The following is a 56394-nucleotide window of genomic DNA, read 5'->3' on the forward strand; positions in this document are numbered from 1 at the left end:
GCGCCGTGACGGCAGGGCCGCGATGCGCGTCTCGACGAACTCCTCGCAGTCGGGCCGCTCGCGCGAAAAACCGCTCGCCTCCACGCCTTCCGAACACGCGAACACCTTCACGCAAAACAGCCGGTTCAGCGACTCGATGACTTCGACACGGTAGCGCGCGATCAAGGGCTGCACGTAGAACACCACGGGCCGCTCGCGCACCGCGCTGTGCGCGTCGTGTGCCTCGTGGTCCTCGGCATAAAGACGCGTCCCGGTAGACATGATCTTGTTTTCCACAGCCTGGCTCCAGCATGCAGACGCGGTCGATTGGGGACGGTGTCTCGTGTATCCGGCTTGTTATCCGGTCAGTTTTTTGATTTCCTCTGAATGTTGTAGGCGAGCCGTAGCAAAAGGGGAACCCGAAATTCGCTATGGAAAATTGGGCGCTCGCAGGGCCGTGCTATGGGCGATGCAGCATTCATAAACGCACGGGAACGGTGCGAAAAATGGCGTAAAAAGACCGGCAGAATGGCGGATGCCGGCGATCCGGTTGTCGGCGAAAATTTGTGCCGACCTCTTGCGGCAATGTCTTGTGGCGCCTTTTTTGTTGCGATGCATCGCCCGTTGAATTCAGCCGATGAATAGAGTGATTCGGACAACTTGATTTGTGCGTCTCGGACCCGGCGTCGACCTGGGGTAATCTCGGAGCGAATGGATGTCTGCGGTCGTGCATCCAGGCGAATGCGGAGAACTCGATGACGATGCTCACAGGCGGTGCAGCCCCAGCTTCATCCGTGGACGGCGCAAGCATGCGCGCCACCGCCAGGAACACCGCGCACGACACCGCGCACGACACCGCGCACGACACCGCGCACGACACCGCGCGCGTGGCCGCCGTGATCGCCACCAAGGGCCGCCCCGCGGCGACCGCGTGGGCTGTGCGTCTGCTCGCGCGGCAAACGGTGCGTCCCGTGCAGGTGATTCTGTCCGCGAGCTGCGCAGCCGATCTCGGTCCCTACGACGCCGAAGGTCTGCGCCTCGACGTGCTGATCGGCAGCGCGGGATCGAGCGTGCAGCGCAATCGCGCGCTCGACGCGCTCGCGCCCGGCATCGACATCGTGATCTTTCTCGACGACGACTTCGCGCCCGAGCGTCACTGGATCGCGCAATGCATCGAGGCGTTCGAGGCGGACAGCGGGCTCGTCGGTTTGTCGGGACGCACGCTGCGCGACGGCGCGCAAGGTCAGCCGGTTGCCTGGGAAGAAGCGCTCGCGCTCGTCGACGGCGCGCAGGAAGAGGCGCGCCAGCGTCCGCCGCTGCGTGACTGCGACGAGCTTTATGGCTGCAACATGGCGTGTCGCGCGCAGGCGATCGCCGGGCTGCGTTTCGACGAACGGCTCGTGCTCTACGGCTGGCTCGAAGACAAGGATTTTTCGCGGCGGCTCGCGCGCGGCGGGCGGCTCGCGTACTGCGATTATCTGATCGGCGTGCACCTGGGCCTGCGCGGCGGCCGCGTGTCGGGCCGCCGTTACGGCTATTCGCAGGTGGTCAACGCGATGTATCTGTGCCGCAAGGGCGTGATGTCGAGGAAGGAGGCGGCGAGCAACATCGTGCGCGCACTCGGCATGAACTGCCTGAAGTCGATGCGCCCCGAGGCGCATCTCGACCGGCGCGGTCGCCTGATCGGCAACGTGATCGGCATCGCCGACCTGTGCATCGGCGCCGTGCGGCCCGAGCGCGCGGCGCGGCTGTGAAGCCCGCGCCGCGCGCTGTTTCGCGATGACGTAGACGCGCGTCGTTGCGCGTCGTCGTGCCTAGTTGCCGCTGCCGCGCGCGATGCGGCGCTGCTTGACGCTTTCCGCGAGACCTTCGAGCACGTTCACGCTGTCTTCCCAGCCGATGCACGCGTCGGTGATGCTCTGGCCATAGGTGAGCTCGCAACCTTCCTTGAGGTCCTGACGGCCCGCCACGAGGTGCGACTCCACCATCACGCCGACGATGCGCTCGTCGCCCGCCGCGATCTGGCGGCCGATATCGGCGCACACGGGAATCTGGTTCTCGTGCTTCTTCGAGCTGTTGGCGTGGCTCGCGTCGATCATCAGACGCGCGGCCAGACCGGCCTTGCCGATGTCGGCGCAGGCGGCGTTCACGCTTTCCGCGTCGTAGTTCGGCGTCTTGCCGCCGCGCAGGATCACGTGGCAGTCCTCATTGCCCGCCGTCGAGACGATGGCCGAGTGGCCGCCCTTCGTCACCGAGAGGAAATGGTGCGGCTGCGACGCGGCCTTGATGGCGTCGACGGCGATCTTCACGTTGCCGTCCGTGCCGTTCTTGAAGCCGACCGGGCAGGAGAGGCCCGAGGCCAGTTCGCGGTGCACCTGCGACTCGGTCGTGCGCGCGCCGATCGCGCCCCACGAGATCAGGTCGGCGATGTACTGCGGACTGATCATGTCGAGGTATTCGGTGCCCGCGGGCAGGCCCAGTTCGTTGATCGAGACGAGCAGTTCGCGCGCGGTGCGCAGGCCGTCGTTGATCTTGAAACTGTTGTCCATGAACGGGTCGTTGATGAGACCCTTCCAGCCCACCGTCGTGCGCGGCTTTTCGAAGTACACGCGCATGACGATTTCGAGTTCGTTCTTGAAGCGCTTGCGCTCCTCGACGAGGCGCTTCGCGTAGTCGATCGCGGCCTTCGTGTCGTGAATCGAGCACGGCCCGACGATCACGATCAGGCGGTCATCCATGCCGTGCAGGATGCGGTGCATCGCGCGGCGCGATTCGTAGATCAGCGTCGACGCGTCTTCCGAGCACGGGAATTCGCGGATCAGGTGCGCGGGCGGCGTCAGTTCCTTCAGTTCGCGGATACGGACATCGTCGGTGTTGTGCGGGGGCATGTTGTTTTCTCCTGATCCTGGGTGCGTAGCGTGCGTCGGTCGGACGGTGCTGCAAAAATCGGTTAGATGAAAATGCGGCTCTGAGGCAATGCACGAAAAGTGCGGGACGAAAAAAAACCGCCAGACTTGGCTGGCGGTTTCTCGTTTGTTCGGGGTCCTGCGCGTACTATCAACCCTCTCGATCCGCCAGCGGTCTGAGATACCAAAAGAAGTAAAAATAAAACTTCGTGGCGAACATGGCGGATTGGGCTTGGCTAAATTGCGTTTCGCAAAAAAAGCGTTCGTTACGTCGAAAAGGGTGATTGCCTTTATACCCCGGCCGTCTCGCGGCTGGCAAGCGGGTTTGCGCGAAAAAGCGGATTATCCGCGCGATTGTGCGGTGCGATGCAGAAAATCCGCGTGGCGATGCGGAATTTCCGCATCGCCGTGCATCGCGCGCCGATGCGAACCCGCGCGCGCTGCTGCCTGGTTGCTGCTTTAAACCGTGCCGCCGACCGTCATGCGGTCGATGCGCAGCGTCGGCTGGCCCACGCCCACCGGCACGCTCTGGCCCTCCTTGCCGCACACGCCCACGCCCGAGTCGAGGCGCATGTCGTTGCCGATCATGCTCACGTACTTGAGCGATTCCGGGCCGCTGCCGATCAGCGTCGCGCCCTTCACGGGGTAGGTGATCTTGCCGTTCTCGATCATGTACGCCTCGGACGCCGAGAACACGAACTTGCCGTTCGTGATGTCCACCTGGCCGCCGCCGAAGTTCACGGCGTAGAGGCCGTTCTTCACCGAGGCGAGGATTTCCTGCGGGTCCTTGTCGCCGTTCAGCATGTAGGTGTTCGTCATGCGCGGCATGGGCAGCGCGGCGTACGACTCGCGGCGCGCGTTGCCGGTCACCGGCATCTTCATCAGGCGCGCGTTCAGCGAATCCTGGATGTAGCCCTTGAGAATGCCGTCCTCGATCAGCGTCGTGCACTGCGTCGGGTTGCCTTCGTCGTCGATATTGAGCGAGCCGCGGCGATTCGGCAGCGTGCCGTCGTCGACCACGGTGACGCCCTTGGCCGCCACGCGCTGGCCGATCTGGCCCGCGAACGCCGACGAACCCTTGCGGTTGAAGTCGCCTTCCAGACCGTGGCCGATGGCTTCGTGCAGCAGCACGCCGGGCCAGCCCGGTCCGAGCACGACGGTCATCGCGCCTGCGGGCGCCGGACGCGCTTCGAGGTTCACGAGCGCCGCGTGCACGGCGTCGTCGACGTACTTGCTGAGGATGTCGTCGGTGAAATAGCCGTAGTCGTAGCGGCCGCCGCCGCCGCCGCTGCCGACTTCGCGGCGGCCGTTCTGTTCGGCGATCACCGTGACCGAGACGCGCACGAGCGGGCGGATGTCGGCGGCGAGCGCGCCGTCGCTGCGTGCGACCAGCACCACGTCGTATTCGCCCGCGAGACCGGCCATGACCTGGGTGATGCGCGGATCGCGTCCGCGCGCCATCTGCTCGATGCGTTCGAGCAGCTTCACTTTCTCGGTCGCTTCGAGCGAGCTCAGCGGGTCGGAGGGCAGGTACAGGTCGCGGCCCGCGATGCCCTTGAGCGACGACGCCACCTTGATCTTCTGCTTGCCGCCGCCCGCCTGCGCGATCGAGCGCGTGGCGATGGCGGCCTGGCGGATCGCCTCGGGCGAGAGGTCGTCGGAATAGGCGAACGCGGTGCGCTCGCCGGACACCGCGCGCACGCCGACGCCCTGGTCGATGCTGAAGCTGCCCGACTTCACGATGCCTTCTTCCAGGCTCCACGCTTCGCTGCGGGTGGTCTGGAAGTAGAGGTCGGCGTAGTCGACGCGGTGCGTGAAGATCTCGCCGAGCGTGCGCGTGAGCACTGCCTCGTCGAGGCCGTAGGGCGTGAGGAGCAAGTCCTTCGCGGTCGCCAGATTGCGGATGCCGGGTTCGATGATGTTCATGCGCTCAGTGGGATCAATCGTTGAGTCTGTGAAGGAAGATTCGGGCGCGGTGCGCTCAATTCAAGTGGCGCGCCCGGGTTCGTCAGGAACAGTCGAGCACGCGATGCCGCCACGCGGGCAGACTCGCGCGCACGGCGGCGATACGGTCGAGGTCGAGGTCGCCGATCACCACGCCGGGGTGTTCATCGAGCACGTCGACGATCTCGCCCCACGGGTCGATCAGCATGCTGTGGCCCCAGGTGCGGCGGCCGTTTTCGTGCGTGCCGCCCTGCGCCGCGGCGAGCACGTAGCACTGGTTCTCGATCGCGCGGGCGCGCAGCAGGATTTCCCAGTGCGCGCGGCCCGTGGTGTACGTGAACGCCGACGGCACGACCATCAGCGCGCAGCCGTCCTGGCCGCCGGGGCCGCCCATGCGGCGGTACAGCTCGGGAAAGCGCAGATCGTAGCAGACCGACAGGCCCACGCGGCCGAACGGCGCCTCGAAGGTTTGCACCTCGGCGCCGGGGCGGATCGTGCGCGCCTCGTCGAACGATTCGGCGCCTTTCTCGAAGTTGAACAGGTGAATCTTGTCGTAACGCGCGCGCTCCGCGCCGCTCGGATCGAACACGAGCGTGGTGTTGAGCACGCGGGTTTCCTCGGGCGCCTTCAGCGGCAGCGTGCCGCCGATGATCCACACGCCGTGGCGCTTCGCGGCATCGGCGAGAAAACGCTGGATTGGGCCGTCGCCGTAAGCTTCGCGGATCGCGAGCTTGTCGGTGTCCTTGTGGCCCATGAAGCAGAAGTACTCCGGCAGCAGCACGAGCTGCGCGCCTTGCGCGGCGGCGTCGGCGATCAGGCGTTCGGCTTCGGCGAGATTGCGCGCGGGGTCGGGCGTGCTGACCATCTGCAGCGCGGCGACGCGAAAAAGCGTCGCGGGCGGCGCGGTTGGGGTGGACGTGGCGGCTTGCGTGGGAGATTCGCTCATCGGCGGCTCGTGAGTGGACGATGTTCGTTGCCGGCCCGTTCGGGCAGCCGCGCCAGGGAGGAGGGGTTCCGTGATCCGAACCTCAATGCGCCGCCGCCGGGACCTGCGCGTCCATCTTACCCTGATCGCCGTGCAGGCGCTCGACGTGGGGTTTGGCCCAGGAGCCCGTGATGGCGTAGTCGCGCGCGAACGCCGACTCGACCGTGTGCGAGAGCGCGATGTCGCCCACCAGCGCGGCGAGACCGAGGAACGGATTGATGATCGCGGCGACCACCACGCCCGCGCCCGCGCTGACCGTCGGCACCACGTGCACGCGCAGGTCCTGGGTCTCGTGCGCGAGATCGACGGTGCCCTGCATCTGCGCGCGGCCCGGCGCGGTGACGAGCTTGAAGTCGCCGGTACGGCCGATGCCGTTCTGGATCTGGCCCGTGCCCGTGACGCTCGTGAAGGGCAGGCCTTCGCCGATCACGTCGCGGAAGTCCATGCTCGCGAAGCGCGCGAGGCTTTGCAGGCTCAGCACGCCGAGCAGCTTCGCCACGCCCGGATCGACCTTGAGGATCTGGCCGTGGCGCAGGTCGACTGCGAGATTGCCGTTGAGCGTCGGGAAGTCGATCTTCGTGGGGCCGCCGCGCCAGACCAGGTTGCCGCTGAGCGTGCCTTCGCCGCTCTTGATCGCGTGCGCGACGCCCGCGCGTTCGAGCAGCTTGCCCGCGTCCTTGATGTCGACGTGGAAATCGAGCGCGGTGCGGCGCGGCGTCTGCGTGACGCCGCCCACGGTGTCGGCGGGCGCGGCTTCGTCGCCGATCGCGCGCCAGTTTTCGGTGGCCGTGAAGTGCGCGTCCGGGTTCAGGATGTCGAGCGTGTCGAGCTGCCAGACCGGCACGCCGTTTTCTTCGGAGTTGTGCGCGTTGATCTGCAGGCGGCCGAGGTCGCGGCCGCGCACGATCAGCTGGTTCACCACGAGGTCGATCGACGGCATGTTCTGCGCGGGCTGCGAGACGGCCTGGCCGAGCAGGTCGTTCTCGGTCGCGGCGGGCACGACGAGGCGCGCGAGGCGTGCTTCGAGCGTGCCGGGCGAACCGGGCACCGCGCCCGGCTTCCACGAGACGTGGCCCGAGACCTGGTTCGAGGCGAGGTTGGCCTGCCATTCGTTGCCGCGCTCGCCGCTGCGCGAGGCGCCGACGATCACGTTTTCCCAGTGGCGCTTGAGCAGCGTGAGCGTGCCGACGTGGACCGCGAAGCGCGACGGCAGGTACTGCGCGAACGCGCCGCCGGGCGCGGGCGGCGCGGCGGCAACGTTTGCCGCGCTGGCCGGAATGGCGGCCGATGCGCTGGTTGCAGCGTTGATTGCCGCGGTGCTTGCGCTATTGGCGGGAGCCGCAGCCGAAACCGCCGCGCCGCTCGCCGGATTCGCCACGGCATTGGCCGCGCTGGTCGCGGCGGGGCTGGAGGCGCCGTTCGCCATCGCCGTCGCGGCCGCGTTGGCCGGGGCGCTGTCGCGCGCCGATTCTGCGCGATCGGCACGTTGCGCCGCCACCGCTGCCGCATTGCTTGCCGCCGCCTTGCCGCGCAACTGCTGGACGACCATGCGCCAGGCGTCGGCGTCGAACTCGGGCACATCGACGGCCGCCGTCACGCCTTCGGCGGGCAGGTCGGCGGGCTTGTTCATGCCGATCGCGCCGCGCACCACGTCCGGCACCGCGTGGCCCGGATTGCGGCGCAGCACGTAGCGCGCCGCGAGCGGGCCGAGCGTGAGTTCCGCGTGCTGATAGACCGAAGCGTCGGTGGCGCTGGCGACCGTGCCGGCGTCGTTGGCGTCGCCGGTGCCCGGCTGCAGCGAGAAGCGCAGCGGCATCTGCGTGCCGGCGCGCTTGCCGAACGGCGCGGGCAGGTCGATGGCGAGATCGGTGAGATCGGAACTCGCCTTCACGTCGGGCAGATGGCCGCGCGTGCCGTCCACCGAGAGCGAGTAGGGCGCCGCGCCCGAGAAGCGTTCGAGCACCGCCGCCGCCGTGCCGCGCAGATTGAGGCCGCGCGCCGCATCGACGGCCACGTTGCCCGCCACGTTCAGCTTGTAGCGGCCGTCCTCGCGCATCCCGCCGTTCGCGCGCAGGTCGCCGCCGAGGAAGCGGCCCGTGAGGCGCTCGACTTCGGCGCTGCGGTTCGTGAAGTGCACCTTGCCGTTGAGCGCCGAGAGCGGCGGCACGTTGTCGGCGGCCAGCGTGTTGTTCTCGAAGCCGATCGCGCCGGCCACCAGCACCTTCGGCATCGGCTTGCGCGGGATCGTGAGCTTGAGCGCGAGCGTGGCCGGCCCTTGCGCGTGCACCTTCGCGGGCGCGTGCTTCGACATCGCGCCGATCGAGCTGTTGTCGGCGTACGCGAGCAGGTCGGCGAGCGGGCCGCGCCCCGCGCCTTCGATCACGAGATCGGAGCCCTTGATGCCGAGTTCGTCGATGCGGCCGTTGACGTCGCGCAGCACGAAGTTGCGGTAATGGCCGCGCGCCACGTCGAAGCGCAGCTGCTTTTCCTTGAGCGTGAACACGCCGTCGATGCCGTCGAACGCGGGCCACACGTTGGGCACGCCGTTGCGCATGGTCTTGGGCGGATACGGCGACGGGTCGAAGCGGCCGTCCTTGAACGGCGCGACGATGCGGAACTGGCCCGCGTCCGGGTCGCGCGAATAGGGGAATTTGGTGAGATCGCCGTGAATCTCGATGGTCGCGCCCTTCGAGATGCCCGCCTGGAGCCCGTGGCCCAGATAGATGCGCGTTTTCTCGCTGATGCTGGTGGGCAGATAGCGCGCGATGGCGTTGACCTTGGCCTCGTCGAAATGCGCGACGAGATCGAGCGCGCCGCGTCCGTGGCCCGGATTCGTGTAGTGCGCGGTCATCTTCGCGCGCGCGTCGGCGTTCTGCACGCCCAGCTCGCTCACGTCGACGACGAAGGCCTTGAGCTTGTCGCCCGGATTGCGTCTGGCGGCCACCGTCCACTTCGCGGTGCCGTACAGGCTGTCGAAGATCAGGCGCGGATCGTCGAACACGCCCGGCAGCGTGACCGCCGACTTCGAGGCGTCGAGGCGGATGAAGCCGTGCGATTCGTCGGCGTCGATATGCCCCCAGAGATTCTCGAAACCCGGCAGGCCCGCGCGCGGGTGATTGCGCGGCGTGAGGCCCGGTCCCGGCTCCTGCGCCGCCACGCTGATGCCTTGCAGATCGCCCTTGAAGCGGTAGTGGAGGATCGGCTCCACCGGCGCCGAGCGCTGCTCGGTGGCCGCTTCGCCCGAGTCGGGCGCGCCGCGTTCGAGCGCGAGTTCGTAGTTGGCGACGAGCCCTTGCGGATTGAAGCGCACCAGCGCGTTCTGCACGCGGCCCGGCAGCGGCAGCGCGCGCATGAACTCGGCGAGGATGCCCAGATCGATGCGGTCGCCGCGCACGCTCACGAGCTGGCCCACTTGCCGCGACTGCTGGCGAAAGCGCGCGTCGAGCGTGGTGAGCGCGAGCGTGCGCACGAGCGGCGTGCCGTCGTCGAGCGGCGGCTGGCCGAGTTCGGCGTGGAAGTCGTGCAGTTGCAGCGTGAAGTCGCCGGGCGCGAGGCCCATGCGCCAGTTGAAGCGCGCGACCGGCAGATCGAGACGCGGCTGCGTGGGCTTCACGCGCAGCGCGACATTGCTGCCGCTGAGCACGCCGTCGGCGGACTGGATGCGGCCGTCTTCGAAGTGCGCCCAGATCGCGTTGTCGATGCGTCCTGCATAGGTCGTGATGGGCAGCGGAATGTAGCGCGCCAGTGTGGGCAGATCGACGGGACCGGTCGAGATATAGGCGTTGCCGCTCCACGTGTTCGGCTTGCCGGCGGGCGCGAGGCTCGAATGCCTGAATTGCGCGCGGAAGTCGAGCGGGCCGTGCAGCACCGTGCCCTCGGCGGGCGCCTGCAACGCGACGTGGTGCACGTAACCCTCGTTGAGAATCGCGAGGCGGATGTTCGAGAGCTTCAGTTCGGGCGCGTCGCGCGTGGCGTCGGTCCAGCGCAGCGTGCCGCCGCGCAGCACGATGGCCTGCTGGCGCATCAGCCAGGTCGTGAAGGTGGCGTTGCCGGTATGCGCGGTGGGTACGGGCACGCCCGCGACCGTCAGCGTGCCGTCGTCTTCGCGCGTGATCAGCACGTCGGGGCGCTCGACGATCATGCTGGAAAGCAGCGGCTCGAACAGCACGAGCGAGCGCCACGACACCGAGGCGGTCGCGTGCGGCACGTTCAGCGCGAGCTGGCCCTGGCGGTTGCGGATGGTGAGGTCGGCGACGTCGATGCCGGGCTGGAAGCCCGACCAGTGCGGCGAGAGCTTGCCGATGCGGAAATCGGCGTGAATCTTGTCGGAGACGAGCTTTTCAATGCGCGGACGGAAGTCGTCCACATGCGGCAGCACGATGTAGCGCAAGCCCAGCAGCAGCACCGACACGATGAAATACAGGACGAGCGCGATGCACGCCAGCACGCGCAGCGTGTGACGGAGGACCGGGTGGTGATGCTGGGAGCCCGCGTCTGCACTTTCCCGGCTGGCGTGTCCGGTGGGGTGCGGGCCGGCGGGGTCGTTACGCTCGGGCATGCTGCGGCGGGTGGGGTATGGTAGCGTTGCGTTCTGACGACGAAATGTATCACACAGGGCCGTATACAAGGCCATCCGGGGAAGCCGGGATGGCCCGTGGCGCGCGGGTTTCTACATGGCGGGCAGGGCGGTTGACAGGCGCTTCGGTGTCCGGCGCGACGCGGCGGGCGAAGCGTGCGAGCCCAGGCGCGGCGTCTGGTATCTGCAAGCCTTGCAACGGAACGTCACCGCCGGTCCACGCGCGTGTCATCTTCGGCGCTGTGCGGTCCGCGCGTGTTGCGCGTGGGTTCCGCGAGCGTCCCGCGTATTGTCCGGTTCCCGTGCCGCTTTCATCGCGCGATCATCCACGTTTCTCTCCGCTTATTCCGCCGGGCCAGGCCTTCATGACTGACATTCCCCTTCTGAGTTCCAGTTATTCGCGCTATGCGGCGCGCGCTTATGCGGCCCGTCCCGGCCTCGAAGCCGAGGTCGAGGCGCTCGCCGCCGCGCCGATCACGCGCGAGCGTATCGTCGCGCGGCTCGACGCGCTGTGCGCGCAGGCTGGCGGCCGAGCGGTCGATCCAGCAAGCGCCGCACCTGCTTCGGCTCATGCTTCGCTTTCCGGTTCGCTGCGTCTCGCGCTGACCGACGAGCAGTTGAAGACCGCGCTGCGCCAGGTGCGCGTGGAAGTGATCTGCGCGGTGATGGAGCGCGATCTGGGCCAGGTCGCCGACGTCGCCGAAGTGACCGGCACCATGACCGATCTCGCCGAAGTCGCGATCCAGCGCGCGCTCGCGGTCGTGAGCGCCGATCTCGAAACCGTGTTCGGCGAGCCGCGCGGCCCGAACGGCGAAAAGCTCACGCTCGGCGTGGTCGGCATGGGCAAGCTCGGCGGGCGCGAGCTCAACGTGTCGTCGGATATCGACCTGATCTTCGTCTACGAGGACGACGGCGAAACCACCGGCGGTCAGCGCTCGCCGATCGCCACCCAGGACTACTTCACGCGCGTGGGCAAGCGGCTGATCGGCGCGCTGTCCGACGTGACCGCGGACGGCTTCGTGTTCCGCGTCGACATGCGGCTGCGGCCGAACGGCGACTCGGGACCGCTCGTGTGCAGCCTCGGCATGCTGGAGGAATATTTCTACGTGCAGGGCCGCGAGTGGGAGCGCTACGCGTGGATCAAGGGGCGGCTCGTCTCGGAACGTGAGTCCGACAGCGCGCAGCGCCTCGCCACGCAGCTCGACTCCCTCGTGAAGCCCTTCGTCTATCGCCGCTACCTGGATTTCGGCGTGATCAGCGCGATCCGCTCGCTGCATCTGCAGATCCGCCAGGAAGCGCAGCGCCGCGCCATGATGCGCCCCGACAAGGCCGACGACATCAAGCTCGGGCGCGGCGGCATCCGCGAAATCGAATTCAGCGCCCAGGTGTTCCAGCTGATTCGCGGTGGCCAGGACGCCGGCTTTCGCGTGCGCCCGACGCTCGCCGTGCTGGGCTACGCGGCGGCGCGCGGCCTGATCGCGTCCGAGGTCTGCCACGACCTGACGCTCGCCTACAACTTCCTGCGCGAACTCGAACACCGCCTGCAATATCGCGACGACGCGCAGACGCACGCCATGCCCGTCGACGACGCCGAACGCGCGGCGCTCGCGAAATCGATGGGTTTCAGCGACTACGCCGCGCTGATGAGCGTGCTCGATGCGCACCGCGAAAAGGTCGAGCATCAGTTCGACCAGATCTTCTCGGACAAGGTCGGCGGCGAGAGCGGCTGCGGCGCGCCAGAAGACGGCGCGGCCGCGTGGGTCTGGAGCGGCGCGCTGGCCGAGGAAAGCGCGGACGGCGCCTTGCTCGAACGCCTCGCCGACCTCGGCATCGACGATCCGGCGCCGCTGCTTGCGCGCCTGCGTGGCCTGTGGACCTCGTCGCGCTACACGGGCCTGCCCGAAAAGAGCCGCGAGCGTTTCGACATCGTCGCGCAGCGCGCGCTCGACGCGGCGCGCACGCTGGAGCCGCGCGCGCGGCGTGGCGTCACGCTCGCGCGCATGTTCGACCTGCTCGAAGCCGTGATCCGGCGCGGCGCCTATCTCGCGCTGCTGACCGAATATCCCGATGCGCTCGACCGCGTGCTCAAGGTGCTCGGCGCGTCGCGCTGGGCGTCGGGCTATCTGATCCGCCATCCGCAACTGCTCGACGAACTGCTCGACGACGAAGCGATTTCGTCGCCGTTCGACTGGCCGGAATTCTCGCGCCTGCTGCGCGCGCGCCTCGCCGCCGCCACCGATGTCGAGCAGCAGATGGACCTGCTGCGCCACGCGCACCAGGCCGAGGTGTTCCGCATCCTGCTCAACGACCTGGCCGGGCGGCTCTCGGTCGAGCACGTGAGCGACCGCCTCTCGGAACTCGCCGACGCGGTGCTCGACGCGACCATCGACACCGTCTGGAAGCAGTTCGCGAAACGCCATCGCGAGGTGCCGCGCTTCGCGGCCATCGCGTACGGCAAGCTGGGCGGCAAGGAACTGGGCTACGCCTCGGACCTCGACATCATCTTTCTCTACGACGACGAGGACGAGCGCGCCGCCGAAATCTACGCGACCTTTGCGCGCCGCCTGATCACCTGGCTGACGACCGCGACGGGCGCGGGCACGCTGTTCGATATCGATCTGCGGCTGCGGCCGAACGGCGAATCGGGGCTGCTCGTCACCGATCTCGACGCGTTCCGCCGCTATCAGCTACGCGAAGGCGACGCCGCGAACACGGCGTGGGTGTGGGAGCATCAGGCGCTGACGCGCGCGCGCTTTTCGGCCGGCGACGCGGGGATCGGCAACGCCTTCGAGGCGATTCGCGTGCAGGTGCTCACCACGCCGCGCGACGACGCGCCGCTCGCGCAGGAGATCGTCGAGATGCGCCAGCGCGTCGAGGACGGGCATCCGAACCGCACCGAGCTGTTCGATCTGAAGCACGATCGCGGCGGCATGGTCGATATCGAGTTTCTCGTGCAGTACTGGGTGCTGCTGCACGCGGCGCAGGACCCGGAACTGATCCGCAATACCGGCAATATCGCGCTGCTGCGCGAGGTGTCGCGCTTCGGGCTGATGAGCGAGGAGGAGGCCGATACGATCGGCTCGGCGTACCGGCTGTATCGCAAGCTCCAGCATCAGATGCGGCTCGACGGCATGGAGACGGCGCGCGTGGACCCGGCGCGCGTCGAGCGCGAGCGCGAGACGGTGCTCGCGTTGTGGAAGCGGGTGTTTGGGGAGGGGTGAGGGATTGGCGCGGTTCAGGCTTTCAGTAGACGCCGCGCCAGCACGTCTTTCAAATCCCGCCGCGTGTCGACGATCAGGTCATACCCGCGACGACTTGACGGAAACCGGGCAGGCCGAGTTCTGTCAGCTCGGGCGGGGTCGATCCAGATTGCGGAAACTTCGCGAGCAGGGTGACGGCGTCTTCGATGCTCGCAAAGGTCGCGAGCCAGGTTTCATTGCCGAATTTCGTGCGCAAATAACGCCGCAAGTCCTGCAAGTCGTCCCGCGCGGAGCGCAGAAAGACGACGTTCATACGAGGCCGTCGTCCTTGTCCATTTGCTTCAGTTCGGCGAATACGTCGTCTGCCGCGATGACCTGGCCTGCTTCGATTTCCTTGCGACCCAAGGCTAGTAGCTTGAGCAGCGCGAGCGTCTGCTGCATGTCGTCGTACGACTGCGCATCTTGCACGATGACCTTGGGTTCGCCGCCCTCGGTGATGAGCAGCGGCTCGCGGCTTTGCGCAACCTCACGAACGATCTCGGCCGCATGATTTTCCAGGTAGCTGACGGGTTTGATCTGAGCAGGCTTCATGTCCACCTCGTTGCCCTCATTCGGAACGGATAACCGGACAAACTATAGGCCGGTTCGCGCGTGTCCGCCTTGCCGTATCCGGCATGCCGTGTCCGCGCCTCACGCCGCCAACATCTCCTTCGCATGCCGCCGCGTGGTCGCGGTGATCTCCAGCCCGCCGAGCATGCGCGCGACTTCCTCCACGCGGCCCGGCCTGTCGAGCGGCGTGACGACCGAAACCGTGCCGCCGTTGCCGTCGCCGGACTTCGACACCTGGAAGTGGTGATCGCCGCGCGCGGCCACTTGCGGCAAGTGCGTGACGCACAGCACCTGTCGCGCGTGTCCGAGCTGATGCAGCAGACGGCCGACCACTTCGGCCACGCCGCCGCCGATGCCCGTGTCCACTTCGTCGAAGATCAGCGTGGGCGTGGGGCTCGCGGCGCTCGCGATCACCGCGAGCGCGAGGCTGATACGCGCGAGTTCGCCGCCCGAGGCGATCTTCGCGAGCGGGCGCAGCGGCACGCCCGCGTGGCCCGCGACGCGGAATTCGATCTGCTCCAGACCGTGCTGGCCGCCGATCGGCTCGCCGTTCGAGCCGTTGCCGAGCGGCACCAGCGCGACGTCGAAGCTGCCGCCCGCCATCGACAATTCCTGCATGCCCTGCGTGACCGCCGCGCCGAGCGCGCGCGCGGCCTTGGCTCGCGCCTTCGAGAGCTGGCGCGCTTCGGCGAGGTAGAGGTTCTGCGCCTTGTCCGCGGCGGCGCGCAGGCCGTCGAGGTCGGAGGCGGCGTCGAGCGCGGCGAGCTGCTGGCGGCGCGCCGCGTGCTCGTCGGGCAGCGACTCGGCCGGCAGGCGGAACTTGCGCGACGCCGAATGCAGCGCGTCCAGACGATGTTCCACCTGGGCGAGCCGATGCGGATCGAGGTCGAGACGCTGCGCGTAGTGCGAGAGCGAATACGAGGCTTCCTGAAGCTGGATCGCGGCCGGTTCGAGCGCGGCGAGCGCGTCGTTGAGTTCGTTGTCGACTTCGGCGAGGTCGCGCAGCTTCGAGACGATCGAATTCAGATGCGAAATCATCGCGTCGTCGGATTCGGAAAGCGCCGCGAGCGCGCCTTGCACGCCGTCGATCAGGTTCGCCGAATTCGAGAGCCGCGTGTGCTCCGCGTTCACTTCTTCCCACTCGCCCGGCTGCGGCGAGAGCTTGTCGAGTTCGGCGAGCTGCCACGCGAGGCGCTCGCGCTCCAGTTGCAGTTCGCGGTCGCGCGACATGGCGGTCTGGACGGCCAGGCGCGCATCGCGCGCGTCGCGCCACGTGCGCGTGACGGCGGCGGCGAGGTCGGTCAGGCCCGCGTGCGTGTCGAACAGCTCGCGCTGCGCGTCGGGGCGCATCAGCAGTTGATGCGCGTGCTGGCCGTGAATATCGACGAGCCGCTCGCCCACATCGCGCAGTTGCGCGAGCGTGGCCGGCGTGCCGTTGATGAAGGCGCGCGAGCGGCCGTTGCTGTCCACGACGCGGCGCAGCATGACCACGCGCTCGCCGTCGGGCAGCGCGAGCGCGTGCTCGTCGAGCCATTGCTGGATGTGCGGCGGCGTGTCGAATTCGGCGGTGATGTCGGCGCGGCTTTCGCCCGTGCGCACGACGCCCGCGTCGGCGCGCGCGCCGAGCGTCAGCGCGAGGGCGTCGATGAGAATCGACTTGCCGGCGCCCGTCTCGCCGGAGAACACGGAAAAACCGCTGTCGAATTCGAGGTCGAGCGCGGCGACGATCACGAAGTCGCGTATCGAAAGGTGGCGGAGCATGGCGTCTTGAGTCGGGCTGGCGTGCCGTTTATACAGTGTTGTGGCGGGGTGGCCGCGCTTAGTCCTGCGGGTCGTCCTGCAGCGACGGATGCTCGTTCCAGTGCAGCTTCTTGCGCAGCGTGCGGTAGTAGCTATAGCCGACCGGATGCAGGAAGGGCACGGTATGACGCGAGCGGCGCACTTCGATGACGTCGTTCAGCTCGACGGCCGTGAACGACTGCATGTCGAAATTCACGTTGACGTCGCGGCCCGCAACGATCTGGATGCTCACCTTGCAGTCGTCGGGCAGCACGATCGGGCGGTTCGAGAGCGCGTGCGGCGCGATCGGCACGAGCACGATGCCCTGCAGCTGCGGATGCAGGATCGGCCCCTGCGACGACAGCGCGTAAGCCGTGGAGCCCGTGGGCGTGGCGACGATCAGGCCGTCCGAGCGCTGGTTGTACATGAAGCGGCCGTCCACGTGCACGCGCAGCTCCGCCATGCCGGAGAAGCCGCTGCGGTTCACGACCACGTCGTTGAAGGCGAGCGCGTGATAGATCGGGTCGCCGTCGCGCGTGATGCGCGATTCGAGCAGCGAGCGCTCCTCGCGCTCGAAGCTGCCCGCGAGCAGTTGCGGCACGATCTCCTGCATGTCGGAGAACGGGATGTCGGTGATGAAGCCGAGCCGCCCGTGGTTGATGCCGATGAGCGGCGTGCGGTAGGGCGCGAGCTGGCGGCCGATGCCGAGCATCGTGCCGTCGCCGCCGAGCACCACGGCCACGTCCGCGCGCGCGCCGATTTCGGCGGGCTGGAGCGCGGGATAGCCGCTGGCGCCGATTTCCTGGGCGGTCTGCGCTTCGAACACGACTTCGAAGCCGCGTTGCGAAATAGTCTGGGCGAGCGCCATCAGCGGCTCGCCGATGCCTTGCGTGTTGCTGCGCCCGACGAGCGCAACCGTCTTGAACTGGCTCTGGATCTTCTGGATCTGCATGCCGCAATTACACCATAGTCAGGTCCCGAAAAGAACCTGGGAGCCAATACGGGCGGGGCGGCGGGCGAAAAAACACGCCTTCCGCGGCCATGCGCCCGCGCGCGCTTTTCTCGTGAAACGCGGCGCCTTTCTCGCAAAAGCCGGTGACGCGCCGATGACAGCCGTGCATTTCGCCCGTTGTGCCGCGCGCCGGGCGGCACACGGACGCCCGGCCGCCCGCGTGCGTACTCGCCCCGAACCCGGCATTAGGCTAAAATTTTCAGTCATGTTAGATCCCCGCGCACAAACCCTCCTCAAGACGCTGATCGAGCGCTACATCGCCGAAGGTCAGCCGGTCGGCTCGCGCACGCTGTCGCGATTCTCCGGGCTGGAACTGAGCCCGGCGACCATCCGCAACGTGATGTCGGACCTGGAGGAGCTGGGGCTCGTCTCGAGTCCGCACACCTCGGCTGGCCGCGTGCCCACGCCGCGCGGCTACCGTTTGTTCGTCGACACCATGCTCACGGTGGAGCCTTCCGCCGACGAGGACGCCCTCACGCGCGCGGTGAAAACCACGCTGCGCCCCGGCGAGCCGCAGAAAGTGGTGGCGGCGGCGGCCAGCGTGCTCTCGAACCTCTCGCAGTTCGCGGGCGTGGTGCTGACGCCGCGCCGCAGCCACGTGTTCAAGCAGATCGAGTTCATGCGCCTGTCGGACAAGCGCATCCTGCTGATCATCGTGACGCCCGAAGGCGACGTGCAGAACCGCATCATGGCGACGCAGCGCGACTTCGCGCCGTCCGAGCTGATCGAAGCCTCCAATTACATCAACGCGCATTTCGCGGGCCTCTCGTTCGACGAGGTGCGCCGCCGTCTGCGCGAGGAAATCGACGCGCTGCGCGGCGACATGACCACGCTGATGCACGCGGCCGTGACCGCGAGCACCGAGGAATCCGACACCGGCGAGACCGTGCTCATCTCCGGCGAGCGCAATCTGCTCGAAGTGGCCGATCTGTCCTCGGACATGGCGCGGCTGCGCAAGCTGTTCGACGTGTTCGACCAGAAGACCAGCCTGCTGCAGCTGCTGGACGTCTCCAGCCACGCGCAGGGCGTGCAGATCTTCATTGGCGGCGAGTCGCAACTCGTGCCGATCGAGGAAATGAGCGTGGTGACCGCACCGTACGAAGTGAACGGCAAGATCGTGGGCACGCTCGGCGTGATCGGCCCGACGCGCATGGCCTACAACCGCGTGATTCCGATCGTGGACATCACCGCGCGGCTGCTTTCGCTCACGCTTAGCCAGAACTAGGGCAAAACCGGGCGCCTTGGAGGCCATGATCGGCGAAAGCGGGGCGGCGCGCCATTAGCCGAATGGCTAACGTTGCAGCGCGAGCGTTGCGGCGCCGCTGCGTTGCCCAGCCCACACCCGCTGCAAGTTCATCGCACCCGCACTGCCTGGCCCACCGTAAGCCGCCCGCTATAATGATCCCTTGTGCAACCGTTGCTGCGCTGCTCGCGCGGCGTCCCTGATCGCCTATGCGTTTCGACCTCGAGCGGCCCCTGCAATCCGCTGTCGCGCATCGCGTTGCGGTGCTGCTCATCAATCTCGGCACGCCCGACGCGCCCACGCCGCGCGCCGTGCGCCGCTATCTCGCGCAGTTTCTCTCCGACCCGCGCGTGGTCGAGATCCCCGCGCCGATCTGGCAGGTGATCCTGCGCGCGCTGATCCTGCCGCTGCGCGGACGCTCGTCGGCGAAAAAGTACGCGGCCGTCTGGACGCCCGAAGGCTCGCCGCTGCGCGTGCACACGCAGAAGCAGACCGACGCGCTGCGTCATCTGCTGCAAATCAACGACTACACGGTGATCGTCGATTACGCGATGCGCTACGGCACGCCCGACATTCCGGCGATGCTCAATCAGCTCAAGCTCGCGGGCGCCGAACGCATCCTGCTGGTGCCGATGTATCCGCAGTATTCGGCCTCGACCACGGCCACCGCCTTCGACGCCGCGTTTGCTGCACTGCGGCGCATGCGCAATCAGCCCGAGATCCGCACGCTGCGCGGCTATCACGACCATCCGGCCTATATCGCCGCGCTGGCCGCGCAGGTGCATCACTACTGGAACGCGCACGGCAGGCCCGATTTCGCGGCCGGGGATCGTCTCGTGCTCAGTTTTCACGGCGTGCCGAGCCGCACGCTCGATCTCGGCGACCCGTATCACGAGCAATGCCAGCAGACCGCGTCGCTGCTGATGCACGCGCTGGAACTCACGCCGGTCGAGTGCCGCGTCACGTTCCAGTCGCGCTTCGGGCGCGCGCAGTGGCTTCAGCCTTATACGGCGCCCACGCTCAAGGAACTGGGCGAAGCGGGCGTGCGGCGCGCGGACGTGTTCTGTCCGGGTTTCACGGCCGACTGCCTGGAAACCATCGAGGAAATCGGCATGGAAGTGCGCGACGAATTCCTGCACGGCGGCGGCAAGGAGTTCCACCGTATTCCGTGCCTGAACGACTCGCGCGCGTGGATCGCGGCGCTCGGCGAAATCGTGGCGCAGAACCTGCAAGGCTGGCCCGTGCAGGCGGCGACCGCGCACACCGGCGCGGCGGGCGCGGTGGCGTGAAGCCGCTGAGCTACGCGCGGGTCGCTAAATCAGGACGCAACGTATGAACTACAAAATCTCGACCGAACCGGGCGCGCGCCTGCGCATCGACAAGTGGCTCTGGGCCGCGCGCTTTTTCAAGACGCGCTCGCTGGCCACGGACGCGGTGGGCAAAGGGCGCGTGCGTATCGGCGGCGAGGCGGTGAAGGCGTCGAAGGACGTGCGCGTGGGCGACCGTGTCGAATTCGAGATCGATCACGTGGTCTGGGAAGTGGATGTGCTGGGCATTTGCGACGTGCGCGGCCCGGCCAGCATCGCGCAGACGCTCTATGCGGAAACCGAAGCCGGGCGCGCCCGGCGCGCCGCGGAACAGGAGCGGCGCCGGCTCTTTCGCGAACCGGCAGCCGTGTTGCAGGGCAGGCCGACCAAGCGCGACCGCCGCACTATCGACAAACTTTCGCGTGAGGATTGAAAAGCGCTTCCATCGTGGCGTGGACGCCACCGTATTCGGTGGTGTTCTCGTTCACGGCGCCGGACATGCAGATGGTCGTGGTTCCGGCAATGAGTACCAGAGCGACCACCGATATGGCAAAGGTCAGTTTCACGGTACCCCCAGGGGATCGCGCCAAAACGGCCAGGCAGACCCGGTTTCGGGTCCAATCGGTGCGGTGCGTGACTCAGGGTATACGTGTGATGAGCAGCACCTGTTCCTGAGTGTAGGTCAGGCGCGCGGCGCACTCAATTTCATTTCTTCCGCACTGCGGTAATGATTGTAACGGGTGGTTTCTGCGGTTTGACCCTTGTATAAAAAACCGCTGAAAAGCCCTTGAAACAAGCGATCCGGCACCCATGTGCTGTCGCAATGTACGAAGCATCTGTCGCGCCGGCGCAACGGCGGCGGGAGCGGCGGAAAAACGGCCCGCGCGGGCCGGTGCTTTGTGTCCCTTTTTACTATTCAACGACGTTCAGCGACATGGAAAACACGCAAGAGAACCCGACGAGCCAGAACCCCACGCCCGCGGACGAGGCGTCCCAAGCCGCGGCGCAGCCGCAGGCCGAAGCCGGCCAGGCCGAGCAAGGCGGCGTGGACGCCGCGCTTGCCGAGGCGCAAGCGAAGGTCGCCGAGCTGCAGGACGCCTTCATCCGCGCCAAGGCCGAGACGGAAAACGTGCGCCGCCGCGCGCAGGAAGACGTCACCAAGGCGCACAAGTTCGCCATCGAAAACTTCGCCGAGCACCTGCTGCCGGTGGTCGACAGCCTCGAAGCCGCGCTCGCGCACGGCTCGGACGACCTCGCGAAGGTCAACGAAGGCGTCGAGCTCACGCTCAAGCAACTGAGCGGCGCGCTCGAGAAGGGCAAGGTCCTCGCGATCAACCCGGTCGGCGAGAAGTTCGATCCGCACCGCCATCAGGCTATCTCGATGGTGCCGTCGGAGCAGGAAGCCAACACCGTCGTCAGCGTGCTGCAAAAGGGCTATGTGATCGCCGACCGCGTGCTGCGTCCGGCGCTCGTCACGGTTTCACAGCCGAAGTAAGCGGGCGAAACAAGCGGTGTAAATGGCGCGCGCCGCGCAGCGTCGGCGCTCAGACTGAAGACGCGGCGTCGCGCAGCCGTAATCCGCATTAGCGCAGTGGCGCTTTCCGGCGGCCTTGTGGTCGTTTCGTAAGGCGTTCGAAAGCGAAGGTGGCGCTTTTTCCAAAACATCGCGAAAATGCGCCGCCGATTGAAAAAAATTAACGGACGCATAGCCCAAACCTCTTGAAAAGCGCCAACTCGGCACTTATTTGGGCAGCAGTTCTGAATTGAAGTGGACGCCAGCCGCGATCACGCGGATTGCAACCTTGTTGAAACCGCGTCGAAAACCGCGCAAGCGGCGTCCGCGCAGCGATCAAAATTGGAGATTTGACAAAAATGGGCAAAATTATTGGTATTGACCTCGGCACCACGAACTCGTGCGTGGCGCTGATGGAAGGCAATCAGGTCAAGGTGATCGAGAATTCCGAAGGCGCCCGTACGACGCCGTCGATCATCGCCTACATGGACGACAACGAAGTCCTGGTCGGCGCGCCGGCCAAGCGCCAGTCGGTCACGAACCCGCGCAACACGCTTTACGCGGTCAAGCGCCTGATCGGCCGCCGCTTCGACGAGAAGGAAGTGCAGAAGGACATCAACCTGATGCCCTACAAGATCGTCAAGCACGACAACGGCGACGCATGGGTCGAAGCGCATGGCCAGAACCTCGCGCCGTCGCAGGTTTCCGCAGAAGTCCTGCGCAAGATGAAGAAGACCGCTGAAGACTACCTCGGCGAGCCGGTCACCGAAGCCGTGATCACGGTTCCCGCGTACTTCAACGACAGCCAGCGTCAGGCGACCAAGGACGCCGGCCGCATCGCCGGTCTGGAAGTCAAGCGCATCATCAACGAACCGACGGCAGCCGCGCTCGCGTTCGGTCTGGACAAGGCCGAAAAGGGCGACCGCAAGATCGCCGTGTTCGACCTCGGCGGCGGCACGTTCGACATCTCGATCATCGAAATCGCCGACGTTGACGGCGAAATGCAGTTCGAAGTGCTCTCGACGAACGGCGACACGTTCCTCGGCGGCGAAGACTTCGACCAGCGCATCATCGATTACATCATCGGCGAGTTCAAGAAGGAGCAGGGCGTCGACCTCTCGAAGGACGTGCTCGCGCTGCAACGCCTGAAGGAAGCCGCTGAAAAGGCCAAGATCGAACTCTCGTCGGGCCAGCAGACCGAAATCAACCTGCCGTACATCACGGCGGACGCCTCGGGTCCGAAGCACTTGAACCTGAAGATCACGCGCGCCAAGCTGGAAGCGCTGGTCGAAGACCTGATCGAGCGCACCATGGAGCCGTGCCGCGTCGCGATCAAGGACGCAGGCGTGAAGGTCGGCGACATCGACGACGTGATTCTCGTCGGCGGCCAGACGCGTATGCCGAAGGTGCAGGAAAAGGTGAAGGAGTTCTTCGGCAAGGATCCGCGCCGTGACGTGAACCCGGACGAAGCCGTCGCCGTGGGCGCCGCGATTCAAGGTCAGGTTCTGTCGGGCGACCGCAAGGACGTGCTGCTGCTCGACGTCACCCCGCTCTCGCTCGGTATCGAGACGCTCGGCGGCGTGATGACGAAGATGATCAACAAGAACACCACGATCCCGACCAAGCACGCTCAGGTCTACTCGACGGCGGACGACAGCCAGTCGGCCGTGACGATCAAGGTGTTCCAGGGCGAACGCGAAATGGCAGCGGGCAACAAGCTGCTGGGCGAGTTCAACCTCGAAGGCATTCCGCCCGCACCGCGCGGCGTGCCGCAGATCGAAGTGAGCTTCGACATCGACGCGAACGGCATTCTGCACGTGGGCGCGAAGGACAAGGCGACCGGCAAGGAAAACCGCATCACCATCAAGGCGAACTCGGGCCTGTCGGAAGCCGAAATCGAAAAGATGGTGAAGGACGCCGAAGCGAACGCGGAAGAAGATCACCGTCTGCGTGAGCTGGCCGACGCGCGCAACCAGGGCGACGCGCTGGTTCACAGCACGAAGAAGGCCGTGGCCGAGTACGGCGACAAGATCGACGCTTCCGAAAAGGAAAAGATCGAAGCCGCGCTGAAGGAACTCGAAGACACGCTGAAGGATTCGTCGGCTGACAAGGCCACGATCGAGGCGAAGGTCGAGACGCTGTCGACGGCATCGCAGAAGCTCGGCGAAAAGATGTACGCCGACATGCAGGCGCAGCAAGCCGGTGCGGCAGCGGGCGCAGGCGCCGAAGCCGGTGCCGAGCAGGCCGCGAAGAACGACGCCGACGACGTGGTCGACGCCGAGTTCAAGGAAGTCAAGAAGGACTAAGCCGGTTCGGCCGGGCCGCCGCCTCCGGGTGGCGGCTTGAATGAATACCGGAGCACGGCCGCATCGGTTACGATGCGCGTCAGCATTGCAGCGCCTGGCGAGCCTTCCGGCTCTCCGGGCACATTTGTTTTATGGAGGCCGTTCTGTAACAGGGGCCGCAAGGGCGCGAAAATCGCCGGCGCGGGGCGTGAAAGGAACGGCTAACGGGTCACGAGATCCAGCATTCAAGAGGAGCCGGCGTGCGCTGCAAAGCGTCAGGCCGGCGTTGAACCGATATGGCGAAACGGGATTACTACGAGGTTCTGGGCGTCGCGAAGAACGCGAGCGACGACGAAATCAAGAAGGCGTATCGCAAGCTCGCGATGAAGTATCACCCCGACCGCAATCCGGACAACAAGGATGCGGAAGAGCATTTCAAGGAGGTCAAAGAGGCCTACGAAATGCTGTCGGACTCGCAAAAGCGCGCGGCATACGACCAGTACGGCCATGCGGGCGTCGATCCCAACATGGGCGGCGCGGGCGCGCAGGGCTTCGGCGGATTCGCCGACGCCTTCGGCGATATTTTCGGCGACATCTTCGGCCAGGCCGCCGGTCAGCGCGGCGGCCGCAGCGGCCCGCAGGTGTATCGCGGCGCGGACCTGCGCTACAGCATGGAAATCACGCTGGAGCAGGCGGCGCACGGCTACGAGACGCAAATCCGCGTGCCGGGCTGGAGCGGCTGCGAGGTCTGCCACGGCTCGGGCGCGAAGCCTGGCACCAAGCCGGAAACCTGCCCGACCTGCCACGGCTCCGGCCAGGTGCGCATGTCGCAGGGCTTCTTCAGCATCCAGCAGACCTGCCCGAAGTGCCACGGCACGGGTTCCTACATTCCCGAACCCTGCACGGCCTGCCACGGCGCGGGCAAGGTGAAGGAAACCAAGACGCTCGAAGTGAAGATTCCGGCGGGCATCGACGACGGCATGCGCATCCGCTCGGCCGGCAACGGCGAGCCGGGCATCAACGGCGGTCCGTCGGGCGACCTGTATGTGGAAATCCACATCAAGCAGCACGCGGTGTTCGAGCGTGACGGCGACGACCTCCATTGCCAGATGCCGATTCCGTTCACCACGGCGGCGCTCGGCGGCGAGATCGAAGTCCCCACGCTGGCGGGCCGCGCGACCTTCACGGTCCCGGAAGGCACGCAGTCGGGCAAGACGTTCCGTCTGCGCGGCAAGGGCATCAAGGGTCTGCGTTCGAGCATCGCGGGCGATCTGTACGTGCACGTGCAGGTCGAAACGCCGGTCAAGCTCACCGACAATCAGCGCGATCTGCTCCAGCAGTTCGAGAAGTCGCTCGTGGAAGGCGGTTCGCGCCATAGCCCGCAGAGCAAGAGCTGGTTCGACCGCGTGAAGAGTTTCTTCGACTGATGCGCGTTCACCCGCGCATTGCGGTGTATCGATGCAGTAGCAGGTAGCAAGTCCATGGCAGTCAATCCTGGCGGCGCGGTCTTCGCGCTGCTCGACGACGGCGACTCGACGGCCACGCGCCGTTCGAGCCGTCTCTACACGGGGTTCGTGCGCGAAGTCGCGTGCGAACGCGCGGCGGATCTCGACGCGGCCTGCGCCCAGGTGCAGGCCGACCAGCGCGCGGGGCTCCACGCGCTCGTGATCGGCGACTACGAATTCGGGCGCGCGCTCGAATTCGCGAAGCACGACGCGGCGCTGTCGTCGCAATCGTCCGCACCTCACGTTTCAGAAACGCAGCACGGCCACGCCGCGCTGCGTTTTTTATTGTTCGCGCACTGCGAAAAGCTCTCGCGAGAGGAAGCCGATGCCTGGCTCGCCGCGCGCGAAGGCAGCGAGTCGCCCGCGCCCGCCGGTATCGCGGCGGTGACGATGGGCGTCGATCGCGAGCGCTTCGAGCACGACATCCATGCCGTGCAGGACGCCTTGCGCATCGGCGACTCGTATCAGATCAACTACACGTACCGGCTCGATTTCGAGACGTTCGGCGCACCCGTGGCGCTGTACCGGCGTCTGCGCGAGCGTCAGCGCGTGCGTTATGGCGCGCTGATCGCGCTGCCCGGCGACCGCTGGGTGCTCTCGTGCTCGCCGGAACTGTTCGTCGAAAAGCACGGCGAGACCTTGCGCGCGAAACCGATGAAGGGCACCGCCGCGCGTGACGCCGATGCGGCGCGCGATGCCGCCGCTGCGCAATTCCTCGCGACCGATCCCAAGAATCGCGCCGAAAACGTGATGATCGTCGATCTCCTGCGCAACGATCTGTCGCGCGTGGCGCAAACGGGCTCGGTGCGCGTGCCGGCGCTGTTCAGCGTCGAGCCGTATGCGTCGGTCTGGCAGATGACCTCGACGGTCGAGGCGACCGTGCGCGCGGGCACCACGTTCGCCGACGCGATGCGCGCGCTGTTCCCGTGCGGCTCGATCACGGGCGCGCCCAAGCATCGCACGATGGAGCTGATCGAGGCGCTGGAGCACGGGCCGCGCGGGCTGTACACGGGCACGATCGGCTGGCTCGACGCCGCGCCGGAAGGCGAGGCGTGCGGCGACTTTTGTCTCTCGGTCGTGATCCGCACGTTGACGCTCGAAGCGGCGCAAGCCGAACAAGCGGGCGATATCGCACCGATGCGGCGCGGCCGGATGGGCGTAGGCGCGGGCATCGTCCTCGACAGCGTGGCCGCCGACGAATACGAGGAGTGCCGCTTGAAAGCGCGTTTCCTGACTCAGGCCGATCCTGGCCTCGAACTGTTCGAGACGATGTACGCGACGCGCGCAGAAGGCGTGCGCCACCTCGACCGCCATCTCGCGCGGCTCGCGGCGAGCGCGGCGTGGCTCGGTTTTCCGTGCGACGTCGAGGCGCTGCGTGCGCGTTTGAGCGAGACCTGTGCTGCGTTCGGCGACGAACACGTGCCGCATCGCGTGCGCGTGGCGCTCGGCAAGCACGGCGAGTTCGCGCTGACGAGTGCGCCGCTTGCGCCGTTGGCGCAGGACACCGTCGGCGTGCTGCTGGCCCCGGATCACGGCTACGCGCCGGTCGCGTCCGCCGACGCGCTGTTGCTGCGCAAATCCACGCGCCGCGCCGACTTCGACCGCGCGTGGCGCGAGGCGGAGGCGCAGGGCGGCTTCGACATGCTGTTCTTCAACGAACGCGGCGAACTGACCGAAGGCGGGCGCTCGAACGTGTTCGTGAAGCTCGACGGCCAGTGGTTCACGCCGCCGCTCGCGTCGGGGCTCCTGCCGGGCGTGATGCGCGGCGTGCTGCTCGACGACGCGGCGTTCGGCGCACACGAGCGCGTGCTCACGCGCGACGACGTGCTCAACGCCGAAGCGCTGCTGCTCACCAACGCGCTGCGCGGTGCAGTGCCCGCGCGCTTGATCCGCTGAACCGGACGGCGCAGCACAGGCGCGCGACAGATTTCGCGCGCCTCGGTTAGCCTGCTAGCTGCCTGGCCCCGGCGGGGCCGCGGAGGACGGCGGCATGGCAGCACCTTCCCTTTTGAGCATGCAGGACGAGAGCGCCGTGCTGCGCTTCTCGATCGCCACCACGCTGCTGATCGCCACGGGCGGCGTGCTGTTCGGCCTCTTTTCCGGCTCCTTCTCGATCATCTTCGACGGCGTCTATTCGCTCGTCGACGCCAGCATGAGCGCGCTCGCGCTCGCCGTCGTGCGCCTGATCACGTCGCACGCAGTCGACGTCGATCTGCCGCGCAAATGGCGCGAGCGCTTCACGATGGGTTTCTGGCATCTCGAACCGATGGTGCTCGCGCTGAACGGCACGCTGCTCGTCGCGGTCACGGTCTATGCGCTGATCAACGCGATCACGAGTCTGCTGGGCGGCGGCCACGCGCTGCGTTTCGGTCCGGCGCTGCTCTACGCGGCGCTGACTGTGAGCGTCTGCGCCACGATGGCCGTGCTGGAGTTGCGCGCGAACCGGCGCATCCGCTCGGACTTCCTGCGGCTCGACATCAAGTCGTGGATCATGTCGGGCGGCATCACGGCCGCGCTGCTGATCGCGTTCGGCGCGGGTTACGCGATCGAGGGCACGGCGTGGGCGCGCTACGCGCCGTATATCGATCCCGCGGCGCTGGCGTTCGTCTGCGTGGTCATCATGCCGATTCCGCTCGCGGAGATCCGCCAGGCCCTGCTCGATATGCTGCTCGTGGCGCCCGCCGACCTCAAGGCGCAAGTCGATGCGATCGCCGTGAAGTTCGTCGAGCGCTACGCGTTCCAGTATCACCGCGCCTATGTGGCGAAGGTCGGGCGCTCGCGAGAAATCGAGTTGTATTTCGTGGTGTCGCCCGAGATGCCGGCGAAGCGGCTCGCCGAATGGGATGCGATCCGTGATGAGATCGGCCGGGCCATCGGCGGCGACGAGGCGCACCGCTGGCTGACGATCCTGTTCACCTGCGACCCGGAATGGGCGGAATGAAGAGGGCGGATGAAGCGGAGGAGTGAGCGCGGGCCGCGTTGGTTCGCGTCGGCCCGCGCGTGCAGCGGAATCAGAAAACGTGTTCGGGACCGGGGAAGCTGCCGTCCTTCACGGCCTTCACGTAGGCGCGCACGGCCGATTCGATATCGGGCTGGCCTGCCATGAAATCCTTCACGAAACGCGGACGCTTGCCTGGGAAAATGCCCAGCATGTCGTGCAGCACGAGCACCTGGCCCGAGCACTCGACGCCCGCGCCGATACCGATCGTCGGAATGCGCAGTTGCTTCGTGACTTCCGTGCCGAGCGCCGCCGGCACCGCCTCGATCACCACGAGCTGCGCGCCTGCGTCCTGCAGCGCGAGCGCGTCGCGGATCAGCTGGGTCGCGCCCGCATCGCTCTTGCCCTGCACCTTGAAGCCGCCGAACGCGTGCACCGACTGCGGCGTAAGACCGATGTGCGCGCACACCGGCACCGCGCGCTCGACCAGCATCTTGACGGTGGGCGCGAGCCATTCGCCGCCTTCGATCTTCACCATCTGCGCGCCCGCGCGCATCAGCTTGACCGAGTTTGCGAAGGCGTCTTCCGGCGTGCCGAACGTGCCGAACGGCAGATCGGCGACGATCAGCGCTTTGGGCTGCGCGCGCGCGACCGAGGCCGTGTGATAGGCGATGTCGTCGATGGTGACGGGCAGCGTGGTCGTGTGGCCCTGGAGCACGTTGCCGAGCGAGTCGCCGATCAGCACGGAATCGACGCCCGCGCGGTCGCACAGCGCCGAGAAGCTCGCGTCGTAGCAGGTCAGCATGGCGATGCGCTCGCCCGCGTCGCGCATGGCCTGGAGTTTGGGCACGGTGACCGCGCTGCGGCTCGTTTCCTGCAGGTAAGTCATGGGCAATCCGTTAGGGAAATAGAGAAAGCAGAGAGGAACACGCCGCTTACAGCGACGTGCCCTTGACGAAGGATTCCTTGCGGCCGCGCATGGTTTCGATACGTTCGGCGATCAGCGCAAGGTCCGCATCGGAGTCGAGCGGGTGCAGATTTTCGACGCCGACGGTCAGCACCGGCGCACGGTCGTAATGATAGAAAAATTCGTTGTAGCTGTCGCAGAGGCCACGCAGGAACGCATCGGAAATGTGCTGTTCCGCCGCCACGGCGCGCTTCTGGATGCGCGCGTAGAGCGCTTCCGGGCTCGCCTGCAAGTAGACGACGAGGTCGGGCGCGGGCGCCTGCGCGGGCAGCCGTTCGGCCAGCGCGCGATAGAGCGGCAGCTCGTCTTCGGTGAGCGTGAGGCGCGCGAACACGTCGTTGCGCTCGGCGAGGAAGTTGGTCACGAACGGCGCACCGGCGGCGCGGCGCGCGGCCACTTCGTGCGAGAGACGCTCGCGCTGGAGCGCCACCGAAAGCTGCGCGGCCAGCGCGTGCTGCGAGGCGTCGCGCCAGAAGCGTTCGAGAAAGGGATTGCCGGCGTGCGACTCGAACAGGGTCTGCATCGACCAGCGTTCGGCCAGACGCGTCGCGAGCGCGGTCTTGCCCGCGCCGATCGGCCCTTCGATGGCGATGTACTGGAGCGCCGGACGGGCCGCGCGCGCGGTGACGACGGGTAAAGGCGTGCTCATCCGCAGCGGCCCGTGCGCGTGCCGTCGGCGGGCGCCGTAGCACCGCTTGATGCACCGGTTGATCCACCGCTTGATGCACCGTTCGACGCGCTGTTCGCCGTGTCAGGCGCGGCCTGCGGCGGCACGCCGAGACACTGGCACAGCGGCTTCATCTTCTCGATACGCTGGTCGGCCACGCCGGGCAGGAAGTCGCTCACGCGGCCCTGGCCGGGGATATCGAGTTCGGGATCGACCTCGGCGAGCGGCGCGAGCACGAACGCGCGCACGGTCATGCGCGGGTGCGGCACCACGAGATCGGGTTCGTCGATGATCTCGCCGCCGTACAGCAGGATGTCGATGTCGAGCGTGCGCGGCGCGTTGCGAAAGGGGCGTTCGCGGCCGAAATGATGCTCGACGCGATGACACAGGCCGAGCAGCTCGCGCACGGCGAGCCGCGTGTCGAGCTTCACGACGCAGTTGAAATAGTCGTCACCGCCCGCGTCGATGGGCGCGGTGCGGTACAGACTCGATTTCGCGAGCACGGTGATGGAGTGCTGTTGCGCAAGGCACACCACCGTGTCTTTGAGGGTCTGGCGCGCATCCCCCAGATTCGCGCCGATTCCCAGCCAGGCAACCGTCATGGCTTCACTTCCGACTATCGTTGCGGTTGACGATGGACCATACCGCACTTTGCCGCGCCTTGCATGGCGTCAGTCCTCGTGCGGGTTGCCGTCGTCGCCGAACGAGCCATCCGCGTCGGCGCTTTCGGCGCCCACCGCGGCTTCGCCCGTCTTGCGCTTCGCACCGCCGCGACGGCGGCGCTTGCGCGGCGAACGCTCTTTCGTGCCGCCCTGCGAGAGCAGGGTTTCGCGCGCGGTCGGGTCGCCGCTGATGAAATCGGTCCACCATTGGCCGATTTCGGCGTCGAGTTCACCCGATTCGCAGCGCAGCAGCAGGAAATCGTATCCCGCGCGGAAACGCGGATGCTCCAGCAGCTTGATCGCGCTGCGGCCGCGCTTTTCGAGGCGCAGTTGCAGACCCCAGATTTCGCGCATATCCGACGAGAAGCGGCGATGGATCGCCAGTTTCTCCGTTTGCGCGTCGATCACGTCGTCCATCGCGCGATGCAGCGCCGGCACCGGGAATTCGCCCTCGGTCGTGTATTGCTGCAAACGTTGCTGAACGTCGTGCCAGAGCAGCGTGGCGAACAGGAAGCCTGGCGACACCGGCTTGCCCGCACGCACGCGCGCGTCGGTGCTGGAGAGCGCGAGCGAGATGAAGCGCTCGCCCTGCGGCTGTTCGAGCACCACGTCGAGCAGCGGCAGCAGCCCATGATGCAGCCCTTCCTTGCGCAGCCACTTGAGGCATTCGAGCGCGTGGCCCGAGAGCAGCAGCTTGAGCATCTCGTCGAACAGACGCGCCGCGGGCACGTTGTTGATGAGGTCGGCGAGTTCCTGGATCGGACCGCGCGTGTCGGCTTCGATATCGAAGCCGAGCTTGGCCGCGAAACGCACCACGCGCAGCATGCGCACCGGATCTTCGCGATAACGCGTGGCCGGGTCGCCGATCATGCGCAGCAGACGCGCGCGCATGTCGGCCATGCCGTTGTGGTAGTCCAGCACGGTTTGCGTGGCCGGATCGTAGTACATCGCGTTGATCGTGAAGTCGCGGCGCGTGGCGTCCTCGTGCTGCTCGCCCCAGACGTTGTCGCGCAGCACGCGGCCGCTCGCGTCGACGTGGTGGGTCTTGCGGTCGAGTTCGTCGCGGCGCATACGTTTGGCCGGGGCCGCCGATTCGACGGGCGGAGGCGGCGCATCGACGAGCGCGCGGAACGTCGAGACTTCGATGATTTCCTGGCCGAACTGCACGTGCACGATCTGGAAGCGTCGGCCGATGATGCGCGCGCGGCGGAACAGCTTCTGCACCTGGTCGGGCGTGGCGTCGGTGGCGACGTCGAAGTCCTTGGGCGCGACGCCGAGCAGCAGGTCGCGCACCGCGCCGCCGACGATGAACGCGCGAAAACCGGCTTGCTGCAGGCCTTCGGTCACGCGCACGGCGTTACGGGAGATCAGCGACGGATTGATGCCGTGCACGTCGGCCGAGAGGATCACGGGCGAGATCGGCTCGCCCGCGCCCTTGGCGGCGCGCGGCTTCGAGAGCGTGGCGCGCGTGCCGGTCTTCGCGGCGGCCTTGCGGCGCGTGCGGGGCGCGCCTTCGTCGTCGGATGCGGAGGGGGCGGACTGATGGGCTGCGGCTTGCGCGCCTGCGTCGTCTTGTTCGGCGGCGTTGTCGTCCTGGCCGAACAGCTTGCGGATGAATTTCTTGATCACGATGCCTGGAACAAATCGAGGATGCGCCAGCCCTTTTGTTGCGCGTGAGCGCGCAGGGTGTCGTCGGGGTTGGTCGCGATCGGGTCGGTGACCTTTTCGAGCAGCGGGATGTCGTTGTGCGAGTCGCTATAGAAGTAGCTGTGCTCGAAGTCCGACCACGTTTTGCCGAGCGAGGCGAGCCACGCTTCGACGCGCACGATCTTGCCTTCACGGTAGCTCGGCGTGCCCGTCGGGCGGCCCGTGAAGACCGAGGCCGGATGGCCGTCGACGGTTTCGACCTCGCAGCCGATCAGCTTGTCCACGCCGAACGCCTCGGCGATGGGCGCCGTGATGAACTCGTTGGTGGCCGTGACCACGCAGCACAGATCGCCGGCTTCCTTGTGCTCGCGCACCAGTTCCAGCGCGGCCGGCAGGATGGCCGGATGGATGACCTCGTGCATGAACTGGTCGTGCCATTCCTTGAGCTGCGCGCGCGAGTACTTCGCGAGCGGCGTGAGCATGGCGACGAGGTAAGCGTGGATGTCGAGCTTGCCGGCCTTGTAGTCGGCGTAAAAGCGGTCGTTCTGCTCGGCGAAGCTGGTGGCGTCCACGATGCCGAGCTTCACCATGAAGCGGCCCCATTCGTGGTCGCTGTCGGTGGGGATCAGCGTGTGATCGAGATCGAAAAGTGCGAGATTAGCCATGGGCGCTCATTTTACTTGAAGCGGGTGAAGCCGTTGCCCGCGCCCGCGTTGGGCGGCGAGCCGGGGCGCTCGGGGGCTTGCGGATTGTTCGGGTCTTGCGGGTCTTGCTGGCCTTGCGGCGCTTGGGGCGCGTTCGGGTCGTGAGGCGCGGCCGCGCCGGGTTGCGCGTGGGCGGTATTCGGGCCGGAGCGCGCCGGATCGTCGGGCTGGGCGGCGCTGGACGGAGCGCCGGGAGCGGCGGGGTTGGCCGGATCGACCGGGTCGGCAGCCGCGGCGGGCGGATCGAGGTCGCCGTTCAGCTCGCCGCTCATTTCGTCGCTGACGTCGGCTTCCACTTCGCCTTTCAGCTCCGTACCCAGCTCGCGGTGCACCACCGCGCGGAACGGCGCGCCCAGTTCGCCTTCGACATTGTCGGTCGGCGGCTGGAACGGCGGGGCGCCGAGCGGCGCGCGCGGTTGCAGCGCGGGCGGCTTGGGCGCTTCGTAGCCCGCTTCCTGTGCCGCCTCGCCGGCTGGCTCGTTCGGGAACAGTTCGAGTTCGACGCCGCGCGGGGCGCTTTCGTCAGGCGCGTCGGGCGCGGCGGCGGCTGTTTCTGCGCGGTTGTTGCTGTCGTCGCTGTCGTCGCCGGTTACTTGCTGGCTCGGTGCGGTGGAATCGGCAGGATCGGCGGATTCGGTGGATTCAGCGGCTGCGTCGCCCGTCTCGCCGCCAAACAGCGCGCCCGTTTCGCCGAAGCCTTCATCCGCGCCTTCCAGCGCCGTTTCGTCGCCCGTCGCGGCGTCTTCGCCGTCGCCCTTCGCGAGCATCGTGCGCAGCAGCGGTAGCGTCACCGCGCGCTTCTGTTCGAGCGAGAAGCGGTCGAGCTGGTTGAGCAGCTTCATCAGGCTCGGCATGTCGCGGCGGAAATGCGTGAGCAGATAGGCGGGCACGTCGTCGGCGAGATTGATGCCGCGTTCGCGCGCCGCGTGCTTGAGCACGGCGGCCTTGCCCGCGTCCGAGAGCGGCGCGAGGTGGAACACGAGACCCCAGCCGAGCCGCGTGCGCAGATCTTCACGCACCGCGAGGCCCATCGGCGCAGCGTTGCCGGTGGCGACCAGCGCCGTGCCCGGATGCGAGCGCACCTCGTTGAACAGGTTGAACAGCGCGATCTGCTGCGCGCCCGAGAGCGAATCGCAGTCGTCGACGGCGTAGATCGGCACGCGCGCGTCGAAGGTGAAGGCGCCGAGACCGCTTTTCGGCCCGAGATAGCGCACGCGTCCCGGTGGCGTTTCGTAGGCGAGCGCGTGCAGCAGATGCGAGCGGCCGTTGCCCGGTTCGCCCCAGATGTAGAACGTGCGGTCGGCTTGCGGGTCGGCGGCGTTCGCGCTCGCGCTGAGCGCGGCGTCCAGACCGCGCAGGCGCGCGACCAGCTCCGCATTGGCGCCGGTGTGGAAGTTGTCGAAGGTCGATGGCGGCGGGGTGCCGAGATCGAGCGTTAACTGTCGCTGCACGGTTGTCTGGCGGAAGTCAGTTCTTGTAGAGCGCGCTCGCGAGATAGCTGCGCCGCAGTTCGCGCAGCGCGATCGAGAGGATCGCGCTCGCGGGCAAGGCGAGCAGCACGCCGAAGAAGCCGAATAGCTGCCCGAACGCGAGCAGGGCGAAAATCACCGCGAGCGGATGCAGGCCGATGCGCTCGCCGACGAGGCGCGGCGTGAGGAAAAAGCCCTCGAGCACCTGGCCCACGCCGTAGATCAGCGCGACCGCGCCGAAGCCGTACCAGTTGCCGAACTGCAGCAGCGCCGCGACCAGCGCGAGCACGAGCCCGGTCGCGTAGCCGAGGTACGGAATCAGCACCGCGAGGCCGGTGAACACGCCCACCGGCAGCGCGACTTCGAAGCCCGCGATCGACAGCGTGATCGCGTAATACGCGGCCAGCACGGCCATCACCAGCAACTGGCCGCGCAGATATTGCGCGAGCATGCGGTCCATTTCGCCGGCCAGCTCCATCGTGCGCGCAAACCAGCGGCGCGGGATGAAAGTCTGCACGCGCACCATCATCGCGTTCCAGTCGTAAAGCAGATAGAACAGCACGAGCGGCACCAGCACGGCGTTCGAGACCACTTCGAGCGCCACGTTGCTGCTCGTGCGGATCGACGTCCACGCGTAGAGCGCGATGGTCTGCGCGCTGCCTTCGACGCGGCTCGTGATGATGTCGCGCAGGCTCTGGAAGTCGAGCATCGAGTCGCTGACGCCGAGAAACGCGAGCTTGGGCGAGAGCCAGTCGTGCAGATGCGTGATCATCGCGGGCACCTGCTGCTTCAGTTGCGGCCCTTCTTTCTGGATCACCGCGAGCAGCAGCACGACCAGCATCGTCACGAGCAGCGCGAACAGCAGCATCATGGCGAGCGCGGCGAGGCCGCGCGGCACGCGCCGGCGCACCAGCCAGGCCACGCCCGGCTGCAGGATATAGGCGAGCAGGCCGCCGAGCAGGAAGGGCGTGAGCACCGGGCGCAGCAGCCACAGCACGATGCCGAAGGCGAGCGCGAGCGCGGCCCAGATGAAGGCCTGGCGCTGATACGGCGTGAAGATCGGTGTGTTCGGCGACAAATCGTGGTTTCCGGTTCTGGAGCGCGGTGCGGTTCGGCGGGCCGGCGCGGTCGGGCGCTTGCCCGGCTGGCGCGATCGTGTGCATCCGGGGTGCGTCCGAGGTGTGCCCGGCTGTCTGCGCAACGCTCCCGGGCTTGCCCGGGAGCGTTGCGGCACAAGCGGCCGGCGCGTTCCTGGCGGCTTTCGGCCGCCCGTCTCCAAAATACTCGCCCCAGCCGCGGCGGCGGGGCTCCTGCAATCGGTTAAAATCGCATTTTACCGACCTTCTGGCACTTCCCCATGAATCAACCGAAATCCGGCCCCGCTAATCAGGCGCAAGGCCTCTCCTACGCCGACGCCGGCGTCGACATGGTCGCGGGCGACGCGCTCGTCGATCGCATCAAGCCGTTTGCGAAGAAGACCCTGCGCGAAGGCGTGATGGGCGGCATCGGCGGATTCGGCGCGCTCTTCGAAGTGCCGAAGCGGTACAAGGAACCCGTGCTCGTGTCGGGCACCGACGGCGTGGGCACCAAGCTGCGTCTCGCGTTTCATCTGAACAAACACGACACGGTCGGCCAGGATCTCGTCGCGATGAGCGTCAACGACATTCTCGTGCAGGGCGCCGAGCCGCTGTTCTTCCTCGACTACTTCGCGTGCGGCAAGCTGGACGTCGACACGGCGGCCACGGTCGTGCAGGGCATCGCGCAGGGCTGCGAACTGTCGGGCTGCGCGCTGATCGGCGGCGAAACGGCCGAAATGCCGGGCATGTACCCGGACGGCGAATACGACCTCGCGGGCTTCGCGGTCGGCGCCGTGGAAAAGAGCAAGATCATCGACGGCAGCACGATCGTCCCCGGCGACGTGGTGCTGGGTCTCGCGTCGAGCGGCATCCACTCGAACGGCTTCTCGCTCGTGCGCAAGATCATCGAGCGCGCGAACCCGGACCTGAACGCCGACTTCGACGGCCGCTCGCTGGGCGACGCGCTGATGGCGCCCACGCGCATCTACGTGAAGCCGCTGCTCAAGCTGATGGAAACCATCGCCGTGAAGGGCATGGCGCACATCACCGGCGGCGGTCTGGTCGAGAACATTCCGCGCGTGCTGCGCGAAGGCCTCACGGCTGAGCTCGATCACGCCGCATGGCCGCTGCCGCCGCTGTTCACGTGGCTGCAGAAGGAAGGCGGTGTCGCCGACGCGGAAATGCACCGCGTGTTCAACTGCGGCATCGGCATGGCCGTGATCGTGGCGGCGGATCAGGCCGATGCGGCCGCGTCGCTGCTGGCGGCGGCGGGCGAGCAGGTCTGGAAGATCGGCGTCGTGCGCGAGAGCAAGGAAGGCGAAGCGCAGACCGTGGTGGTTTAAGGCGGCCTCGTCTATTTCCACCGCGCTTCAGCGTAAAAGAGCCCGCCAGATTGGCGGGCTTTTTTTATGGTGCGCCGGAAAGCGTCACAACACCGTGCGTACGTGCCACAACTCCGGGAACAGCACGACATCGAGCATCTTGCGCAGATACGGCGCGCCGTTGGTGCCGCCCGTACCCTGCTTGAAGCCGATGATGCGCTCGACCGTGGTCACGTGCCGGAAGCGCCACTGACGGAACGCATCTTCGAGATCGACGAGTTCCTCGGCCATCTCGTACAGATCCCAGTGCTTCGACGGATTGCGGTAGATCTCCAGCCACGCGGCCTCGACGCTCTGGTCGTGCTCGGTCGCCAGCGTCCAGTCGCGCGCGAGCCGCTCGGGCGCGATCGCGAAGCCGCGCCGCGCGAGCAGGCGGATCACTTCGTCGTAGAACGAGGGCGCGTCGAGCGTCGCCTTCACCTGCTCGAAGATCTCGGGCCGATGCTCGTGCGGCTTGAGCATCTGCGCGTTCTTGTTGCCGAGCAGAAACTCGATCATGCGGTACTGATACGACTGGAAGCCCGACGAGGCACCCAGATACGGCCGCATCGACGTGTATTCCGAAGGCGTCAGCGTCGACAACACGTTCCACGCCTGCACCAGCTGTTCGAGAATGCGCGAGACGCGCGCAAGCTGCTTGAACGCGGGCGGCAGCTCGTCGCGATGCACGTTCGCGAGCGCGGCGCGCAGTTCGTAGAGCGCGAGCTTCATCCACAACTCGCTCGTCTGATGCTGGACGATGAACAGCATCTCGTTGTGATCGGGCGAGAGCGGATGCTGCGCGCCCAGCACGGCGTCGAGCGCGAGGTAGTCGCCGTAGCTCATCGACTTCGAGAAGTCGAGTTGCGCGTCGTGCCAGCCTTCGCCGCGCGGCTCGCCGCTCGCTGCGCCATGGCCGAACGGGCAGCCGCCGCGCGCGTTCTCGTTTGCGGCTTGATCGGTGTGGGTTTCGGCCGTGGCGCTTACGTCGGGCACGCCCGGCACCTGCATGTGGTCGTTCATCTTGCTTTCCTCAAATCACCGCGTCAGGTCACCGCGCCGCGCGCGGCGAATTCCGGCTTGCGCCATTGCTCGGTCGCGAGCACGTCGCGCAGCGTTTCGACGGCGTCCCAGACATCGGCGTAACCGATGTAGAGCGGCGTGAAGCCGAAGCGCAGCACGTGCGGTTCGCGATAGTCGCCGATCACGCCGCGCGCGATCAGCGCCTGCATCACTTCATAACCGTGCGGATGCTCGAAGCTCACGTGCGAGCCGCGGCGCGCATGTTCGCGCGGCGTGACGAGCGTGAGGTCGAGACCGGCGCAGCGCGTTTCCACCAGTTCGATGAAGAGATCGGTGAGCGCGAGCGATTTTTCGCGGATCGCCGCCATGCCCGTTTGCAGGAACACGTCGAGGCCGCATTCGACGAGCGCCATCGAAATGATCGGCTGCGTGCCGCACAGATAGCGGCCGATGCCGTCGTCGGGACGGTATTGCGGATTCATTTCGAACGGCGATTTGTGCCCCCACCAGCCCGACAGCGGCTGCGAGAAGGTGTTCTGGTTGCGCTTGGGCACCCACACGAAACCGGGCGAGCCGGGGCCGCCGTTCAGATACTTGTACGTGCAACCAACGGCGTAATCGGCGTTCACGCCATTCAGATCGACGGGCACCGCGCCCGCCGAATGCGCGAGGTCCCAGAGCGCGAGCGCGCCTTGCGCGTGGATGTGCTCGGTGAGCGCGCGCATGTCGTGCATTTCGCCGGTGCGGTAGTTCACGTGCGTGATCATGGCGACGGCCACGTCCTCGCGGATCGCCGCGGGCAACTCGCTCGGGTCGTCGACGAGACGCAGTTCATAGCCGCGATCGAGCTGCTCGATCAGGCCTTGCGCGATATACAGATCGCTCGGGAAATTCGAGCGCTCCGAGACGATCACGCGGCGCTTCGGATCGCGCGCGTTCTGCACGCGCAGCGCGGCGGAGAGCGCCTTGAAGAGATTGATCGAGATGGTGTCGGTGACCACGACCTCGTCTTCGGCCGCGCCGATCAGCGGCGCGAGCTTGTTGCCGAGGCGGCGCGGCAGCGCGAACCAGCCCGCCGTGTTCCAGCTGCGGATCAGGCCTTCGCCCCATTCGCCGCCGATCACGGCCTGGGCGCGCGCGGCGCTCGCTTTCGGCGGCACGCCGAGCGAGTTGCCGTCGAGATAGATTGTGTCGGGCGCGAGCGCGAACTGGTCGCGCTGCGCCGCGAGCGGGTCGGCGCGGTCGAGCGCGAGGGCTGCGTGTCGGTCGTTCATTGTCGATGCGGTTTCGGTGGGGAGGTTATTCAGGTGGCCGATTGGGTCGATGTCGCTGATGTCGCTGATGTCGCTGATGTCGGCAAAGCGCGCAGCACGGCGCGCACAGGGCTGGCGTCGAGCGTCGCGAATTTGAGCGGCAGCGCGATCAGTTCGTAGTCGCCGGGCGCCACGGCGTCGAGCACCACGCCTTCGAGGATCGCCATGCGATGCGCGCGGATGCGCTGATGCGCGTCCATCGTCTTCGATTCCTGAGGGTCGAGCGAGGGCGTATCGATGCCGATCAGCCGCACGCCATGCGCGGCGAGCAGATCGACGGTCTCGGGCGCGACCGCGCAGAACGCGCTGTCCCAGCGGTCCAGCGGCGCTTGCGCGTAAGTGCGCAGCAGCACGCGCGGCGGGATGCCGTCCAGCGCGGCTTGCACGTGTTCGGGCAGGACGAGTGGCGTGGCGTTTTTTCCGTCGATCACGCAATCAATCACCCGGCACGCGCCGATATACGTATCGAGCGCCACCGCGCCGATGGGCGCGCCGTCGGCATCGTAATGCAGCGGGGCGTCGGTGTGCGCGCCCGTGTGCGGCGAGAGCGTGACGCGCGCCACGTTCACGGGCGAGCCCGCCTCCATGCGCCAGACGCGCTCGACGGTCACGGGCGTATCGCCCGGCCAGACGGGCGTTGCGGGGTGGATGGGCGGGGAAATGTCCCAGAGGTCGTTCATCTTCCTGACAAGGTTGTCTCTTTATTTTTCGAATGATAGGCAACCCGCCGCGAAATGTGCTTGCGAAAAAAACGCCGCAAGCTACAGTTCTTGGCACATAATTTGTTACAAGACGGGAAAGGAGACCAAATATGAACGCTATCTCGCTCGACGCTACCGATTGCCGGATTCTCTCCGTGCTACAGAACGAGGGCCGCATCAGCAATCTCGATCTGGCCGAACGTATTTCGCTGTCGCCGTCCGCGTGTTTGCGGCGTCTGCGCCTGCTCGAGGAGCAAGGCGTGGTCGAGCGTTACCGCGCCTGCCTGAACCGGGAGATCCTCGGTTTCGAGATGGAAGCCTTCGTGCAGGTTTCGATGCGCAACGACCAGGAAAGCTGGCACGAGCGCTTCGTGACGGCGCTGCGCGACTGGCCGGAAGTGGTGGGGGCGTACGTCGTGACAGGGGAGACGCACTACCTGCTGCGGGTGCTCGCGCACAACCTCAAGCACTACTCGGATTTCGTGCTCAACAAGCTCTACAAGGCGCCCGGCGTGATGGACATCCGCTCGAACATCGTGCTCACGACGCTCAAGGTGGAGGCGGGCGTGCCCGTCGATCTGATCGCGCAGCGCAACGAGCAGAAGACGGCGCCGGTCTGAAGGTTTTGCACGCGCCGATGTAAAAAGGGCCGCTTCGAGCGGCCCTTGGCGTTGACGCGGCGCAGTGGTCTTGCGATCCGCTTACAGCGATTGCAGCCGATGGAAGCCGCCGCCGTGGAAGACCAGCGGCGAGGCGGCGTCGAGATCCTCGCGTACGCCGCAGCGCTCGACTTCGCCGACGAAGATCACGTGGTCGCCTTCGTCGTAGCGGCTGCGGTTGTGGCATTCGAACCAGGCGATGGCGCCGTCGAGCACGGGCATGCCGGAGTCGCCGGCCGCGTGCGAGACGCCTTCGAAGCGGTCGCCCTTCACGGTGGCGAAGCGCTTGCACAGGTCGAGCTGCGACGCCGCGAGCACATTCACCACATAATGGCTGTTGCTGCGGAACACCGGCATCGACGCCGAACGGGTGGCGAGGCTCCAGAGCACGAGCGGCGGCGTCAGCGAGACCGAGTTGAAGGAGCTCGCGGTGATGCCGATCAGCGAGCCGTCGGGCGCCTGGGTCGTGATGACCGTGACGCCGGTCGCGAACTGGCCGAGCGCGCGGCGGAACGCGGCGTCGTCGAAATTGGGCGGATTGGCGCGGCGTGTCATCGTTGCGCGCCTTCGGCGTAATGGGTGGCGATCAGCAAAGTCATGTGGATTTTCAGCGGATTGCCCCAATTTTAGCGAAAAGCGGCGCGCGGCAGGCTGTACACCCACGCGCGCGCCGGGTTACCGCGGATTGCGCGGCGTAATGGCGTGACGCGCGTGACGCGCGAGGAAGGCGCGGCGCAGCGCCGGCGTCCCATCACAGGAGAGTTCAGCATGAGTCAGACAGTCGAAACGGCCACCCTCGGCGGCGGATGTTTCTGGTGCCTCGAAGCGGTGTTTCTGCGCGTGGACGGCGTGCTCGCGGTCGAGTCGGGCTATGCGGGCGGCCACACCACGAACCCATCCTACGAGCAGGTCTGCGACGGCGAAACCGGCCACGCGGAAGTCGTGAAGGTCGATTTCGATCCCGCGAAGATCGGCTATCGCGAGATTCTCGATATTTTCTTCGCGATCCACGATCCGACCCAGTTGAACCGTCAGGGCAACGACGTCGGCACGCAATACCGCTCGGTGGTCTTCACGCATTCGGACGCACAGCGCGACATCGCCGAACAGGCGATCCGCGAGCTGGCGGCCGAGGGCGTCTACGACGGCAAGATCGTCACGCAGGTGCTGCCGCTCGACGGCAACTACTTCCCGGCCGAGGCGTATCACCAGAACTACTTCGCGCAGCATCCGAATCAGGGCTATTGCGCGTTCGTGGTGGCGCCGAAGGTCGCGAAATTCCGCCAGAAGTTCGCGCATCGGCTCAAGGCGGATTAACGCTTGTCGCTTCGGGTTGGATCGCCGATGAAAACGGCGGACGCTTCGCGGCGTCCGCCGTTTTTTATCGCGCGGCGGAGTCTGCTGATTCGGCCGATTCGGCCGATTCGGCGGCTTCGGCGGCTTCGGCCCGTAGCCGCTGCACTTCGTCGGCGATGGCGCGCGCGAGCTTCTGGCAGGTCAGCGGCGCCGAGCCTTCGGCCTTGTTGTTGGTCGTGATCAGCACCGGCTGGCCCGCGATCGCATAGCGCGCCGCGAGTTCGGCGAGCGCGTCGCGCGTGTGCGGGTCTTCGTCGACGAGCTTGTCGAACGGCTCGTAACGCGCCTTCGCCTGCTCGTACTTGAAGCCGCTGTGCAGGCTCCAGCGCACGATCAGCGGACCGGCGGGCGCTTCGCCGTCCATCAGCGCGAGCGCGGCGGCCTGGCGCAGCGGGTCGGGCATGCGCGCGTGCAGGCCGACGCAGTAGCGCACGCCCGCCGCGCGCAGCATGCGCACGAAGCGCGGCGTGAGCAGGATGCCGTCGCGGATTTCGACGGCGTAGCAGGTGGCGTCGCCCGGCGCGGCATCGGCGGCGGGGGCGGGCAGGGGCGGCAACGCGGCCAGGAATGCCGCGAGCCGCTCGACGAACACGGCCGGATCGGCGAGCAATTGATCGGGCAGCGGCGGAAACTGGAACACCAGCGCGCCGGCCTTCGCGCCGAGGCCCGCGAGGCAGGGCTCGACGAATTCGCGCGCGGCCAGTTCGGGGTTCAGGAAGCACGGATTGGCCGAGACCGGCTCGCCGCGATCGCCGCGCACGCTGGCATCGGTGATGAGCGCGGGCGCCTTGACGATGAAGCGGAAGTGGTCCGGCACCTGCTGGGCGTAGCGCAGATAGTCGGTGACCGTGAGCGGCGCGTAGAACGAGCGGTCGATGCTCACCGAGCGCAGCAGCGGATGCGCGCCGTAGGCCGCGAGGCCGTCGCGGGCGAGCTTCGAGTTGCTGTAGTCGTCGCCGTAGACGAGGCCGCGCCAGCCCGGAAACGACCACGACGAGGTGCCGAGGCGCACGCCCGCGGGCAGTTCCGCGCCGAGGTCGAGCACGTCCTGCGCGAGTTCGGCGGGCAGCACGCCGCGCGCGCGGCGCTTCGGGGCGGGGGTGTCGCCGGTTTCCGGCGAGGGCGCGGGTTTGGCGCGTTTGGGTTTCTGCGCGTGTTCGCCTTCAGTGAGGTCGGTGGGCGCGTCGCTGACCTTCGCGCGTTTCGGCGGCGGCTCGGGCGGCACGAAGCCGAACAGATCGGTTTGCGGCGCGGCGTCGGGCGTGGTGTCCGAAGTACGCGCCACGCGGCGTTCACGCGGGCGGACCGCGCGCGCGGCGTGGCTTGATCCCGTCGTCGATCCGGCAGTCGACCCATCAGGCGGCGCGAGGCCGGAACCGTCGTTCTCCAGGGCGCCGAAAAGGCCGTCGTCGCGTTCGTTCATGCTTGTCTAGTGAGTGGCGAAAGGCGCCGTTCGCCGGGCGGACGCGGACGGCCAGCGCTGCGCCGTCCGTGCCGCCGCCGCGTGCTACAGCGGCTTCCCGTACATATACCGGCGCGACCAGGGCAGCGTCGTCGCGCTGCGTCCGGCCTTGCGGCAGACGATCTGGTAGATCGATACGTCGTCGTGCTCGAACGCGTACGCGCAGCCGGCCAGATAGACGCGCCAGATGCGGAACTTCTCGTCGTCGACGAGCTGCTTCGCTTCCTGCGCGCGCGCCTCGAAATTGTCCGCCCAAAGTCCGAGCGTGTGCGCATAGTGACGGCGCAGGCTCTCCACGTCAACCGCCTCCAGCCCGCCGCGCTGCGCCGCTTCGAGCGCGAGGCCGATGTGCGGCAGCTCGCCGTCGGGGAACACATAGCGGTCGATGAACTCGCCGCCGCCCAGCGCCGTCTCGCCGCTTTCCGCGTCGCTGGAGGTGATGCCGTGGTTCATGGCGACGCCGTCGTCGGCGAGCAGTTCGCGCACCTTCGTGAAGTAGCCGGGCAGATTCTTGCGCCCGACATGCTCGAACATGCCGACGCTCGTGATGCGGTCGAACTGCCCGGTGACGTCGCGATAATCCTGCATGCGGATCTCGATGCGGTCCTGCAGGCCCGCGTCCTTCACGCGCTGCGTCGCGAGATCGAACTGGTTCTGCGAAAGCGTCACGCCCACGCAGCGCGCGCCGAACTTCTGCGCGGCGCGCAGCACGAGCGCGCCCCAGCCGCAGCCGATGTCGAGCAGCGTCTGGCCCGGCTGCAACTGGATCTTGGTGAGGATGTGGTCGATCTTCTTGAGCTGCGCGGTGGCGAGATCTTCGTCGCCGTTCTCGAAGTAGGCGCAGGAATAAACCATGTTCTCGTCGAGCCACAGCTTGTAGAACTCGTTCGAGACGTCGTAGTGATACTGGATGGCCTTTTTGTCGGTCGTCTTCGAGTGCGTGAAGTAGCGGCGCACGCGCGCGAGCTTGCTGGCGCTCGTGACCGTGTTGCGGGCGAGCGAATAGCTGATGTTGATGATGTCGGCGAGCTTGCCTTCGATGTCGATCTTGCCCTTCACGTAGGCCTCGCCGAGATTGTCGAGGCTCGGTTCGAGCAGCAGCGGCAGCGCCGATGCGCTATTGACCTTCAGCGTGACCTGCGGCGCGGCGAAATTCCCGAAGTCGTACTGCTGGCCGCTCCAGAGCACGAGCCGCGCGGGCAGGTTGGCCTTGTTGCGGACTTCGTCGACCCATTGCGCGAGTTTTTTCTCCCAGAACATGCGTTTTTCTCCCTGTCCGATGAACGATTGAAGCCCAAAGACCAAAGCGAATTGCGATGCCAGCGATGAAGCCAAAACGGGACGGCGCGGCGGCGTCGGTCGCCGCGCCGGGGTACGGCGGATATGGCTGATACGGCGCCGCGTGGGCGGCGCGCTTGAAGCGTTGTAAAGCGATGTAAAGCGGTAAAGCGTGTGCCGTCTTACGGCGCGAGACGCTCGATGCGCCAGGCGTCGGCCGCGCTGTCGCGCACATAGCGGATGCGGTCGTGCAGCCGCGACGGGCGGCCTTGCCAGAATTCGATCGCCGTCGGCACGACGCGATAGCCGCCCCAGTGCGGCGGACGCGGCGGCTGTTCGCCGTACTGCGCGCTGATCTCGCGCTCGCGCGCTTCGAGCTGCTCGCGGCTCTCGATCACCGCGCTCTGCTCCGACGCCCAGGCGCCGATGCGCGAACCGAGCGGACGCGACTGGAAATATGCCTCGCTTTCGGCGTCGCTGGTCTTTTCGACCGCGCCTTCGATGCGCACCTGGCGTTCAAGCTCGATCCAGTGAAACAGCAGCGCCGCGTGCGGATTGGCGCCCAGTTCGCGGCCCTTGCGGCTCTCGTAGTTCGTGAAGAACACGAAGCCGCGCTCGTCCACGCCCTTGATCAGCAGGATGCGCGCGGCGGGACGGCCCTGGGCGTCGACGGTCGCGACGGTCATGGCGTTCGGCTCGGGCAGCTTGGCGTCGAGCGCCTGGGCGAACCAGGTCTGGAACTGGCGGATGGGATCGGGATCGACGTCGGCGGCATCGAGCGAACCGAGCGAATAGTTCTTGCGGAGGTCGGCGAGGGAGGTCATTTTTTATGCGGACGCTTCAGTGCGAACAAGTATATCGAAGAGGCGAAACCAGGGCCGCGAACGGCGGCTCGGCGGCCTGCCCACGGCGGCGATGAACGCGGACCGATGCGGCCGCGTCCGGCCGGGTCCGGCGCGATCAGGCAAAATACGGGTCTCGCGAGGACCGGGACAGCGCGCCCGGTCCGCTTACGATTCCTACCGCCATGTCCAGTCACCCGATTACCCCTGTCGCCGGCGCCGCCGGCCCCGACGATCTTACCGCGAGCCCCGCCGCCGATGTTGCGGACCGGGCCCGCCGCTTCGGCGGCGTGGCGCGGCTTTACGGCGCACCCGCGCTCGATGCGTTCGAGCGCGCGCACGTTGCCGTGATCGGCATCGGCGGCGTGGGCTCGTGGGTGGCGGAGGCGCTCGCGCGCAGCGCCATCGGCACGCTCACGCTGATCGACCTCGACAACGTCGCCGAAAGCAACACCAACCGCCAGATCCACGCGCTCGACGGCAACTACGGCAAGCCGAAAGTCGAGGCGATGGCCGAGCGCATCAAGCTGATCGATCCGGCCTGCGACGTGCGGCTCGTCGAGGATTTCGTCGAGCCGTCGAATTTCGATGCGCTGCTGGGCGGCGGTTTCGACTACGTGGTGGACGCGATCGACAGCGTGCGCACCAAGACCGCGCTGATCGCGTGGTGCGTGGAGCATCGCGTGCCGCTGATCACCGTGGGCGGCGCGGGTGGGCAGCTGGACCCGACGCGCATCCGCATCGACGATCTCGCGCTGACGATCCAGGACCCGCTGCTGTCGAAGGTGCGCGGGCAGTTGCGCAAGCATCACGGCTTTCCGCGCGGGCCGAAGGCGCGCTTCAAGGTGAGCGCGGTCTATTCGGACGAACCGCTGATTTATCCCGAAGCCGCTGTGTGCGATGTCGACAGCGAAGCCGAACACGTGACGACCTCGCCGGGGCATCACGGGCCGGTCGGGCTCAACTGCGCGGGGTTCGGTTCGAGCGTGTGCGTGACGGCGAGCTTTGGTTTTGCGGCAGCGGCGTATGTGCTGCGGACGCTGGCGCATCAGGCGAATGCGCGGGCGGCGGGCTGAGCGGTCTTTACTGCCTGGCCGTTAGCGCCCGAGCAAGCGGCAGGTATTTGCGCAGGATCTCCAGCATGGCGGCGGCCTCGGCCTTCGATACGGGCGGAAACGGCGACACATACGAGGTGCCGTTGCGCCGCTCATGAGCCTTCGTGATGAAGGCAAATTCCGCCGCGCTCACGCCCAGTGACGTGGGGACTCGCTGGATGGCGAGGTTGCGTCCGGCTTCACGCGTGCGCACCTCATACAACTCCAGCGTCGCCTGCACCAACTGGAAATACCCCTCGTAAGCCAGCGTGAAGATCTGCAAATGCCGTTCGGGGTCCAGACTTTCCGCCGTGGCGAGGTAGTCCGCGGCGTTGCGCAGGAAACCCGCGATGGCGCCGGGCGTCGGGGCGACAGCTTCGAAGGCTTTTGTCTTGATGAGATTGTCGTATTCGATGGGGCGCGTCATCACAGTATCGTCAGAGTCGGGCCCTGAGCGATCTGGGCCATGACTGGATCTGACTGCACGAGCGCTGCCCATTCACCCGGCTCGTACAACGAAAAGTTGATGGGGCGCAGCAAATCCTGTTCGACGGCATGCATCGCTTCGGCGACTTCGAGCAGCGGTGCGCTGCCGACGACGATCACGTCGATGTCGCTGCGCCCGCCGTCGGTTCCCTTGGCCACCGAGCCGAATACGAACGCCGATTCGATTTGTCCGGCAAACGGCGCGAGCGCTTCTTTCAGCGGCTCCACTACGGCAAACGACTTGCGCGCGATGCCGAGCAATTCGGGATACAGCACGAAGTCGGTATTCGCGCGGATGCTGCGTTGTCTGCCGCGCCGCGCCTCTTCGCGCAGCACGCCGGCCTCGACCAGACGATCCACCTGTTTCTGCGCGCTGCCGCGCCCGCTGTCCGCGAGACGCAGCAGTTCCTGGAGCGTGAAACTGCGCTCGGGCTGAAGCAGCGTGGCGCCCAGCACGCGCTGCATGCCCGGCGTGAAGAGGAAATCGGCGAGACTCACGGTGAATCCTCGAAATAGGGATGACTATCCTCATTATAGGGATTTGAATGGATGAATCCTCGTTTTAAGGACGATCGTCCCTGTTTTAAGGATTCATTCGCCATAAAAAAACGCCACGGTCTCCCGTGGCGTTTCCTCTTTCATCGGCGTACTCAAGCGCCAGCCAGCACGCTCAATTCAACGTCGCGCTCAACTTGCGCCGCCATTCGCTCACCAGCTGCGGCTGATGCGCGGCCAGATCGAACACCGACAGCATCGTCTTGCGGCCGATGTCCTCGCGGAACGTCCGGTCGCGTTTCACGATTTCCAGCAGATGCTCGAGCGCGCCCGCGTACTTGCGCCGCGCGATCAGCGCGCTCGCGAGGTCGAAACGCGCTTCCAAATCGTCCGGGTGGCTCGCCACGCGCGCATCGAGCGCGTCGGTGGGCGGCAGGTCGGCGGCGGCGTCGAGCGCGTCGAGACGCGTCTTCAGCGCGTTGAACCGCGCGTCGATGCCCTGCGTGGTCTTGGGCGAGAGCAGATCGACTTCGTTGCGCGCCTCGTCGGCGCGGTTGTCGGCGAGCAGCAGCTCGATCAGATCCATGCGCGCGTCGTCGAAGCCGGGGTCGTAGGCGAGCGCGGCCTGGAGCGCTTCATAGGCGTCCTCGCGGCGGCCTTCCTCGATGGCCTGCTGCGCGATCTGGCGCGCGGCCTGCGCCGAATCGGGAATCAGCCGGTCGATGAACTCGCGCAACTGGCCTTCAGGCAACACGCCGATGAACTGGTCGACGGCCTGGCGGTCGGCGAACGCGACGACGTGCGGAATGCTGCGCACCTGAAAATGCGCGGCCAGCTCCTGGTTTTCGTCGACGTTCACTTTCACGAGCCGCCACTTGCCCGCGTATTCGGCTTCGAGTTTTTCGAGCATCGGGCCGAGCGACTTGCACGGGCCGCACCACGGCGCCCAGAAGTCGACCAGCACCGGCGCGAGCGCCGACGCTTCGATCACGTCTCTTTCAAAAGTGGCCAGAGTGGTATCCATTGCGTCCTCGTTGGGAATTGGCTGTCACGCGTGTAGATGGGGGCGAATCGCCGCGCTTCAACGGACTCAGTGCGCGGCTCGATCGCGGCTCAATCGCGTCTCAGTGCGCGGGTTTTTTCTCGGGCAGCGGAATCCATTCGGTTTCGCCGGGCACCTGCCCCATTTCCTGACGCGTCCACGCGGCCTTCGCGGCGTCGATCTTTTCGCGCGAGCTGGCGACGAAGTTCCACTCGATGAAGCGTTCGCCTTCGAGCTTTTCGCCGCCGAGCAGCATCACGCGAGCGCCGTTCGCGCTCGCGAGCGTGACGGTCTCGCCCGGCACCAGCACGGCCATGCTGTGCTGATCGAGCGGCGTGCCGTCGATCGAGAGATCGCCTTCGACCAGATACACGCCGCGCTCCTCGTGCTCCGGTTCGAGCGCGATGGCGCTGCCGGGCGCAAAGTCGGCGGCCACGTAAAGCGTGCCGGAGAAGGTCTCGACCGGCGAGGTCGCGCCGAACGCCGTGCCCGCGATCACGCGCAGCGTCACGCCGTTGCGCTCGATTTCGGGCAGCGTCGCGGCTTCGTGGTGGAAGAACGAGGGTTCGACGTCCTCGTGATCGAGCGGCAGCGCAACCCACGTCTGGATGCCGTGCATCGTGAGGCCGGTGGCGCGGTTTTCGTCGGGCGTGCGCTCGGAGTGGACGATGCCGCGGCCCGCGGTCATCCAGTTGACGTCGCCGGGCAGGATCTTCTGCTTCGAGCCGAGGCTGTCGCGGTGCATCAGCGCGCCGTCGTAGAGATAGGTGACGGTCGCGAGGCCGATATGCGGATGCGGACGCACGTCGACGCCCGCGCCGGGCGCGAGCGTGGCCGGGCCCATGTGGTCGAAGAAGATGAACGGGCCGACGAGCCGCGCGGCCATGGCGGGCAGCACGCGGCGCACGTACAGGTTGCCGATGTCGCGCTGATGAGGCTTGAGGACCGCTTTGATCGATGAGGACATGGACGCTTCCTTGATGAGCCGTACGGTACGAATGAGTGGGGGCGATGCGGCGGCAGCGGGGCAAAGACGCGGCAAAAGCGCGGCGCTGCGCGCGCGGACTGGCGCCCATTCTAACGCCCGCTCCGGCGGTGTGTCGGCAAGCGCGAAGGCCTCTGTGGGGTGTCCGTCGGGCGCGTGACGCGTGCTCCGGCGGCATCGGCACAATTTGACCGGCTGGGCGCGCGAGCGCCGCAGCCGCTAAACTTGCAGATTCGACAGAACAATAGAGGGAGCCAGAGAGATGTCGCCGAAGGATTTGTTGCTGGCGCTGGTAGTGGTGCTCGCGTGGGGCGTGAATTTCGTCGTGATCAAGGTGGGTCTGCATGGCGTGCCGCCGCTGCTGCTCGGCGCGCTGCGCTTCATGCTGGCGGCGTTCCCGGCGATCCTGTTCGTGAAGCGTCCGAAACTGCCGCTGCGCTGGCTGCTCGCTTACGGCGCGACCATTTCGTTCGGCCAGTTCGCGTTCCTCTTCACGGCGATGTATGTGGGCATGCCCGCCGGGCTCGCCTCGGTCGTGCTGCAGGCGCAGGCGTTCTTCACGCTGGTGTTCGCGGCCATGTTCCTCGGCGAGCGCTTTCGCGCGCAGAACGTCATCGGCCTCTTGATCGCGGCGGGCGGGCTCGCGCTGATCGGCCTGCAATCGACGGCGGCGGCGGGCGTGGGCGCGCAGACCATGACGGCGGCGGGTTTCATCCTCACGCTGTGCGCGGCCTGCATGTGGGCGCTCGGCAATATCGTCACGAAGAAGGTGGGCAAGGTGGATCTGGTCGGCCTCGTGGTGTGGGCGAGCCTGATTCCGCCGCTGCCGTTCCTCGTGCTTTCGTATTTCATGGAAGGGCCGCAGCGCATCGAAACCGCGCTCGAAGGCATCGGCATGACGTCGATCGGCGCGATCGTCTATCTCGCGTTCATCGCGACGATCCTCGGCTACAGCCTCTGGAGCCGCCTGCTCTCGAAGTATCCGGCCAGCCAGGTCGCGCCGTTCTCGCTGCTCGTGCCGATCGTCGGGCTCGCGGCGGCCGCGCTGCTGCTCGGCGAGCGTCTCACGGGCGCGCAGATCGGCGGCGCCGCGCTCGTGATGGCGGGTCTTGCCGTGAACGTGTTCGGCGGCTGGGTCCGGCAGCGTCTGGTGGCGGCGCGGACGTAAGCCGGTCAGCGCGAGTCAGGCGTCGCAAAGAAAAACGCCGCGCCTCCGAAAGGAGGGCGCGGCGTTTTCACATATGGCGCTTCGATTAATCAGGTCATGCGGTTTTTCGCGAGCGGCGGATTGGCCGCGAAATAGCGCTTGATGCCCTTCATGATCGCGTTGGCCATCTTGTCGCGATAGGCCTCGTCGTTGAGCTTCTGCTCTTCTTCGGGATTGCTGATGAACGCGGTTTCCACGAGGATCGACGGAATGTCGGGCGCCTTGAGCACCGCGAACCCGGCCTGCTCGACCGAGCCCTTGTGCAGCTTGTTGATCTCGCCCACCTCGTTGAGCACGAAGCCGCCGTAACGCAGCGAGTCGCGGATCTGCGCTGTGGTGGACATGTCGAACAGCGCGCGGTTCACGGCGGCGTCCGCCGTCTTCACGTTGATGCCGCCGATCTGGTCCGACGAGTTTTCCTTGTTCGCCATCCAGCGCGCGGCCGCGCTGGTCGCGCCGTGCTCGGAGAGCGCGAACACCGACGAGCCGCGCGCGGCGGGCGTGGTGAACGCATCGGCGTGAATCGACACGAACAGGTCGGCGCCCACGCGGCGCGCCTTCTGCACGCGCACGTTCAGCGGTACGAAGAAGTCGGCGTCGCGCGTCATCATCGCGCGCATGTTGGGCTGGGCGTCGATCTTCGCGCGCAGGCGCTTGGCGATGTCGAGTGCGATGTGCTTCTCGTAGGTGCCGCCGCCGCCGATCGCGCCGGGGTCCTCGCCGCCGTGGCCGGGGTCGATCGCGACCGTGAGCAGGCGCGTGGTGCCGCCCTTGCCGGACTTCGGCGCGGTGAAGCCGTAGTTGTCGTCGTCCTTGTCGGCATCGTCGTCGGTCTGGGCGACGACGGGCGGCTTCGGCGCGGGCTTCGGCTTGACGACGACCGCCGGCGGCACCGGCGGCACGGGACGCGGCGCGGCAGGAGCGGACGGCGCGCCGCCTTCGTTCTGCGCGTAGCGCTGGAAGAAGTCTTCGCTGTTGTCGTGGCGCGGCGTGTTCGGACCCGCGAGCGTGGACGGCGCGGGCGGCGCGTTCTGGCGCATCGCCTCGTGGGCGTCGAGCTGCTGCTGCTTGTGCTCGGTCTGCGCGAGCAGATCCATGAGCGGATCGGGCGCGACGGCCGGATACAGGTCGAACACGAGCCGGTACTTGTACGAGCCGACCGGCTGCAGCGTGAAGACCTGCGGCTTCACCGAGCCCTTCAGGTCGAACACCATGCGCACCACGTGCGGCTGATACTGCCCGACGCGCACGGCCTGGATCTGCGGGTCGTTCGGCGTGATCTTGGAGACGAGATTCTTGAGCGCGTCGTCGAGGTCGAGGCCGCTCAGATCGACCACGAGGCGGTCGGGATTCTGCAGCAGCGTCTGCGTGGTCGTCAGCGCCTGATCGGATTCGATCGTGACGCGCGTGTAGTCGCGCGCGGGCCACACGCGCACGCCCATCACCGAGGTCGCCCACGCGAGGCGCGGCGCCGCGAGGCCGAGCACCAGCGTGGACGCGCCCGCCTTCAGAATCTGCCGGCGACGCCAGTTGTGCGTGGCGGTGGCGGCGGACTCGATCGAGCGGAACGGTTTGATTAACATCTTTCTAGACATGCCTTTCCTGATGCGCTGTATGCGTACGCGGTGAGCACGCGGCCTTCGCCGTCCGGGCCGGGTTCGAGCTGGAACACCAGGTCCGGCACGCCGAGCAGGCCGCCCGCGCGTTGCGGCCATTCGACGAGACACACCGCCCCTTGCGCGAAATATTCGCGGAAGCCGGCGTCGGCCCATTCGGCCGGGTCGCTGAAACGATACAGATCGAAGTGATAAAGCTGGAGTTCCCCGCTTGCGCTCGCCACCGTGTAGGGTTCGACGAGCGTGTACGTCGGACTGCGCACGCGTCCGCTGTGGCCGAGCGCGCGCAGCGAGGCGCGCACGAGCGAAGTCTTGCCCGCGCCGAGGTCGCCGAGAAGCTGAACGTGCAGGCCGACGAACGCGTTGACGGCGTGTGCAGGCGCGTTGATCTGTGCGTTGCTGGGTGCGTTAGCCGTATTGTCGGCAGGCGGGCGGGAAACTTGCGTGCTGGCGGCGCGCACGGCGTCGAGCGCGTGCGCGAAACGGGCGCCGAACGCATCGGTGGCGCTTTCATCCGCGAGCTCGAAACGGCGTTCGAGCAGAACGGGAGCGGCGGGCAGGCTCGCGTGGTCGTGACCGGACGTGTCGGGCATTCTCGTAAAATGGCGTGATGAACCCCTCGCATTCCCCCTCGAACCAGACATTGGCCGCCAAGGCCGCGCGCGCGCCTGACAAGGCGCAGGAGTCGGCGCAAGCAGCGGCGCAAGAGTCGGCGCAAACTGCGCCGCAGGGCGCCGGCGCGACGCTCGATGCGGCGGCGCTGGCCGCGCTCGCGACGCGCATCCGCGTATGGGGACGCGAGCTGGGGTTCGGTGCGATCGGTATCAGCGACACCGACCTATCTCATGCCGAGGCGGGCCTTGCGGCGTGGCTCGAAGCCGGCTGCCACGGCGAGATGGATTATATGGCCAAACATGGGATGAAACGCGCACGGCCCGCCGAGCTCGTTGCCGGTACGCGACGTGTCATCACCGCCCGCATGGCCTATTTGCCGGCCGCGACGCTCGATCCGTCGATGGCGGCGAGCGCCGCGAATGCAGCGGAGCACGCGGCAGGTAAGCCTGCTGAAAGTGCTTCGCAAGGCGCGGAACACCATCAAGCGCCGCACGCCGTCCACGACGACTGGCGTCTGCGCGAACACGCGCGTCTCGCCGATCCGCACGCCGCCGTCGTGTCGATCTATGCGCGCGGCCGCGACTATCACAAGGTGATGCGCGCGCGTCTGCAGCAACTCGCCGAGCGCATCGAGGCCGAGATCGGCGCATTCGGATTTCGCGTCTTTACCGATTCGGCGCCCGTGCTCGAAGTGGAACTCGCGCAGAAAGCCGGCATCGGCTGGCGCGGCAAGCACACGCTGCTGCTCCAGCACGACGCGGGCTCGCTGTTTTTTCTCGGCGAAATTTACGTCGATGTGCCGCTGCCCACCGACGCCGACGATCCGGCCAGCGCGGCCCCCGAAACGCCGGGCGCGCATTGCGGCAGTTGCACGCGCTGCATCGGCGCGTGTCCGACGGGCGCGATCACCGGGCCGTATCGCGTCGATGCGCGCCGCTGCATCTCGTACCTGACGATCGAATTGAAGGGCAGCATTCCGCTGGACATGCGGCCGCTGATCGGCAATCGTGTCTACGGTTGCGACGATTGCCAGCTTGTCTGTCCCTGGAACAAGTTCGCGCAGGCCGCGCCGGTCGCCGATTTCGACGTGCGCCACGGGCTCGACCGCGCGAGTCTCGTCGAGCTGTTTAGCTGGAGCGCCCAGCAATTCGACGAGCGCATGCAGGGCAGCGCGATCCGGCGCATCGGCTACGAAAGCTGGTCGCGCAATATCGCGGTGGCGATGGGCAATGCGCTGCGTGCGGACGAAGCGCAAGCAACACGCGCGCGCCGCGAGGCCATCGTCGACGCATTGCGCGCGCGCTTGCAGGACGAATCGGCGATCGTGCGCGAGCATGTGCAATGGGCGCTGGAAGCGGCATGATCGCGCCGACGAAGGTGACGATTCAAGGAGAGCGGCGATGACGAAAACATTGGCCGGCGCATCGGCAAGCTATTCGCTGTGGGACGACGCGGAAGACGCGGCGATGCGCGCCGCAGCTCACGTGCCCGCTGACGTACCCGCGCGCGCGCCGAGCCCGCAGGCTTTGCGCAAGCTCGCGCCGCGCGTCTACAACGCGGTGATCGACGCGCCGTTCGGTAAGGTCGGCATCGTCACGGCTGCGGACGGCGTGCGCGAAATCCACTATCTGCCGGGTTCGACGCCGGGCTTCGCGCCCGATTCCGAACTCGCCGAACGCGCCGCCGCGCAGATCGCGCGCTATCTCGACGACGCGTCCGCGTCCTTCGATCTGCCGCTCGCATCGCCCGGCACGGCGTTCCAGCGCCGCGTCTGGGACGGCATCTGCGCGATCGGGGCGGGCAGCGTGCTGACCTACGGCGAACTGGCGCAGCGCATCGGCAGCATCAGCGCGCGCGCGGTGGGGCAGGCGTGCGGCTCGAACTATTTGCCGATCGTGATCCCGTGCCATCGCGTGGTCGCGGCGGGCGGTATCGGCGGCTTCAATCACCATGGCGGCGACGGTTTTTTCCGCGACGTCAAACGCTGGCTGCTCGCCCACGAAGGCGTAAGGATCCGATGACGAACACCCCCGCGCACGACGACGCGCACGAACCCGACGCCGATTTCGAGGACGACGAGCAAGACCTCGCCGCGCTCGACGATGCAGACGTCGAGCGCTTCGATGCAATCGACGCCATCGACGCCATCGACGCCATCGACGAAAATGCGCCGCTTTCCGCCGCCGCCGCCGAAACGCTCGCCACGAGCCTGCTCGCGATCGACACGTTCTGCGATGCCATGTGGCTCGAACACGGTCTCTCGCGCAACACGCTCGACGCTTACCGGCGCGATCTGCGCCTGTTCGCCGAATGGCTCGCGCGCGCGCGTCCGCACGGTCTCGACGGCGTGCACGAAGACGATATCCACGCCTACAGCGCGCGCCGCAAGGACGACAAATCGACATCGGCGAACCGGCGTCTCTCGGTGTTCCGGCGCTACTACGGCTGGGCGCTGCGCGAGCGGCGCCTGAGCGTCGATCCGACCGTGCGCGTGCGCTCGGCGAAACAGCCGCCGCGCTTTCCCACCACGCTGACCGAAGCCCAGGTCGAAGCGCTGCTGAACGCGCCCGACGTGGCCACGCCGCTCGGCCTGCGCGATCGCACGATGCTCGAACTGATGTACGCGAGCGGGCTGCGCGTGACCGAACTCGTCACGCTCAAGACCGTGGAAGTGGGCCTGAACGAAGGCGTCGTGCGCGTGATGGGCAAGGGCTCGAAGGAGCGCCTCGTGCCGTTCGGCGAAGAGGCGTCGGCGTGGCTCACGCGTTACCTGCGCGAGTCGCGGCCCGCGCTGCTCGGCCCGCGCCCGGCCGACGCGCTGTTCGTGACCGCGCGCGCCGAAGGCATGACGCGCCAGCAGTTCTGGCACATCATCAAGCGTCACGCGCTGAACGCGGGCGTACACGCGCCGCTGTCGCCGCACACGCTGCGCCACGCGTTCGCCACGCACCTGCTCAATCACGGCGCCGATCTGCGCGTGGTGCAGATGCTGCTCGGCCACAGCGACATCTCCACCACGCAGATTTACACGCACGTCGCGCGCGAGCGTCTGCGCCTGCTGCATCAGATGCATCATCCGCGCGGCTGACCGCGAGCGCGCGGACCACCCGCCACGCGCATTACAATGCGCGCCATGAGCAAATCGAAACACGTCTCCGAAACGCCCGCCACGCAGATGCTGCGCCGCGCGGGCGTCGCGTTCGGCGAGCATCCCTACGAGTATGTCGAGCATGGCGGCACGGGCGAGTCCGCGCGCCAGCTCGGCGTGGACGAGCACCGCGTCGTCAAGACGCTCGTGATGGAGGACGAGAACGCGAAGCCGCTCATCGTCCTCATGCACGGCGACCGCAAGGTGTCGACCAAGAATCTCGCGCGGCAGATCGGCGCCAAGCGCGTCGAGCCCTGCAAGCCCGAAGTCGCGAATCGTCACTCGGGCTATCTGGTGGGCGGCACCTCGCCATTCGGCACCAAAAAGCGCATGCCGGTCTACGTCGAATCGACGATTCTCGATTTCGACGAAATCTGGCTCAACGGCGGCAAACGCGGCTATCTGGTGAGTCTCGCGCCGGCCGTGCTGACCTCGCTGCTCGACGCGAAGCCGGTGCAGTGCGCGAGCGTCGAATAAAGTCCAACGCGAAGGTCCGCCGCGCCGCGCGCGCGACGGTACGTTCCCTGATTACCCTGGTGCGCCGTCAAGGCGCGCCCGCGCTTCGGTAGAATGGCGCGTTCGCCGACGCGGCGCATCGCTTGCCGGCATCCCCGGCTGGCCGCGCGCCGCGTCGCGCTTCGTCTCACGCTTCGTTTCAATTACTTCGGGTTTCGTGCATGTACAACCTGTTCGTCGCCGTTCTGGCTTATCTGATCGGTTCGGTTTCGTTCGCGGTGA

48 protein-coding genes and 1 pseudogene (2 of these 49 running past the window's edge) are annotated in these 56394 nt (G+C 67.0%); 20 read left to right on the top strand and 29 right to left on the bottom strand.

The annotated features are described in order from the left end of the window. On the bottom strand, positions 1–261 hold the beginning of the coding sequence (locus tag LDO54_RS01285; RefSeq protein WP_224004968.1) for a glycosyltransferase. The gene continues 900 nt to the left of window position 1, outside the view; the window shows 261 of its 1161 coding nt (coding positions 1–261); it begins with the start codon at positions 259–261; its stop codon lies off the left edge, out of view. A 473-nt stretch (positions 262–734) separates the two neighbouring features. On the opposite strand from LDO54_RS01285, the gene LDO54_RS01290 reads away from it, so the two are divergent. Continuing rightward, on the top strand, positions 735–1733 hold the full coding sequence (locus LDO54_RS01290; RefSeq protein WP_224004971.1) for a glycosyltransferase family 2 protein: 999 nt from the start codon (positions 735–737) through the stop codon (positions 1731–1733). A gap of 60 nt (positions 1734–1793) precedes the next feature. On the opposite strand, the gene aroG is transcribed toward LDO54_RS01290, so the two are convergent. From aroG to LDO54_RS01310, 4 genes are all read right to left on the bottom strand, one after another. Beyond that, entirely contained in the window at positions 1794–2867 is a 1074-nt protein-coding gene (aroG, locus tag LDO54_RS01295; protein ID WP_224004974.1) for a 3-deoxy-7-phosphoheptulonate synthase AroG, read from the bottom strand. A 477-nt stretch (positions 2868–3344) separates the two neighbouring features. Continuing rightward, a complete protein-coding gene (gene tldD, locus LDO54_RS01300) occupies positions 3345–4811 on the bottom strand; it encodes a metalloprotease TldD (protein ID WP_224004978.1) in 1467 nt (488 codons plus the stop codon). Positions 4812–4893: 82 nt separating this feature from the next. Further along, a complete protein-coding gene (locus LDO54_RS01305; protein WP_224004981.1) occupies positions 4894–5775 on the bottom strand; it encodes a carbon-nitrogen hydrolase family protein in 882 nt (293 codons plus the stop codon). Between the two features lie 82 nt (positions 5776–5857). Further along, positions 5858–10372, bottom strand: a complete 4515-nt coding sequence (locus LDO54_RS01310) for a YhdP family phospholipid transporter (RefSeq protein WP_224004984.1) — start codon at positions 10370–10372, stop codon at positions 5858–5860. Positions 10373–10755: 383 nt separating this feature from the next. Between LDO54_RS01310 and glnE the strand changes: the two genes are divergently transcribed. Continuing rightward, a complete protein-coding gene (gene glnE, locus LDO54_RS01315) occupies positions 10756–13611 on the top strand; it encodes a bifunctional [glutamate--ammonia ligase]-adenylyl-L-tyrosine phosphorylase/[glutamate--ammonia-ligase] adenylyltransferase (protein WP_224004986.1) in 2856 nt (951 codons plus the stop codon). Positions 13612–13684: 73 nt separating this feature from the next. Here glnE and LDO54_RS01320 read toward each other — a convergent pair whose 3' ends face one another. From LDO54_RS01320 to LDO54_RS01335, 4 genes are all read right to left on the bottom strand, one after another. Beyond that, on the bottom strand, positions 13685–13903 hold the full coding sequence (locus LDO54_RS01320) for a type II toxin-antitoxin system RelE/ParE family toxin (protein ID WP_224004989.1): 219 nt from the start codon (positions 13901–13903) through the stop codon (positions 13685–13687). Beyond that, complete coding sequence (locus LDO54_RS01325) at positions 13900–14181, bottom strand: type II toxin-antitoxin system Phd/YefM family antitoxin (RefSeq protein ID WP_224004992.1); 282 nt, start codon at positions 14179–14181, stop codon at positions 13900–13902. Before LDO54_RS01325 ends, LDO54_RS01320 begins: the two co-directional genes overlap by 4 nt. Positions 14182–14280: 99 nt before the next feature. Further along, positions 14281–15960 (bottom strand): DNA repair protein RecN, encoded by a 1680-nt coding sequence (gene recN, locus LDO54_RS01330; RefSeq protein WP_224004995.1) that lies wholly within the window; start codon positions 15958–15960, stop codon positions 14281–14283. Between the two features lie 58 nt (positions 15961–16018). Then, a complete protein-coding gene (locus LDO54_RS01335; protein ID WP_224004997.1) occupies positions 16019–16930 on the bottom strand; it encodes an NAD kinase in 912 nt (303 codons plus the stop codon). Between LDO54_RS01335 and hrcA the strand changes: the two genes are divergently transcribed. The 8 genes from hrcA to LDO54_RS01375 all read left to right on the top strand — a co-directional run bounded on the left by hrcA (position 16860) and on the right by LDO54_RS01375 (position 27784). Continuing rightward, positions 16860–18215, top strand: coding sequence for a heat-inducible transcriptional repressor HrcA (hrcA, locus tag LDO54_RS01340; RefSeq protein ID WP_436975465.1), 1356 nt, complete (start codon positions 16860–16862; stop codon positions 18213–18215). The two genes, LDO54_RS01335 and hrcA, sit on opposite strands and share 71 nt — an antisense overlap. A gap of 227 nt (positions 18216–18442) precedes the next feature. Then, positions 18443–19522, top strand: a complete 1080-nt coding sequence (hemH, locus tag LDO54_RS01345; RefSeq protein ID WP_224005003.1) for a ferrochelatase — start codon at positions 18443–18445, stop codon at positions 19520–19522. 43 nt (positions 19523–19565) lie between these two features. Beyond that, entirely contained in the window at positions 19566–19973 is a 408-nt protein-coding gene (locus tag LDO54_RS01350; protein WP_224005006.1) for an RNA-binding S4 domain-containing protein, read from the top strand. A 501-nt stretch (positions 19974–20474) separates the two neighbouring features. Further along, positions 20475–21035, top strand: a complete 561-nt coding sequence (grpE, locus tag LDO54_RS01355; protein WP_224005197.1) for a nucleotide exchange factor GrpE — start codon at positions 20475–20477, stop codon at positions 21033–21035. 377 nt (positions 21036–21412) lie between these two features. Further along, positions 21413–23359, top strand: a complete 1947-nt coding sequence (dnaK, locus tag LDO54_RS01360; protein ID WP_224005009.1) for a molecular chaperone DnaK — start codon at positions 21413–21415, stop codon at positions 23357–23359. Between the two features lie 275 nt (positions 23360–23634). Next, positions 23635–24765 carry a molecular chaperone DnaJ gene (gene dnaJ / locus LDO54_RS01365; protein WP_224005012.1) on the top strand — a complete coding sequence of 377 codons (1131 nt, stop codon included), beginning with the start codon at positions 23635–23637 and terminating at the stop codon, positions 24763–24765. Between the two features lie 54 nt (positions 24766–24819). Beyond that, complete coding sequence (gene pabB / locus LDO54_RS01370; protein WP_224005015.1) at positions 24820–26739, top strand: aminodeoxychorismate synthase component I; 1920 nt, start codon at positions 24820–24822, stop codon at positions 26737–26739. 94 nt (positions 26740–26833) lie between these two features. Further along, positions 26834–27784, top strand: a complete 951-nt coding sequence (locus LDO54_RS01375) for a cation diffusion facilitator family transporter (RefSeq protein WP_224005018.1) — start codon at positions 26834–26836, stop codon at positions 27782–27784. A gap of 70 nt (positions 27785–27854) precedes the next feature. Here the strand turns inward: LDO54_RS01375 and panB are convergent, their stop codons facing one another. The 7 genes and pseudogenes from panB to LDO54_RS01410 form a co-directional block, all read right to left on the bottom strand. Continuing rightward, entirely contained in the window at positions 27855–28670 is an 816-nt protein-coding gene (panB, locus tag LDO54_RS01380; protein ID WP_224005021.1) for a 3-methyl-2-oxobutanoate hydroxymethyltransferase, read from the bottom strand. Between the two features lie 46 nt (positions 28671–28716). After that, a complete protein-coding gene (locus LDO54_RS01385) occupies positions 28717–29397 on the bottom strand; it encodes a deoxynucleoside kinase (protein WP_224005024.1) in 681 nt (226 codons plus the stop codon). Continuing rightward, on the bottom strand, positions 29394–30017 hold the full coding sequence (gene folK / locus LDO54_RS01390; RefSeq protein WP_224005028.1) for a 2-amino-4-hydroxy-6-hydroxymethyldihydropteridine diphosphokinase: 624 nt from the start codon (positions 30015–30017) through the stop codon (positions 29394–29396). Before folK ends, LDO54_RS01385 begins: the two co-directional genes overlap by 4 nt. A gap of 69 nt (positions 30018–30086) precedes the next feature. Next, on the bottom strand, positions 30087–31706 hold the full coding sequence (gene pcnB / locus LDO54_RS01395; protein WP_224005032.1) for a polynucleotide adenylyltransferase PcnB: 1620 nt from the start codon (positions 31704–31706) through the stop codon (positions 30087–30089). After that, positions 31703–32389 (bottom strand): HAD family hydrolase, encoded by a 687-nt coding sequence (locus tag LDO54_RS01400; RefSeq protein WP_224005035.1) that lies wholly within the window; start codon positions 32387–32389, stop codon positions 31703–31705. The genes pcnB and LDO54_RS01400 overlap by 4 nt, the downstream gene beginning before the upstream one ends. A 767-nt stretch (positions 32390–33156) precedes the next feature. Beyond that, a pseudogene (gene hda / locus LDO54_RS01405) lies at positions 33157–33879 on the bottom strand (DnaA regulatory inactivator Hda); the annotation flags it as partial. 16 nt (positions 33880–33895) lie between these two features. Then, the gene (locus tag LDO54_RS01410; RefSeq protein WP_224005039.1) at positions 33896–34975 is read right to left on the bottom strand and encodes an AI-2E family transporter; all 1080 of its coding nucleotides are present in this window, start codon (positions 34973–34975) and stop codon (positions 33896–33898) included. A gap of 279 nt (positions 34976–35254) precedes the next feature. On the opposite strand from LDO54_RS01410, the gene purM reads away from it, so the two are divergent. Continuing rightward, positions 35255–36316 carry a phosphoribosylformylglycinamidine cyclo-ligase gene (purM, locus tag LDO54_RS01415; protein WP_224005043.1) on the top strand — a complete coding sequence of 354 codons (1062 nt, stop codon included), beginning with the start codon at positions 35255–35257 and terminating at the stop codon, positions 36314–36316. 84 nt (positions 36317–36400) lie between these two features. Here the strand turns inward: purM and kynA are convergent, their stop codons facing one another. Genes kynA through kynB form a run of 3 tightly spaced genes read right to left on the bottom strand, consistent with a single transcriptional unit; the run spans position 36401 to position 39350 of the window. Next, positions 36401–37357, bottom strand: coding sequence for a tryptophan 2,3-dioxygenase (kynA, locus tag LDO54_RS01420; RefSeq protein ID WP_224005046.1), 957 nt, complete (start codon positions 37355–37357; stop codon positions 36401–36403). A gap of 23 nt (positions 37358–37380) precedes the next feature. After that, positions 37381–38631: a kynureninase gene (gene kynU, locus LDO54_RS01425; protein ID WP_224005050.1), complete on the bottom strand. Its 1251-nt coding sequence runs from the start codon at positions 38629–38631 to the stop codon at positions 37381–37383. A gap of 29 nt (positions 38632–38660) precedes the next feature. Next, positions 38661–39350, bottom strand: a complete 690-nt coding sequence (kynB, locus tag LDO54_RS01430) for an arylformamidase (protein WP_224005053.1) — start codon at positions 39348–39350, stop codon at positions 38661–38663. Between the two features lie 131 nt (positions 39351–39481). Between kynB and LDO54_RS01435 the strand changes: the two genes are divergently transcribed. Then, the gene (locus tag LDO54_RS01435; protein ID WP_224005056.1) at positions 39482–39991 is read left to right on the top strand and encodes an Lrp/AsnC family transcriptional regulator; all 510 of its coding nucleotides are present in this window, start codon (positions 39482–39484) and stop codon (positions 39989–39991) included. A gap of 81 nt (positions 39992–40072) precedes the next feature. Here LDO54_RS01435 and LDO54_RS01440 read toward each other — a convergent pair whose 3' ends face one another. Beyond that, positions 40073–40585, bottom strand: coding sequence for a flavin reductase family protein (locus LDO54_RS01440; RefSeq protein WP_224005059.1), 513 nt, complete (start codon positions 40583–40585; stop codon positions 40073–40075). A 213-nt stretch (positions 40586–40798) separates the two neighbouring features. Here LDO54_RS01440 and msrA point away from each other — a divergent pair, with 213 nt between their 5' ends. Further along, positions 40799–41347, top strand: coding sequence for a peptide-methionine (S)-S-oxide reductase MsrA (msrA, locus tag LDO54_RS01445; protein WP_224005062.1), 549 nt, complete (start codon positions 40799–40801; stop codon positions 41345–41347). A gap of 64 nt (positions 41348–41411) precedes the next feature. Here the strand turns inward: msrA and LDO54_RS01450 are convergent, their stop codons facing one another. The 3 genes from LDO54_RS01450 to pdxH form a co-directional block, all read right to left on the bottom strand. Further along, positions 41412–42809, bottom strand: coding sequence for a DUF72 domain-containing protein (locus LDO54_RS01450; RefSeq protein ID WP_224005065.1), 1398 nt, complete (start codon positions 42807–42809; stop codon positions 41412–41414). A gap of 84 nt (positions 42810–42893) precedes the next feature. Beyond that, positions 42894–44108: an SAM-dependent methyltransferase gene (locus tag LDO54_RS01455; RefSeq protein ID WP_224005068.1), complete on the bottom strand. Its 1215-nt coding sequence runs from the start codon at positions 44106–44108 to the stop codon at positions 42894–42896. 200 nt (positions 44109–44308) lie between these two features. Then, positions 44309–44950: a pyridoxamine 5'-phosphate oxidase gene (gene pdxH, locus LDO54_RS01460; protein WP_224005071.1), complete on the bottom strand. Its 642-nt coding sequence runs from the start codon at positions 44948–44950 to the stop codon at positions 44309–44311. Between the two features lie 203 nt (positions 44951–45153). Here pdxH and tcdA point away from each other — a divergent pair, with 203 nt between their 5' ends. Then, positions 45154–46044 carry a tRNA cyclic N6-threonylcarbamoyladenosine(37) synthase TcdA gene (gene tcdA, locus LDO54_RS01465; RefSeq protein ID WP_224005074.1) on the top strand — a complete coding sequence of 297 codons (891 nt, stop codon included), beginning with the start codon at positions 45154–45156 and terminating at the stop codon, positions 46042–46044. 7 nt (positions 46045–46051) lie between these two features. Here tcdA and LDO54_RS01470 read toward each other — a convergent pair whose 3' ends face one another. The 4 genes from LDO54_RS01470 to LDO54_RS01485 all read right to left on the bottom strand — a co-directional run bounded on the left by LDO54_RS01470 (position 46052) and on the right by LDO54_RS01485 (position 49052). Then, a complete protein-coding gene (locus tag LDO54_RS01470) occupies positions 46052–46489 on the bottom strand; it encodes a hypothetical protein (RefSeq protein ID WP_224005077.1) in 438 nt (145 codons plus the stop codon). Next, complete coding sequence (locus tag LDO54_RS01475) at positions 46489–47046, bottom strand: nucleotidyltransferase domain-containing protein (protein WP_224005079.1); 558 nt, start codon at positions 47044–47046, stop codon at positions 46489–46491. The genes LDO54_RS01470 and LDO54_RS01475 overlap by 1 nt, the downstream gene beginning before the upstream one ends. Before the next feature lie 172 nt (positions 47047–47218). Further along, entirely contained in the window at positions 47219–48067 is an 849-nt protein-coding gene (trxA, locus tag LDO54_RS01480) for a thioredoxin (protein ID WP_224005082.1), read from the bottom strand. 100 nt (positions 48068–48167) lie between these two features. Beyond that, positions 48168–49052: a pirin family protein gene (locus tag LDO54_RS01485; protein ID WP_224005085.1), complete on the bottom strand. Its 885-nt coding sequence runs from the start codon at positions 49050–49052 to the stop codon at positions 48168–48170. A 280-nt stretch (positions 49053–49332) separates the two neighbouring features. On the opposite strand from LDO54_RS01485, the gene LDO54_RS01490 reads away from it, so the two are divergent. Next, positions 49333–50238, top strand: a complete 906-nt coding sequence (locus tag LDO54_RS01490; RefSeq protein WP_224005088.1) for an EamA family transporter — start codon at positions 49333–49335, stop codon at positions 50236–50238. Positions 50239–50327: 89 nt separating this feature from the next. Here LDO54_RS01490 and LDO54_RS01495 read toward each other — a convergent pair whose 3' ends face one another. Further along, positions 50328–51872, bottom strand: a complete 1545-nt coding sequence (locus LDO54_RS01495) for an N-acetylmuramoyl-L-alanine amidase (protein ID WP_224005091.1) — start codon at positions 51870–51872, stop codon at positions 50328–50330. After that, complete coding sequence (gene tsaE / locus LDO54_RS01500) at positions 51854–52486, bottom strand: tRNA (adenosine(37)-N6)-threonylcarbamoyltransferase complex ATPase subunit type 1 TsaE (protein WP_224005106.1); 633 nt, start codon at positions 52484–52486, stop codon at positions 51854–51856. The genes LDO54_RS01495 and tsaE overlap by 19 nt, the downstream gene beginning before the upstream one ends. Before the next feature lie 17 nt (positions 52487–52503). On the opposite strand from tsaE, the gene queG reads away from it, so the two are divergent. The 5 genes from queG to plsY all read left to right on the top strand — a co-directional run. Further along, on the top strand, positions 52504–53871 hold the full coding sequence (gene queG / locus LDO54_RS01505; protein ID WP_224005109.1) for a tRNA epoxyqueuosine(34) reductase QueG: 1368 nt from the start codon (positions 52504–52506) through the stop codon (positions 53869–53871). A gap of 103 nt (positions 53872–53974) precedes the next feature. Further along, positions 53975–54529 carry a methylated-DNA--[protein]-cysteine S-methyltransferase gene (locus LDO54_RS01510; RefSeq protein WP_415774421.1) on the top strand — a complete coding sequence of 185 codons (555 nt, stop codon included), beginning with the start codon at positions 53975–53977 and terminating at the stop codon, positions 54527–54529. Continuing rightward, positions 54526–55596, top strand: a complete 1071-nt coding sequence (gene xerD / locus LDO54_RS01515) for a site-specific tyrosine recombinase XerD (protein ID WP_224005112.1) — start codon at positions 54526–54528, stop codon at positions 55594–55596. The genes LDO54_RS01510 and xerD overlap by 4 nt, the downstream gene beginning before the upstream one ends. Before the next feature lie 45 nt (positions 55597–55641). After that, entirely contained in the window at positions 55642–56133 is a 492-nt protein-coding gene (gene ybaK, locus LDO54_RS01520) for a Cys-tRNA(Pro) deacylase (protein ID WP_224005115.1), read from the top strand. Positions 56134–56333: 200 nt separating this feature from the next. Next, positions 56334–56394 carry the 5' portion of a glycerol-3-phosphate 1-O-acyltransferase PlsY gene (gene plsY, locus LDO54_RS01525; protein WP_224005118.1) on the top strand. It continues 566 nt past the right edge of the window, so the window shows 61 of its 627 coding nt (coding positions 1–61); its start codon is at positions 56334–56336; its stop codon lies off the right edge, out of view.

Origin of the sequence: Paraburkholderia tropica, from assembly GCF_914484835.1 — a bacterium.
Taxonomy (GTDB): Bacteria; Pseudomonadota; Gammaproteobacteria; order Burkholderiales; family Burkholderiaceae; genus Paraburkholderia; species Paraburkholderia tropica_A.

Excerpts from the sequence above, each read along its gene's own strand:
- LDO54_RS01290 (WP_224004971.1), top strand. The coding sequence starts at position 735 with ATGACGATGCTCACAGGCGGTGCAGCCCCAGCTTCATCCGTGGACGGC.
- aroG (WP_224004974.1), bottom strand. The coding sequence starts at position 2,867 with ATGCCCCCGCACAACACCGACGATGTCCGTATCCGCGAACTGAAGGAA.
- tldD (WP_224004978.1), bottom strand. The coding sequence starts at position 4,811 with ATGAACATCATCGAACCCGGCATCCGCAATCTGGCGACCGCGAAGGAC.
- LDO54_RS01305 (WP_224004981.1), bottom strand. The coding sequence starts at position 5,775 with ATGAGCGAATCTCCCACGCAAGCCGCCACGTCCACCCCAACCGCGCCG.
- LDO54_RS01310 (WP_224004984.1), bottom strand. The coding sequence starts at position 10,372 with ATGCCCGAGCGTAACGACCCCGCCGGCCCGCACCCCACCGGACACGCC.
- glnE (WP_224004986.1), top strand. The coding sequence starts at position 10,756 with ATGACTGACATTCCCCTTCTGAGTTCCAGTTATTCGCGCTATGCGGCG.
- LDO54_RS01320 (WP_224004989.1), bottom strand. The coding sequence starts at position 13,903 with ATGAACGTCGTCTTTCTGCGCTCCGCGCGGGACGACTTGCAGGACTTG.
- LDO54_RS01325 (WP_224004992.1), bottom strand. The coding sequence starts at position 14,181 with ATGAAGCCTGCTCAGATCAAACCCGTCAGCTACCTGGAAAATCATGCG.
- recN (WP_224004995.1), bottom strand. The coding sequence starts at position 15,960 with ATGCTCCGCCACCTTTCGATACGCGACTTCGTGATCGTCGCCGCGCTC.
- hrcA (WP_436975465.1), top strand. The coding sequence starts at position 16,860 with ATGCCTTGCGTGTTGCTGCGCCCGACGAGCGCAACCGTCTTGAACTGG.
- LDO54_RS01335 (WP_224004997.1), bottom strand. The coding sequence starts at position 16,930 with ATGCAGATCCAGAAGATCCAGAGCCAGTTCAAGACGGTTGCGCTCGTC.
- hemH (WP_224005003.1), top strand. The coding sequence starts at position 18,443 with ATGCGTTTCGACCTCGAGCGGCCCCTGCAATCCGCTGTCGCGCATCGC.
- LDO54_RS01350 (WP_224005006.1), top strand. The coding sequence starts at position 19,566 with ATGAACTACAAAATCTCGACCGAACCGGGCGCGCGCCTGCGCATCGAC.
- grpE (WP_224005197.1), top strand. The coding sequence starts at position 20,475 with ATGGAAAACACGCAAGAGAACCCGACGAGCCAGAACCCCACGCCCGCG.
- dnaK (WP_224005009.1), top strand. The coding sequence starts at position 21,413 with ATGGGCAAAATTATTGGTATTGACCTCGGCACCACGAACTCGTGCGTG.
- dnaJ (WP_224005012.1), top strand. The coding sequence starts at position 23,635 with ATGGCGAAACGGGATTACTACGAGGTTCTGGGCGTCGCGAAGAACGCG.
- pabB (WP_224005015.1), top strand. The coding sequence starts at position 24,820 with ATGGCAGTCAATCCTGGCGGCGCGGTCTTCGCGCTGCTCGACGACGGC.
- LDO54_RS01375 (WP_224005018.1), top strand. The coding sequence starts at position 26,834 with ATGGCAGCACCTTCCCTTTTGAGCATGCAGGACGAGAGCGCCGTGCTG.
- panB (WP_224005021.1), bottom strand. The coding sequence starts at position 28,670 with ATGACTTACCTGCAGGAAACGAGCCGCAGCGCGGTCACCGTGCCCAAA.
- LDO54_RS01385 (WP_224005024.1), bottom strand. The coding sequence starts at position 29,397 with ATGAGCACGCCTTTACCCGTCGTCACCGCGCGCGCGGCCCGTCCGGCG.
- folK (WP_224005028.1), bottom strand. The coding sequence starts at position 30,017 with ATGACGGTTGCCTGGCTGGGAATCGGCGCGAATCTGGGGGATGCGCGC.
- LDO54_RS01400 (WP_224005035.1), bottom strand. The coding sequence starts at position 32,389 with ATGGCTAATCTCGCACTTTTCGATCTCGATCACACGCTGATCCCCACC.
- purM (WP_224005043.1), top strand. The coding sequence starts at position 35,255 with ATGAATCAACCGAAATCCGGCCCCGCTAATCAGGCGCAAGGCCTCTCC.
- kynA (WP_224005046.1), bottom strand. The coding sequence starts at position 37,357 with ATGAACGACCACATGCAGGTGCCGGGCGTGCCCGACGTAAGCGCCACG.
- kynU (WP_224005050.1), bottom strand. The coding sequence starts at position 38,631 with ATGAACGACCGACACGCAGCCCTCGCGCTCGACCGCGCCGACCCGCTC.
- kynB (WP_224005053.1), bottom strand. The coding sequence starts at position 39,350 with ATGAACGACCTCTGGGACATTTCCCCGCCCATCCACCCCGCAACGCCC.
- LDO54_RS01435 (WP_224005056.1), top strand. The coding sequence starts at position 39,482 with ATGAACGCTATCTCGCTCGACGCTACCGATTGCCGGATTCTCTCCGTG.
- LDO54_RS01440 (WP_224005059.1), bottom strand. The coding sequence starts at position 40,585 with ATGACACGCCGCGCCAATCCGCCCAATTTCGACGACGCCGCGTTCCGC.
- msrA (WP_224005062.1), top strand. The coding sequence starts at position 40,799 with ATGAGTCAGACAGTCGAAACGGCCACCCTCGGCGGCGGATGTTTCTGG.
- LDO54_RS01450 (WP_224005065.1), bottom strand. The coding sequence starts at position 42,809 with ATGAACGAACGCGACGACGGCCTTTTCGGCGCCCTGGAGAACGACGGT.
- LDO54_RS01455 (WP_224005068.1), bottom strand. The coding sequence starts at position 44,108 with ATGTTCTGGGAGAAAAAACTCGCGCAATGGGTCGACGAAGTCCGCAAC.
- pdxH (WP_224005071.1), bottom strand. The coding sequence starts at position 44,950 with ATGACCTCCCTCGCCGACCTCCGCAAGAACTATTCGCTCGGTTCGCTC.
- tcdA (WP_224005074.1), top strand. The coding sequence starts at position 45,154 with ATGTCCAGTCACCCGATTACCCCTGTCGCCGGCGCCGCCGGCCCCGAC.
- LDO54_RS01470 (WP_224005077.1), bottom strand. The coding sequence starts at position 46,489 with ATGACGCGCCCCATCGAATACGACAATCTCATCAAGACAAAAGCCTTC.
- trxA (WP_224005082.1), bottom strand. The coding sequence starts at position 48,067 with ATGGATACCACTCTGGCCACTTTTGAAAGAGACGTGATCGAAGCGTCG.
- LDO54_RS01485 (WP_224005085.1), bottom strand. The coding sequence starts at position 49,052 with ATGTCCTCATCGATCAAAGCGGTCCTCAAGCCTCATCAGCGCGACATC.
- LDO54_RS01490 (WP_224005088.1), top strand. The coding sequence starts at position 49,333 with ATGTCGCCGAAGGATTTGTTGCTGGCGCTGGTAGTGGTGCTCGCGTGG.
- LDO54_RS01495 (WP_224005091.1), bottom strand. The coding sequence starts at position 51,872 with ATGTCTAGAAAGATGTTAATCAAACCGTTCCGCTCGATCGAGTCCGCC.
- tsaE (WP_224005106.1), bottom strand. The coding sequence starts at position 52,486 with ATGCCCGACACGTCCGGTCACGACCACGCGAGCCTGCCCGCCGCTCCC.
- queG (WP_224005109.1), top strand. The coding sequence starts at position 52,504 with ATGAACCCCTCGCATTCCCCCTCGAACCAGACATTGGCCGCCAAGGCC.
- LDO54_RS01510 (WP_415774421.1), top strand. The coding sequence starts at position 53,975 with ATGCGCGCCGCAGCTCACGTGCCCGCTGACGTACCCGCGCGCGCGCCG.
- xerD (WP_224005112.1), top strand. The coding sequence starts at position 54,526 with ATGACGAACACCCCCGCGCACGACGACGCGCACGAACCCGACGCCGAT.
- ybaK (WP_224005115.1), top strand. The coding sequence starts at position 55,642 with ATGAGCAAATCGAAACACGTCTCCGAAACGCCCGCCACGCAGATGCTG.